Genomic DNA, 56,767 nt, shown 5'->3' on the forward strand with positions numbered 1-56,767 from the left:
ACCAGCGAGGCCGACCGCCGCGCGGCCTTTCCTGGTTGGCTGCACGCCTACAACCACCACCGGCCCCACACCGGCATCGGCGGCCATCCACCTATCAGCCGCCTGACCAACCTCCCCGGTCAGTACAGCTAGACCTCCGCGCCGACCTCGGCGGGTTCGTCCTCCGGCAGGAAGCTCCACGTCTCCCGCGACGGCGTGGCGGCCCGCCCGGCGGCGCAGCTGGGCCGGAAGTCGCACCAGCCGCACTGCCGGCCGGTCACCGTGGGGAACGCCTCGTCGGGGTGCACGCCGTCCTCGAGCCGCCGGGTGGCGGCGCCGATGTCGGCGGCGACGTCCTCGGCCCGCCGGACGTGGTTGGCCAGCGACCGCTCGGTGTGCTCGAACGCCGCCACCGTGCCCGAGGGCAGGTGGTGGAGTTCGACGCGGCGGCAGGGCCGGCGCAGCGTGCGCTGCACGCCCAGGACGTAGAACGCCAGCGCCGGTGAGCCGCGTGCCTCGTCCTCGGTGCTGGGCACCCGGCCGGTCTTGTAGTCGACGACGACGAGCTCCTCGCCCCGCTGGTCGATCCGGTCGACGCGGCCCGACAGCGCCAGCGCCGAGGTGGTGGCCGCGACCTGCCGCTCCAGGCCCACCGGCTCGTCGTCGGGGTCGACGCCGGCGAGGTAGTCGGTGAGCCAGCCGGCCGCGCGGGCGCGCCACCGCGCGGACTGCTCGGCGTCGCGGAAGCCGGTGTCGGACCAGACGCCGTGGAGGAGCTGGCGCGCGGCGACGGCGGTGCGGCGCCCGCGCGGTGCGTCCCACCACGAGCGCAGCGCCGCGTGCACCGCCGAGCCGACCGTGTTGTGGGCCCACGGCGGGCCCTTGGGTGGCGTCGGGCGGTCGACGTAGGCGTGCCGGTAGCGGCGCGGGCAGTCGGCGAACGTCGCCAGCTTGCTCGGCGTGGCGGAGAACAGCCGCCGCGGCATGCCCGGCATCTCCAGCTGCTCGCCTCCCATGCCGGCCACGCTAGCCGCCGGAGGGCCCGTTCCCGTGCCGATCGGTGAACGGCGCGCTCCCCGTGGCCGCGGCGAGCAGCGCCTCGAACTGTCCGGGGTCGGTGGTACAGGCGCCGATGGGCGTCGTCTTGTTGGTGCCGTGGTAGTCGCTGGACCCGGTGGTGAGCAGGCCGAGCTCACGCGCCAGCCCGCGCAGGTGGGCGCGCTCGGCCGGGCTGTGGTCGGGGTGGTCGACCTCCAGGCCCAGCAGTCCCGCGTCGGCCATCGCGGCGATCGCGGCGTCGTCGACCACCCGGCCCCGGCGGGTGGCCAGCCCGTGGGCGAAGACCGGCACGCCGCCGGCCGCGCGGACCAGCGCGATGCCGTGCCGGACGTCGGTGTCGGCCTTGGGCACGTGGTGCGGGCTGCGGTGGTGCAGCAGGGTCGCGAACGCCTCGTCCACCGACGCGACGACGCCGGCGTCGACCAGCGCCCGCGCCACGTGCGGCCGGCCGACCACCCCGCCGCCGGAGGTCTCGACCACCCGCTCCCACGCGACCGGGTACCCGGCCGCGGCGAGCCCGGTGACGATCCGCTCGCCGCGGCTGAGGCGCTCGGCGCGCAGCCGGGCGAGCTCCTCGGCCAGCGCGGGGTGGGCCGGGTCGAACAGGTAGGCGAGCAGGTGCACGCTGACCGGCGGCCGGTCGGCGGGGAACCAGCGGCAGGACAGCTCCAGGCCGGGGACGACGGTCAGCCCGGGCGGGCGGGCCGCGGCGGCGGCCGCCCACCCGGCGGTGGTGTCGTGGTCGGTGAGCGCCACGACGTCGAGGCCGGCGGCGCGGGCGGTGGCCACCAGCGCGGCCGGGGTGTCGGTGCCGTCGGAGACCGACGAGTGGGTGTGCAGGTCGATCAGCATCGGCGTCCAGCCTCCCCCAGCGGCGGGCCGGCCGCGCGGGGCCTCAGCGGGGCGCGGCGGGAGGGTCCTGCCGCGGAGCGCCGGGGATCGGCTGGGTGTCGCGCTGCGGCCGCTCGTCGGCGGGCGGTTCGGGGTTGCCCTCGTCGTCGCCGCCGCTGCCCCAGTCGCTGCCGAACAGCAGCCCGCTGACCTCCCGGTAGAGCAGGTCGGCGCGCGGCAGGAAGGTGATCTGGGACAGCGCCTGCTGCTGGCCGGCGGACTCGAAGCGGAAGGTGCCGTAGCCGAGCACCTGGCCCAGCACCGTCTCCTTCCAGGTCAGGTCGGTGATCCGGCGCAGCGGCAGCAGGGTGACGGTGCGCGCGATGATCCCCGAGGTCAGCAGCACCCGGCGGCGGGTGACGATGAAGTGGCGCATCCACCACTCGCCGGCGCGCAGCGCGAACGTGCCGAGCGCGCCGAGCACGACGGCGAGCCCGACGGTGGCCGACACCCGGTTGTCCGGGTCGAGGGTGAGCACCCACACGCCGACCACCAGCACCGGCAGCGTCCGGGCGGCCGGCGCCAGCAGCACCGCCCAGTGGCGGCGGGTGGCGACGACGGCCTGCTCGCCGGGGAGCAGGTACTTGGCGGCGTCCTTGGCCCACTGCGGCGGGCGGCCGTCGGCCGGGCCGGTCACGGCCGCCTAGACGAGCGAGGTGACGAAGGCGGCGATGGACGAGGCGGCCTCCCCGAGGGCCTCACCGGCGCTCTTCACCATCTCCGCCGAGGACTCCGGCTGCTGGATGACGTACCAGACGACGAAGGCGATGGCCAACCAGACGAGGACCTTCTTCAGGTTCACCGTCACCTCCGGGGATGCGCTCGGACCGGCGGGCGCGGTGCCCGCACGGATCGGCCCGGAGGCCGGTCCCATGGGTAACACAGGCACCACCGGGCGCCTGCCGGACACGCCGGGTCGGCGCCGGCCGTTCACTCCCCCGGCAGCAGGTGCTCGCTCGGCGGGCCCAGCGGCAGGTCGGGGTAGAGCCGTTCGCGCAGGTCCAGCAGCCGCCGCGGCTCGACGAGCAGCCAGCCGGCCGACATCGGCCAGGTCACCAGCCACAGCCACACGCCGTAGGCCTCGCCGACGAAGGCGGCCCGGTCGTCGGAGGTGGGAACCGCCCACAGCGGGGCGTGCTGCCCGGCGGCCTCGACCGACGCCGACGACGGCCCGGTGATGACGTCGCCGGGGTCGAGACCGGGCAGGCCCGCGTAGCCGCAGCCCACACCCATGCCCGGCTCCTCGGCCACCAGGACCATCTCGGCCGACCCGCCCAGCGGCGCCGGGCCGGCGCAGCCGACCACGATCGCCCGCGCGCCCGGCTCCCCGCCCCAGGCCAGGCCGGTGACCGACCAGCCCGTCGGCATCGGGTCGGGCACCCACGCGGGGACGCGCGCGTCGGCGGTGACCGCGGCGATGGCGTCGTGCGCGATGAGCGTCGTGTGGTGCAGCGGGGTGACCGCGCCGTGCAGGTGGCACCACGCCACGGCCGAGTCCCCGGGGCGCACGACCAGCGGCTCGCCACAGCGAGGGCAGACCGGGGAGGCGCTCATCGCAGAACACCGTCCTGTCACGCGCGGCTCACGTCAAGCGCGGGCCGACCGTGCCGGGCCCGGCCGCCGTACTGTGCTCGGGTGTCCTCCGCGCCTCCTCCCCCGGCTCCGGAGGGTGCCGCGACGGTGGCCTGCGTGGGCGCGGTGGTGCTCGACGACGCCGGCCGGCTGCTGCTGGTCCGCCGGCGCAACGCCCCCGGTCGCGGGCTGTGGTCGGTGCCCGGCGGGCGGGTGGAGCCGGGTGAGTCCCTCGCCGCCGCGGTGACGCGGGAGGTCCGCGAGGAGACCGGGCTGCGGGTCCGCGTCGGCGCGGAGGTCGGGCGGGTGCAGATCCCCGGCGACGGCGTCGTCTACGACGTCGTCGACTTCGGGTGCACGCTCACCGACCCGCGGGCCGAGCCCGTGCCCGGCGACGACGCGGACGCGGTGGTGTTCGCCGGCCCGGCCGACCTCGACCGGCTGGCCTGCACGCCGCGGCTGCTGGAGACGCTGCGCGGCTGGGGCGCGCTGCCGGCCTGACCGGCCGGGCAGCGCGCCGGTCCGGTCAGGAGCGCGGCGCCGGCTCCGGGCGGCCGGGCTGCTCACCCCCGCGGGCCTCGCCGTAGGAGCGCTTGGGCACCATGACCTTGCGGCGGAAGACGCACACGACCGTGCCGTCCTGCTTGTAGCCGATGGTCTCGACGTGCACCACGCCGCGGTCGTCGCGCGAGCGCGACTCGGTCTTGTCCAGCACCGTCGTCTCGCCGTAGATCGTGTCGCCGTGGAAGGTCGGCGCCACGTGGCGCAGCGACTCGACCTCCAGGTTCGCGATCGCCTTGCCCGAGACGTCGGGGACGCTCATGCCCAGCAGCAGCGAGTACACGTAGTTGCCGACGACGACGTTCTCCCCGAACTCCGTGGTCTCGGCCGCGTAGTGGCTGTCCAGGTGCAGCGGGTGGTGGTTCATCGTGATCAGGCAGAACAGGTGGTCGTCGTACTCGGTCACGGTCTTGCCCGGCCAGTGCTTGTAGACCGCGCCGACCTCGAACTCCTCGTAGTACCGGCCGAACTGCACGTGTGCGCTCCCGACGTCGTCGTGCGGTGGCGGGGACGGGCGCACGCGCGACGGGCCTCCCGGGCGCGGTGCGGCCCGCTGCCCACCACGCGGCGTCGGTGACCCATCTGGACGGCCGCCGATCCTACGATGCCCGGGTGGTCCACCCGCTCCGCGCCGGTGACCCCGCGGAGGGCGACGTCGTCGTGCTGTCCCCCGCCGGGCGCCGCACCCGCCTGGCCGCCACGCTCGTGGTCCTGGCCCTGCTGCTGGCCGGGACGCTGTGGGGCACCGACGCCCACTTCCCGTTCGGCCCGTTCAAGATGTACTCGACCCGCGCCGACAACGACGCGCCGGTCGTCTCCACCCGCGTCGTCGGCCTGACCGGCGACGGCCGGGAGGTGCGGCTGTCCGGCGGCGAGGTCGGGCTGCGCCGCGCCGAGTTCGAGGGCCAGCTCCCGCGGCTGGTCGACGACCCCTCGCTGCTGGTGCTGCTGGCCGACACCTACGCCGAGCACCACCCCGGCGGCCCGGAGCTGGTCGGGGTGCAGGTGGTGCAGCGCCGCTTCGAGCTCGTCGACGGCGAGGCGACCGGCGCGTGGACCGACCGGGTCCTCGTCGAGCAGGAGCTGGAGGTCGGCCCGTGAGCGCCACCCTGCCCCCGCCCGCACCGCCGGCCGCGGCGTCCCGTCACGGGGTCCGCGGCGCCCTGCGCAGGGTGGGCGGCGCCGTGCGCGGGTTCTGGACCCGGCCGGTGCCACTGGCGCGCGTCGCGGTGTTCCGCACCATCGCCTACCTGTTCGTGCCGGTCGACGTCTTCCTCACCACCGCCTGGGTGGGCGCGCACGCCGACGTCCCGACCGCCTACTACCAGCCCCTGGTGATCGGGCAGCTGCTGCCGCTGCCCGTCCCGACCTCGACCGTCGTGCACGTCGTCCAGTGGGCGCTGGTGGCCACCGCGCTGGCCGCCGCCACCGGTCGCGCCCCCCGTCTGCTCGGCTCCGCGGTGTTCCTCCTCTACCTCGAGTGGATGGTCATCGCGATGAGCTACGGCAAGGTCGACCACGACCGCATCGCCTACCTCGTCGCGCTCGCCGTGCTGCCCACGGTCGGCGTGGCCCGCTGGCGGGACCGCCGGTCGTCGGAGGCCGCCGGCTGGGCGATGACCGCGGTGTTCGTCACCGTGGTGCTCACCTACTTCCTGGCCGCCTGGGCGAAGGTGCGCTTCGGCGGCTGGGACTGGGCGACCGGCTCGACCATCACCCGCGCCGTCGTCCGCCGCGGCACGGTCCTGTCGGAGTGGACGCTCGACGTGCCCGGCCTGCTCACGGCCGTGCAGTGGTCGATGCTGCTGCTGGAGTTCGCGGCGCCGCTGGTGCTGCTGGTGCGCTCGGACCGGGCGCGGGTGGCGCTGGTGGTCTTCCTGCTCGGGTTCCACCTGATGGTCTTCGGCGGGCTGCGGATCATCTTCCTGCCGCACTGCGTCGCCATCCTGTCGATCCTGCCGTGGGAGCGGTTCCCCGACCTGGTCGCCGAGGTGCGCCGGCGGGCCGGGCGGCGAGGGGCCCGCGGCCTCCCCGCCGCCCCGCCGGGCTGAGCGCGGCTCAGACCAGCGCGCCGATGCGGGCGGCGACGTCGGCCTCGTGCTGCTGGTACGAGGCGGCGACCGCGCCGAGCAGGCTCCCCATCCCGGTGAGGGCGTCGCTGACCGACTGGGCCGAGGCGCGCCACTGCTCGTAGAGCGCGCTGAACTGCACGGCCGCCTGGCTGTCGGTCCAGCCGTCGAGCACCGAGGCGGTGACGCTGCTCGACAGCGTGGCGTGCCGCGCCGTCGTCTCGGCCGCCTCGGCCTGGCACTGCCCGGCCATCGACTGCAGGGTGGCGATGTCGACCTTCACGTGGGTCCTCCCGTCCGTCCCGGGCACCTCCCGGGATCGGCTGCGGACGCTAGGGCCGGTCGCGCACGGCGGCCCCGCTGCCGTCCACAGGCGGGGGTGGTGTCCACATCCGCCGGGACCCGGCGCCGCGACCGGGGTGGGGCCGCGACGGTCGGCGCGTGTCCGCTCCCCCACCTGCCGACGTCGCGCCGCGCTGCTGGACCGTGGTCGGTCCCGAGGGTGCCGTCGACGTCGAGGTCCGCGCCGCCGACGGCGACCGGCTGGCCGCGGTGCTGCCCGCCCTCGCCACCGCCCTCGGCGTCCCACGGGCGTCGCTGTGGTCGGGCAGCACCGCGCTCCCCGCCGACCTGCCGCTCCGCTCGGCCTCCCTCGCGCACGGCGCTGTCCTCGGTCTCGGCCGTCCCGCACCACGTGACGAGCGGCCGGCGCCGAGCCCGCTGGAGCTGCACGTCGTCGGCGGGCCCGCGGCGGGCACGACGGCCGGCCTGGCCAGCGGCCGGCACGTCCTGGGCCGCGGCGCCGACGCCACGCTGCCCCTCCCCGACCCGGGCGTCTCCCGCCGGCACGCCCGGCTCGACGTCGGTGCCGGCGGGACCACGGTCGCCGACCTCGGCTCCACCAACGGCACCCGCCTCGACGACGAGGAGCTGACCGGCGCCCCGGTGTCCTGGCGGCCGGGCGCCGTGCTCCGCCTGGGCGCGACCTCCCTGACCGTCGCTGGTCCCCGGGACGTCCCGGTGGGGCTGCGGCCCGGCTCCGGCGGGCGGTGGCTCGTGCGGCCGGGGGCCGCGCCGGCGGCGCAGCGCCCCGAGGTGGAGGTCGCCGTGCCCGCCGCGCCCGACGAGCCGCCCCACCGCCGCCTGGCCTGGGTCGCGGTGCTCCTGCCCGCGGCCGCCGGGGTGGTGCTCGCCTGGCTGCTGTCCACCCCGACGTTCCTGTTCTTCGCGCTGCTGTCCCCGCTGGTCGCTATCGGCACGTGGGCGGCGGACCGGTGGTCCGGCCGCCGGTCCCGCCGGCGCGCGGCGGCGACCCACACCGCGGAGCTCGCCGCCGCCCGGGCCGGGCTGGCCGAGGCGGTGCGGGCCGACGTCCGGGCGGCCCACCGCGCCTGTCCCGACCTCGCCACCCTGGCCACCGCGGCCCGCCGGCGGACCGCGCCGCTGTGGTCGCGCGCCGGCCGGGACGCCGACGCCCTGGTGGTGCGGCTGGGCACCGGCCCGGGGACGACACGGGTGGTCCGGGTCGAGGAGGGCCGCCGGCAGGCCGAGCCCGCCGACGGCCTGCCCGTCGCGGTCGACCTCCGGGCCGCCGGGACCCTGGGCGTCACCGGCCCGCGGGCACCGGCGCTGGGCGTGGTGGTCGGGGTGCTCGCCCAGGTGGTCACGCTGCTGCCGCCCGGGGACGTCGCCCTCGCGCTCCTCACGACGGCGGAGCGCGCGCCGGACTGGGCGTGGGCGCGGTGGCTGCCGCACGTGGCACCCGGGGCGGTCCACGTCCGCCCGTCGCCGGCCACGGCCCGCCGGGACGAGGACGCGCTGCTCGCCTGGCTCGGCGGGGTGGCGGGGCAGGGAGAGGCGGCCCGCCCGGCGGCGCCGCGGGACGGTCCCGGGCGCCTGCTGCTCGTCGTCGACCGGCCGGTGGGCGCCGCCCTGCGCGACGCCCTGTGCCGCTGCCGCGACGCCGGCGCCGTCCTGCTGTCCCTCGGCCGGCGGGCCGACGAGCTGCCGGTCCCCGGCGGCGCCGTGCTGCAGGTCGGCGGGGAGACCGGCGACACGGGCCTGCTCGACCGGGGCGACGGCACCGCGCGGAGCGAGCTGGTCGTCGACCGGCTGCCGCGGCCGGTCGCGGGGCGGTGGGCCCGCGACCTCGCCGCCCTGAGCCCCGGCCGCGCCACCGCGACCCTGCCCCGGACGGTGCGCCTGCTGGACCTGGCCGCAGGCGCACCGGCCGGGGACGGCGTCCCGGTGACGTGGTCGCGGGGACGGACGTCGCTCACCGTCCCCCTCGGACTGGGCGGCGACGGGGTCGTCGCGGTGGACCTGTGCCGCGACGGGCCGCACGCCCTGGTGGCCGGCACCACCGGCTCGGGGAAGTCCGAGCTGCTGCAGACACTGGTCGCCGGGCTGGCGCTGGCGCACCCGCCGGACCGCTGCGCGTTCCTCCTCGTCGACTACAAGGGCGGTGCCGCCTTCGCCGAGGCCGCGGCGCTGCCGCACACCGTGGGCCTGGTGACCGACCTCGACGCGGCGGCCACCGGGCGGGCGCTGCGCTCGCTGACCGCCGAGCTCACCCGCCGGGAGGCGCTGCTCGCCGCGGCCGGCGTGAGCGACGTCGGCGCGCTGCCCGACGAGGTGGACCTGGCGCGGCTGGTCATCGTCGTCGACGAGTTCGCCGGCCTCGCGGAGGAGCTGCCGGAGTTCGTCACGGGGCTGGTCGGCATCGCCCAGCGCGGCCGCTCGCTCGGCGTGCACCTGGTCCTGGCGACCCAGCGCCCCGGCGGGGTCGTCTCACCGGAGATCCGGGCCAACTGCTCGCTGCGGGTGTGCCTGCGCACCACCGACGAGGCGGACTCCCGCGACGTCCTCGGCAGTCCGGACGCGGCGCGGATCCCGGCCGACCGGCCCGGCGGCGGGCTGCTGCGCGTGGGCTCGGGCCGCCCGGTGCCGTTCCAGACCGCGCGGGTGGCGCTGGGGCCCGCGGCAGCGCCCGGGCCCGCCGTCCGGCGCCGGCCCTGGCCACCGGCCGCCGGCCCGCCCGCCGGTGACGACCCCACGGTGCCCGGCCCCACCGATCTCGCCCGCATCGCCGAGGCGGCCTCCCGCGCCGCCGCCCGGTCGGGCACCCGCCGGCCGCACCGGCCGTGGCACCCCGCGCTGCCCGACTCCCTGACCGTCGCCGACCTGCCCGTGCCCGACGGGGACGGCGCCGGCTGCGGGGCGCGCCTGCCCGTCGGCCTGGTCGACCGGCCCGACCGGCAGACGCGGGAGCCGCTGGTGCTCGACCTCGACCGCGGCGGCGCCTGGCTGGCCGTCGGCGGTCCCGGCAGCGGCCGCACCACCCTGCTGCGGACGGTGCTGGCCGAGGCTGTCCACCGCCTGCCGCCGGACCGGTTGCACGTCCACGTGCTCGACCACGCAGGTGGCTCCCTCGGGGCGGCGGCGGCAGGGCTGCCGCACACCGGGACCGTGGTCGGCGCGGCCGACGCCCTGCGCACCATCCGGCTGGTGGCACGACTGGGCGAGGAGGTCGCCGCCCGCCGTGCCGGAGCCGCGCCGGGCGGCTCGGGCCCGGTCGTGCTGCTGCTGGTCGACGGCGTCGAGTCGCTGCTGGCCCAGCTCGACGAGGCGGTTCCCGGACAGGGCTCGGCGGACCTCCTGCGCCTGGCGCGCGACGGCGCGTCGGTGGGCCTGACCTGCGTCGTGACCGCCGACCGCGCCGTCCCGGGTGGCCGGCTGGCCGCCGCGGCGGGGACCCGCCTGGTGCTCCCGCTACCCGACCGCGCCGACTACGCCGTGGCCGGCGTGCCCGCCCGGGCGGTACCGGGACACCGGCCGCCGGGACGGGCGCTCCTGGGCGAGGACGCCCTCGAGTGCCACATCGCCCTCCCCCGCCCGCTGCGCCCCCGCCCGGCGCAGGCACCCGCGGCGACGACGGCGCTGCGGATCCCCGAGCTGCCGGCCGACCCCGCGCTGCCGGCCGGCGCCCGGGCGGCGCTGACGGCGGTGCCGCTGGGGCCGGGCGGTGACGAGGGGGCGCTGCTGCACGTCGACCTGCGCCGCGGCGGGGGCCTGCTGGTGGTCGGTCCCCCGCGCAGCGGCCGGACGGCCACGCTGCAGGCCCTGGCCACCACGCTGTCCGGCGCCGGGATCCCCGTCGTCGGCCTGGTCCGCAGCCGGCGCGCGGCCGGTCCCGCCCTCCCCGGCACCGCCCCGCTCGCCGCCGACGACGTCGCCGGCTGGCGGTCCTGGCTGGCCGGCCTCGCCGACGGCCCGGGGGTGCTGGTCCTCGACGACGCGGGGGCGCTCCCCGAGGCGCCGGTCCTCGCGGCGGCGGCCGCCGACCTCGCCGAGCACGACGTCGTGGTCCTCGCGGCCGGGACCGCCGGTGAGCTCTCCAGTGCCTTCCGGGGGCCGGTCGCCGACCTGCGCCGCAGCCGCAGCGGGCTGCTGCTCTGCCCGGGCCCCGGGGACGCCGACCTGCTGGGCATCCGGCTGCCCCGGGCGCCGGTCCCGGCCCGGCCCGGCTCCGGCTGGCTGGTCACCGCGGGCACGGCCCGGCGGGTGCAGGTCGCCCGCCACCGGGACGGGTCGTGAGCTCAGAGGAGCTCCAGCGCGGGGCCGATCTCCTGGGTCGCGTACCAGGCCAGCTCGTGCCCCTCGGCCTGGTCGACGACGAACTGGGCCTCGTCGCTGCCGAGGTCGGCCTCCAGCACCACCGCGACCGCCGCCCGCACGTCGTCCTCGGCCTCGGCACCGTCGACGTGCGCGCTGGCGACGTCGGCGAGGGTGACGTCGGCGGACACCCGGACCGCACCGGGGTCGGTGTCGGCGTCGTCGACCGGGGTGACCGAGGTGTCGGGCACGTCGGCGGCCAGCACCACGCGGCGGCGGGCGGCCGTGGGGTCCACGTCGAGCAGGCGGAGGCTGGCGCGGGCGGCGGCCAGCAGCGCCGCGTACTCGAGCTCCTCGACGTCGGACGCGGCGTCGCTGAGGGAGTAGGAGTCCCGCAGTCCCGGGGTCACGGCGAAGGCCGTGTGCGGTCCGCCGATCCGGCCCTCGTCGACCAGTCGCCGCAGGACGCTGGTCGTCGCCGGCAGGTAGATCCGCACGCGGCCGCTCCTCTCTGGTGGGGGGAGGCGACGGTATCCCGCGCCGCCGGGCCGGAGGCGGCGCGCGGGTCAGCGCACGGACTCGGCGAGCGCCGCGACCTCCTGCTCGAGCAGGTCGGCCAGCACCTCGACGTCGCCGACACCGTCGAGGTCGGCGTTGAGCCCGACGTGGACCCGCCCGTCGTAGCTGGTCATCCCGACCGACAGCGCCTGACCGCCCAGCAGCGGCACCACCGGGAAGACCTCCAGCATCCGGCTGCCCGCGGCGTACAGCGGCACCTGCGGTCCGGGGACGTTGGTCACCACCAGCGTGAACAGCCGGCGCGACAGACCGCGGGCCGCACGGGCGCCGAGCGCGTGCAGCGTCGGCGGGGCGAACCCGGTGAGCGCGACGAGGCTGCTGGCCCGCACCGACCGCCCGGAGTCGGTCACGCTGCGCATGGCGTAGCCCAGCCGCGCCAGGCGCACCCACGGGTTGGGCTCCCCGACCGGCAGGTCGACGAGGTGGGCCGACACCCCACCGCCCGCGGCACCCGGCTCCTCCTGCAGCGAGACGGGCACGAGCGCGCGCACGACGGTCGAGGCGAGCACCGGCTCCCCGCGCGAGAGCAACCAGTCGCGCAGCGCGCCGGTCAGGACGGTGAGCAGGACGTCGTTGACCGTGCCGCCGTGCGCCTTGCGGATCGCCTTCAGGTCGTCGAGGTCAGCGCGGGCGACCGCGACCCGCCGCTGGCTGCCGACCGTCCGGCTCAGCGGCCCGTGCGGTGGCGGGGCGACGGCCGACCCGGCGGCGCGGACGAACCCCCTGGCCGCACTGCGCACCCGGGCCACCGTCGAGCGCAGGTCACCGGCCGCCGACCAGGCGTTCTCCAGCACCGCGGTGGGCCGCTGGACGTACTCGGTGAGAGCGTCCCGGACCAGCTCGACGGGCCCGGGCACGCGGCCGGGGACCCAGTCGTCGACGGCGGGCAGCGGCGCGTCCGCAGTCGTGTCCAGCAGCACCTGGGCGATGTCGACCGCGCCCAGCCCGTCGACGAGCGCGGGGTGGGTCTTGGTCACCACGGCGACCCGGCCCTCGGCCAGCCCCTCGACGAGGTAGACCTCCCACAGCGGCCGCGCGCGGTCCAGCGGCCGCGACGTCACCCGGGAGACCAGGTCGAGAAGCTGCGCCTGCGTGCCGGGCCGCGGCACCGCCGAGCGCCGCACGTGGTAGGCGACGTCGAAGTCCGGGTCGTCGGCCCACACCGGGTTGGCCAGGTGGCCGGGCACCGGCACGACCCGCTGCCGGTAGCGCGGCACCAGCGGCAGCCGCGCCTCGACGAGCTCGGCGAGGGCGTCGAGTCCGCCCTCGACCGGTTCGAGCACGAGCACGCCCGCGACGTGCAGCGGGGCGCCCGCGTCCTCGAGGTACACGTACGACGCGTCCAGGGTGCTCAGCCGCTCGGCCATCGTCCTCCTCCGGCTCGGGGGTCCACGCTACGGCGGCGTCGGCGCCCTCCCCAGCCGGGCGGGGCAGGACGGTCCGCCCGGGCGGAGGGTCAGCCGGCGCGGCGGCGCAGGAGCCGCCGTCCCGGTGCGGGGTCGGGCACCCGGGCGAGCCCGGCGGCCATCGTGCGCAGCCCGGTTCTCAGAGGCGAGCCGGGGGCGACCTCGGCCAGGGTCCGCCCGGAGGCCAGCGCCGCGTCGGTGGCGCCGCGGTCGGCGGGCAGGAAGCCGTGCACGCCGCGGCCGGCGAACCGCTCGAGGGCGTCGCCGATCTCCTGGCGGGGGTCGCCGGGCACGGGCCCGCGGCGGACCTGGTTGACCACCACGGCCGGCTCGACGTCCGGCATCAGGTCGCGCAGCTGGCCCAGCGCCCGGATCGTGCGCTGCAGCGCGACCGGGTCGGCACCGCTGACGCACAGCACGTCGTCGGCCGCCTCCAGCACCGTGACGGTGGCCCCGTTGCGCCGGGGGGCCGCGGTGTCGAAGGACAGCTCCTCGTCCTCCTCGAGGTTGAACGCGCAGTCCACGACGACCAGGTCGGCCACCCGCCGCGCCTCGTCGAGCACCGCCGCGACCGCGCGGGGGCGCAGTTCGGGCCACCGGTCGGCGCGCGCCAACCCGGTCAGCACCGACAGGTTGGGCCGGACCGACCAGGCCAGCCGCTGCAGCGCCGCCTCGTCCAGCGTGCCGGCGGCCGCCTGCCGCGCGGCGCCGGCCAGTCCCGGCGACTCGTCGAGCAGGCCGAGGACCTGCGCCACGACCCCGCCGTACACGTCGGCGTCGACCAGCAGGGTCGCCACACCCAGGCGGGCGGCCTCGTCGGCGAGGCCGACGGCGACCGTGGTCCGGCCCGGCGCGCCGGTGGGGCCCCACACCGCCACGACCCGGCCCCGGGACGGACGCCGGACCGCGGGCCCGGACCCGCCGCGGCGGGGTGTGGGCAGGGCCGCCCGGGGGTCGGCGACGCCGTGCCCGGCGGCGGGTCCGGTCACGGCCTCGCGCAGCGCCCGGACCACCTCCTCCGGCTCCGCGTCGGCGGGCAGCACGGTGGCCACCCCGAGCGCGCGCAACCGCTCGGCGGCCCGCTCGTCGGCCGGGTCGGCCAGCCCGACGACGGCGACCCCGGCCGCGCCGAGCCGGGCGACGGCGTCGACGTCGAGCCGGTGCAGGTCCGCCGACAGCAGCGCCGCCTGGGCGGTGCCGGTGGCCGCCGCGGCCAGCAGGTCGGAGGCGTCGACGCACCGACGGACCACCGTCACCCCGTGGTCGGCCCGGTCGAGGGCCCCGACCAGCGCGGCCTCCCAGGCGGCGCCGGTGACCGCGGTGACGACCTGGAGCGCCATCAGGGCGTCGGCCCGGCGGGCGCACCGGCGGCGGGGGCGGCAGCGGGATCGGCGGGCGGGACGGGCGGTGCGGCCGGCACGGGAGCGGCGGGCACGGAGGCGGTCGGCGCCGTGGTCGGCACGGTCGGCGCAGTGGTCGGCACGGTCGGCGCGGTGGTCGGTGTGGTGGGCCGCGGGGTGGTCGGGGTGGTGGGCCGCGGGGTGGTCGGCGACGCGCCGCCGTCCACGGCGTCGTCCACGGCGTCGTCCACGGCGCCGTCCACGGCGCCATCCACGGAGCCGTGCACCACCACGACCAGCGGGCGGCCGCCGATCGAGCCCAGCACGTCTGCGGCCTGGGCGGCCGGCACCCCGATGACCACCTGCACGGTCGTGGTCGCCGTGGACAGCACGCCCTCGGCGCGGCCGCTGACGGCCTGCACCGGCGCGGCGGCGACGACGAGTGCCACGCCCTCGCCGGTCGCCGTGCCGGCGGGGTCGGTCACGCCGTAGACGTCGACGACCTGACCGCGGGCGAGTCCGGGCGGCGCGTAGCCGGCCTGCACCGGCAGCGCCACCTGCACCAGGTCGGCCGGCTCCTCCAGGGCGCTGCGGGGCAGGAGCTCCCCCGCCCGCACCGCGCGGGCGAGCGTGCGCCCGGCGGGATCGGTGCCGGTGGACAGGTAGGCGCCGGCCGAGTCGCCCAGCCACACGTCGACCGCCACCAGGTCGGCGGCCTCGAGGCTGGTCCCCGCGGCCAGGTCCCCGGCCACCGACCAGACGGGCACCGTGGCGTCGGCGGCGCTGACCACCCGCGCGCCGAGCAGCACCGACCCGAGGACGAGCAGCACCCCGAGCACCAGCCGAAGGTCCAGCCACCGCGGCGGGCGCACGCGCCGTGGCACCGGCCCGGTCGCCGTCTCCCCCGCCACCGGCGCCGTGCGCGTGGCAGCGCTCACCGGGCACTCCTCCTCGTGGTCGTCCGGGACGGCCCGGGCGGCCCGCCCACCGGCGGACACGGACGCGACCGGCGGTCAGCGCGCGGTCGGACGCCGATGATGCGGTACGGACGCGGTTGCGTGCACCGGCTGTCCACACCTTCGGGTGTGGACGAGATGCGCACGGGTGAGTGCGTTGCTGCCAGACTGGTGCGCGACCGGACGGAGAGCCATGCCCACACCGCGCTTCCTGACCCTCGACGACGTCGCCGAGATCCTCAACGTCTCGTGGGCGCAGGTCTACGCGCTCGTACGGCGCCGCGAGCTGATCGCCATCCAGATCGGCGGCCGCGGCCAGTGGCGGGTGGAGACCGACGAGCTCGAGCGGTTCATCCAGCAGAAGTACGCCGAGGCGCGCGCCGGTGCGGTGCCTCCCCCCGAAGGGTCCGCCGCGGCCGGCCCCGACGCACCGGCCGACGCGCCGGCCGGACCCGCGCCCGCCCGCGGCCGCCGCTCCCGCAGCTGACCTCAGGCGGCGCCGGGGCTCAGCGTCCGGACCACCGCCACCGCCGCGAGCACCACCGCCCGCACCGACCGCACTGCACCGGGCCGCCGGAACTCGTCGGGCGCGTGCTCGGCCAGCTCCACGAAGTCGGCGCCGACCCGGTCGACGGTCCCGGTCAGCACCCCGCCGTCGTCGCACAGCACCGCCACCGCGCTGCGGTCGCGCGCCAGCCCGCGCAGCGCCCGCCGCAGGTCCAGCGCCGCCCGCACCGGTGACGCCGGCTCGGCTGCCGCCGTGGACCGCAGCAGCCCGGACACCGCCACGACGGCCGGGAGCGCCACCAGCACCTCGCGCCCCGCGTCGTCGGTGAGCAGCGCCCAGTCCGGGCCCACCTCCTCGAGCCGGCCGGCCACCTCGCCGGCGCCCCGGCAGCGCAGCGACACCCGCTCGCCGAGCGCCCCGCCGAGCCGCTCCGTCAGCCGGACCGCCCCCGTCTCCGCCCGCGACCGGGACGGCAGCTGAGCGCGTTCCTCGGCCGCCGTGACCTCGTCGAACTCCGCCTGCAGGTCGGCGAACAGCTGCTGCCAGCGCATGACCGGGAGCGTAGATGTTTCTCATATCTTGTGTTTGCTCGCGTTTGTCTGCTTTGGTGCATCGACGGATGGAGAGGGGCTCACGTGTCGGGTGGTCGACTCGTCGTCACGACGGCGGTGATGGCCGCGGTCGCGGCCGGGCTGCGGGCGCTCACGCCCGACCTGCCGGCCCTCCCCGCCTCCGGACTCGACCTGCAGCACGTCGTCGACACCTCCGGCCCGGAGACCCTGCTGCTCACCGGGGTCGCTGCGCTCGCCTGGCTGGTGTGGGCCTGGGGCGCCCTCGGGTTGGCCCTCACCGCCCTGTCGGCACTGCCCGGTCTGGCCGGTGCGGCCGCCCGGGTGCTGCTGCGCGGGCTGCTGCCCGCCTCGGGACGGCGCGCCGCCGCCCTGGCCCTGGGCATCGGCCTGGTCGCGGCGCCGGCGCTGACCGCCTGCACGACGACGGCGGGCGCCCCGGTGGTCGTCCCGGCGACCGACACCCGGGCGCCGGCCGTACCCGACTGGCCGCTCCGGGCCCCGCCCCTCGCGGTCCCCGACTGGCCGGCCCCGCCCGGACCCGCGGCCGTCCCAGACCGACCCGGACCCGCAGCGGCCGAGCACGTCGTGCTGCGCGGCGAGTGCCTGTGGTCCATCGCCGAGGCCGACCTGCGGGCGCGCACCGGCCGGCACCCGACCGGTGCGGAGACCCTCGCCGCCGTCGACCGCTGGCACACCGCCAACGCCGCCGTCATCGGCGACGACCCCGACCTCCTACTGCCCGGGCAGGTCCTGCGCCCCCCGGCCTGACCCGACACCCACGGCCGCTCCCCCGGCCCGCGCCGACCGCCACCGACCCGACCCCCGGGAGCCCCCGTGACCGCCTCTCCGCGCTCCGCCACGCCCACCGCCGACCGCGCGCCGCGGCTGACCATCGTCCCCGCGCTGCACCCACCGCTGCGCGGCCCGGTCGTGGCGCTCGTCGACCCGACCACCCCGCCGCCGCGGCCGCCGCACCGCCCCGGACCCCGGCCGGCCGCCGACGGCGGCCGGCGGACCGACCTGCTGGGCCCGGCGTGGTCGACGCGCGCCGGGCTGCCCGACCCGCGCGCTGCCGGTCGGTTGCTGTTCACCACCGTGCTCGAGGCACTGGCCGGGCGGCGGCCGCTGTCCCAGGTCCAGCGGCTGACCGCGCCCGGCGTCCACGGCGCCCTGCTGGCGGGACGGCGCCCGGCGTGGTGCACCGGGGGGACGACGCCGGTTCTGCTCGGGCCGGTGCACGCCTGCGAGCCGGTCGACGGCGTGGCCGAGGTCAGCGCGGTGGCGCGCCGGGCGGGTCGGGCGCACGCGGTCGCGGCGCGGCTGGAGGGCGTCGGTGGGCACTGGCGCTGCACCGCCCTGTCCATCGGGTAGCCGAGCCAGCCAATCAATACGGGCTTGCACAGAAGTGATACGAAGTCGTAGGGTATGCGCCATGTCGGAACAGGGGTCCGCGGGTGCACCACAGATGTCGGTGCTCTTCGACCTCTGGCTGGTCAACCACCTGGTCTCCGGAGCGCTGGACGAGGTCCTCACCGAGGAGGGCGGGCTGTCCGGCGAGGAGTTCGGCTTCTACTCCCTGCTCCGCCGCTTCGGCCCGACCACGGCGACGCAGGTGGCCCGCTGGACGGCGATGCGGCCGACGACCATCTCCACCCAGGTCCGCCGGCTGCAGCAGCGCGGGCACGTGGAGCAGCGGCCCAACCCCGCCGACGGCCGGTCCCGGCTGCTCGCGCTGACCGCGGCCGGCGAGCAGGCCCACGCGCGGGCTGCGGAGACCTTCGTCGCCGCCACCCGGGCACTGGCCGCCGCGCTCGGCCCGGACGAGCCGCGCCAGCGGGCCGCCCTGCAGCGGATGGACGCCGCCCTGCGCGAGGTCGGCGGCCTGGACCCGCGGCCCTACACCGTGGCGACCGCGGAACCGGAGACCACCGCCCGCCTGGCCTACGCGGGCCCGCCGCTGACAGCCGCCGAGGAGGCGCACGTCCGCGCCTACGTCGACTTCGTCCGATCACGACGGCAGGAAGGAACCCGAGATGTCCCCGACCTCCTCCACCCGCCCCGCTGAGCCCACCGTGCTCGACGACGTCCGGGGCACCGTCACCGAGCTGATGACCCGCCACCGCGTGCCGGGTCTCACCGTCGCCGTCACCGGTCCCGACCGGCTGCTGGCCGCCCGGGGCTTCGGGTACGCCGACCTGGCCGCCCGGCGACCGGCCACCGCCGACACCGGCTACCCGTGGTTCTCGATGTCGAAGATCGCCACCGCGACCGTGGCGGTGCGGCTGGCCGACGAGGGCCGGCTGGACCTCGACGCCCCGGTGTGCGAGCTGGTGCCCCGGTTCACCGCCCGCTCGGGACAGCAGCCGCGGGTGCGCCACCTGCTCGACCACACGGCCGGGGCGGGCAACCCCCTGCCGGTGCGCTGGGTGCTGCCGGCCGACGCCCCCGAGGCCGAGGTCGACGCCGCCGTCCGGCGGGTGACGGCGCGGCACGGCCGCCCCACGCGGCCGGCCGGCGCGCCGGCGCGCTACTCCAACCTCGGCTACCTCGTCCTCGCCGAGGTCGTCGCCGCCGTCACCGGGGAGCCCTTCCCCGACCACGTGCGCCGGGCGCTGCTGCAGCCGGCCGGCATGACCGCCACCGGCTACGCGCACCGGCCCGACGGGGAGTACGCGACCGGTTACGTGCGGCTGCCCCGACCGCTGACCCCGGTCCTCCGGGCGGCGCTGCCGGGCGGCATCGTCGGCGACCGGCACGGCGGGCAGGTGGCGCTGCGCCCGTTCCGGGTGGCCGGCGCCGGCTACGGCGGTCTCGTCGGCCCCGCCACCGACGCCGCCCGGCTGCTGCGGCTGCACCTGGCCGAGGGCACCGTCGACGACACCCGGGTCCTGACACCGGCGTCGGCACGCGCGATGCGCACGATCGCCACGCCGGGGCGGCCGTTCGACCTGGGCCTGGGCTGGTTCCGCCGCCCCGCCGACCGCGGCGCCGTCCCGGGCTTCGTCGAGCACTGGGGCACCGGGGGTGGCTTCTGGAACGCGATGCGGCTGTACCCGGACCTCGGCCTGGGGGTCGTCGTCATGGCCAACACCACCCGCGCGTACGACCACCACGCGCTGATGACGGCGGTCGTGGACGCGGTCACCCGGTGAGCCCCGGCCGGTGGCCGGGTGGCAGGACGTGCGCCGGCGCAGGCCCGGAGTAGCGGCACGCGGGGACACCCGGAACGGGACGGGATCGTCCACCGCGACGCGCGGGCCGGGGGTCTCCGCGCGCGGGACGGTACGGGCGCCCGGGCCCCGCGCCGACCACCGTCCGAGGAGGACCCCATGGGCACGACCGACGTGACGCCACGGCCGGACTCCGGGAGCGGCCGGCTCCGGTCCTCCGGATGGGCGGCCGCTCTGGCGGCGGTCCTCCTCACCGCCGGCTGTGCCGTCGCCGGTGCCGGCGGCGTCGCCACCCCACCGGCGGGTCCGACCGGTGCTCCGGCCCCGGCCGCCGACCAGTTCACCCCGGTGGTGGCGTCCACCCTCGACGCGGGATCGGCACCGGTCCTCGGCACCGACGGCCGGCTGCACGTCGTCTACGAGATCCAGCTGACCAACGCCAGGCCCGAGCCGGCGACGCTGCAGGAGATCCGCGTGCTCGACGGCGAGGACCCGGACAGGGAGGTCGCCGTCGTCGGTGGCACCGACCTCGCCGACGTCCTGCGCGACCTCACCGGCAAGACACCGGCCGGTTCCCTGGAGATCGAGCCCTTCGTGTCCCGGCTCGCCCTCCTCCACGTGTCCTTCGGCTCACCGGCCGAGGTCCCCGCGTCCCTCGTCCACCGCTTCGTGCTCACCACCGTGCCGCTGGGCGGGGACGGACCCGAGACGCTGGACTACACCGCCGCGCCCTACGAACTGTCCGGCACGCCGCCCGTCCTCGGACCGCCCCTCGCCGGCGACCGCTGGGTGGCCATCAACGGCTGCTGCGGGGCCGACGGGATCCACCGCGACACCGTCCTCCCGGTGAACGGTCACCTCGCCGACACCCAGCGGTTCGCCATCGACTACATGCGGCTCGACGACGAGGGCCGGCTCGTCACCGGGGACCCGGCGGCCGTGGAGTCCTACCACGCGTACGGTGCCGAGGTCCTCGCGGTGGCCGACGCCACCGTGGTGGCCACCCTCGACGACCTCCCCGACCAGGTGCCGGGTCAACTGCCGGACCCGTCGACCATCACGCTGGCGAACGTCGACGGCAACCACGTGGTCCTGGACCTGGGGGACGGCCACCACGCCTTCTACGCGCACCTGCAGGCGGGGTCGGTCACCGTGGAGCCGGGTGACCGGGTCCGCCGGGGCGAGGTCCTGGGACTGCTGGGCAACAGCGGGAACACCTCCGCCCCGCACCTGCACTTCCACCTCATGGACGGGACCTCGGTCCTCGGCTCCAGCGGCCTGCCCTACACCTACGACGCCTTCGACCTCGTCGGCGCCCTCGACGCCGACCAGTTCGCCGCCGCCACCTCGCTCGAGGGGGTCTGGGACGTGCACCTCCGGCCGGCGCCGGAACCGCGCACGGAGCAGTTCCCGCTCGACCTCGACGTCCTGGACTTCCCGGAGTCCTGACCGGGCAGCGGACGCCGGGCACCACCGCGACGACGACGGCGCCCCGCCGACCTCGACGGGTCGGCGGGGCGCCGGAGGGTGTCGCCGGTGCCGGTGTCAGCGGCCGGCGGCTCCGTGGCAGGCCTTGTACTTCTTGCCCGACCCGCAGGGGCACGGCGCGTTGCGGGCCGGCTCCTTGGTGCCGGTGACGGTGGCGGTCTTGGCCGCCTTCGCCCGGCCGCTCTCCTTCGCCGACGGGTCCAGCGACGGCGCCGAGTAGCTCAGGTTCTCCTGCCGGCGCGGCTCGTCGAGGCCCTTGACCGCCAGCTGCGGGCCGGTGCCCGACGGCGAGGAGGCCGCCGGGGACGGCGCGTCGTCCGCCGGAGCCGCGTGCCGGCCACCGCTGCGCACGCCCGGCCGGCCCGCCGGGGCGCCCGTCGAGCGCCGGGCGGCGGGCTTGGCCGCCGGCTTGGCCACCGACACCGGGGCGGCGGCGGGAGCCGGCACGGCGCCGTCCCCCTCGACCGGGGCTCCGTCCGCCGGAGCGGGGGCCGGGGCGGCAGCGGTCGCGGCGGCCTCCCGGGCGGCGGCCTCCTGGGCGGCGCGCTGGCGGGCGAGCACGCGGGCGGTGCCCTCCTGCGCGGCGGCCAGCGCCTTCGCCTCGGCCTCGGCCTGCTGGGCGCGGGCCTCGGCCTCCTGCTGCTCCTTGGTCTTGACCTCGAGGTTGAACAGGAAGCCGACCGACTCCTCCTTGATGCCGTCGAGCATCGCGGAGAACATGTCGAAGCCCTCGCGCTGGTACTCCACGACCGGGTCGCGGTTGGCCATCGCGCGCAGGTGGATGCCGGCCCGCAGGTAGTCCATCTCGTAGAGGTGCTCGCGCCACTTGCGGTCGAGCACGCTGAGCAGCACCCGCCGCTCGAGCTCGCGCATGACCTCCGCGCCCAGCGCCGCCTCGCGCTCGTCGTAGGCGCGGTGGACGTCGTCGAGCAGCTCCCGCTTGAGCACGTCGGCGGTCAGCGCGGCCTGCTCGCCGTCGGCCACGCGGTCGAGCAGCTCCGCCTGGTCCAGGCCCACCGGGTACAGCGACTTCAACCCCGTCCACAGCTTCTCGAGGTCCCAGTCCTCGGCGTAGCCGGTCTCGGTCGCGCCGTCGACGTAGGCGCCGACGACGTCGTCGAGCATGTGCTGCACCTGCTCGTGCAGGTCCTCGCCGTCGAGGACCTTGCGGCGCTCGTCGTAGATGACCGTGCGCTGCCGGTTGAGGACCTCGTCGTACTTGAGGACGTCCTTGCGGACCTCGAAGTTCTGCTGCTCGACCTGCGTCTGCGCCGAGCGGATGGCCCGGGTGACCATCTTCGACTCGATCGGCTGGTCGTCGGGGACGCGCAGCGTGGTCATCATCGACTCGAGCATCGGGCCGTTGAACCGGCGCATCAGGTCGTCGCCGAGGGAGAGGTAGAACCGCGACTCCCCCGGGTCGCCCTGCCGGCCCGACCGGCCGCGCAGCTGGTTGTCGATGCGGCGGCTCTCGTGCCGCTCGGTGCCCAGCACGTACAGGCCGCCGGCCTCGGCGACCTCCTCGTGCTCGGCCTTGACCTGGTCCTTGGCCGCCTGCAGCGCCTCGTCCCAGGCGGCCTCGTACTCGTCGGGGGTCTCCGACGGCGACAGGCCGCGGGCCCGCAGCACCTCGTCGGCGATGAACTCGGGGTTGCCGCCGAGCTGGATGTCGGTGCCGCGGCCGGCCATGTTGGTGGCCACGGTGACCGCGCCGAGCCGGCCGGCCTGGGCGACGATCGCCGCCTCCCGCGCGTGGTTCTTCGCGTTGAGCACCTCGTGCGGGATGCCCCGGCGCAGCAGCAGCTTGTCGAGGATCTCGGACTTCTCGACGCTGGCGGTGCCGACGAGGACCGGCTGGCCGGCCTCGTGCCGCTCGGCGATGTCGTCGATGACGGCGTCGAACTTCGCCTTCTCCGTCTTGTAGATGACGTCGGAGCGGTCCTCGCGGACCATCGGCCGGTTCGTCGGGATCGGGACGACGCCCAGCTTGTAGGTCTGGGAGAGCTCGGCCGCCTCCGTCTGGGCGGTGCCGGTCATCCCGGAGAGCTTCTCGTAGAGCCGGAAGTAGTTCTGCAGGGTGATCGTGGCGAGCGTCTGGTTCTCGTCCTTGATCTGCACCTTCTCCTTGGCCTCGATGGCCTGGTGCATGCCCTCGTTGTAGCGCCGGCCGGCCAGCACGCGGCCGGTGAACTCGTCGACGATGAGCACCTCGCCGTTGCTGACGATGTACTGCTGGTCGCGGTGGAAGAGCTCCTTGGCCTTCAGCGCGTTGTTCAGGTAGCCGATCAGCGGGGTGTTGACCGCCTCGTAGAGGTTGTCGATGCCGAGCTGGTCCTCGACGAACTCCACGCCCTCCTCGGTGACGGCGACCGTGCGCTTGGCCTCCTCCACCTCGTAGTGCTGGTCGCGCTTCATCAGCGGCACGATCCGGGCGAACTCGACGTACCACTTGCCGGCCGACTCGGCCGGGCCGCTGATGATCAGCGGGGTGCGGGCCTCGTCGATGAGGATGGAGTCGACCTCGTCGACGATCGCGTAGTGGTGGCCGCGCTGCACGAGGTCGGCCTTGGACCAGGCCATGTTGTCGCGCAGGTAGTCGAAGCCGAACTCGTTGTTCGTGCCGTAGGTGATGTCGCAGGCGTACTGCTCGCGGCGGTGGGCCGGCTTCTCCCCGGACAGGATGGTGCCGACGCTGAGGCCGAGGAAGCGGTGCACCCGGCCCATCCACTCGGCGTCGCGCTTGGCCAGGTAGTCGTTGACCGTGACCACGTGCACGCCCTCGCCGGTGAGCGCGTTGAGGTAGGCCGGCAGCACGCCGGTCAGGGTCTTGCCCTCACCGGTGCGCATCTCGGCGATGTTGCCCAGGTGCAGCGCGGCACCGCCCATGAGCTGCACCCGGAAGTGCCGCTGGCCCAGCGTCCGGGTGGCGGCCTCCCGCACGACGGCGAAGGCCTCCGGCAGCAGCTGGTCGAGGGTCTCGCCGTCGTCCAGACGCTGCTTGAACTCGTCGGTCTTGGCGCGCAGCTCGGCGTCGGTCAGGTCGGCGACGTCGTCGGAGAGCAGGTCGATCGCGTCGGCGATCCGCTCCAGTCGACGGACGAGCTTGCCCTCTCCGGCACGGAGGATCCTCGAGAACACCACGGGTCCAGCGTAGGCGGCCCGCCGGGCATGCCGGGGAGGCCGCACGCGGCCCGCGGCGGTTCAGCGCCGGACCAGGCGCCTCTCCCGCGGGTCGAGGACGACCTCCCGGGCCCCCTCGCGCAGGCCGTCGAGCACCGCGCCGACCACCTCGCCGCGGTCGTGCCCGGCGGGCAGCCGGGGCGGGGTGCCGGCGAGCGCCCGGTCGACCAGGCCGGTGTCGACGTGCGGCGGCCGCACGTCGAGGACCGCGATCGACCGGCCGCGCAGCTCCCGCCGCAGCACCGCGGCCCACGCCGACAGCGCCGCCTTGCTCGCCGAGTACTCGGCCATGCCCAGCGTGGGCGCGTCGGCCACGATCGCCGACAGCAGGACGACGGCGCCCCCGTCGGCCAGGTGCGGCAGCGCGGCGCGCACCAGGCTCATCGGCGCCAGCGTGTTGACGGCGAACAGCTCCTCGGTGACCGCGTCGTCGGCCTCGGCGGCCGGCCCGAAGGCGACCACGCCCCACGCGACGACGACGGCGTCGAGGCCCCCGAGGGCCGCCGCGGCGTGCTGCACCGCGGCCCGGACCGCCTCGACGTCGACGGCGTCCGCGGCCCGCGCGGGGGCGCCGCCGAGCTCGGCGGCCAGCGCCTGCAGCCGGCCGTCGTCGCGCCCGGTCAGCGCCACCCGCGCGCCGGCCCCGGCCAGCGCCCGCGCCAGGTCCCCGCCCAGCTCCCCCGTCGCACCGGCCACCAGCACCCGCGCCCCCGCCAGCTCCACGCGCGGCCGGTGCCCGCCGTCCCGGCCACCTAACCTCTCCGCGTGGCCCACGACCCGCACGATCTCGCGCCGGAACTGCTCGTCTTCCTCACCGAGCGGCACCTGGCCACGCTCACCACGCTGCGCGCCGACGGCAGCCCGCACGTCGTCCCCGTCGGCGTCACCTTCGACCCCGCCACCGCCACCGCCCGGGTGATCACCTCGCGCGGGTCGGCCAAGGCGCGGCACGTGCGCGACGGGCAGGCGCGGGTCGCCGTCTGCCAGGTCGAGGGCCGGCGGTGGCTGACCCTGGAGGGGACGGCCGTGGTCCGCGACGACGCCGCCTCGGTGGCCGACGCCGAGGCGCGCTACGCGCAGCGCTACCGCGCCCCCCGGGAGAACCCGCAGCGGGTGGTCCTGGAGATCTCGGTCGACCGGGTGCTGGGCAACGCGTGACCATCAGGGCATGACCGCTCCTCGGCCCCGTCCGGAGGCTCGTCGCGAGCGCGCGAGCGATGAGAGGGACGGGGTCCTTTCGCTGACCGGCGTCGACCTCACCACCGAGGTGGTGAGCACCGCCCGCCTGCTGCTGCGCCCGATGCGCGAGGACGACGTCGACCCCGTCTTCCGGGCCTGCCAGGACCCGACGACCCGGCGCTGGCTGACCGCGCTGCCCTCCCCCTACACCCGGGACTCCGCCGCCGACTTCGTGCTGCGGGTCGCCCCGGGCGGCCGCGCCGCCGGCACCGACCTCGGCTGCGCGATCGAGGCCGACGGCGCGTTCGTCGGCGCCTGCGGCCTGCACCACCTGACCGGCGGCCGGCTGGGGCCGGAGATCGGCTACTGGATCGCCCCGTGGGCCCGCCGGCGCGGCTACGCGGCGGAGGCCGCCGCGGGGCTGGCGGTCTGGGCGCTCACCCGCGGGGCGCCGCGGGTGCACCTGTTCACCGACGTGGCGAACAGCCCGTCGCAGGCGGTGGCGCGCCGCGCGGGCTTCACCGAGGAGGGCGTGGTGCGCCGGTGCCTGGAGTACCCGGACGGCACGCGCGGCGACGCGGTGCTCTTCGGCCGGGTGGCCGGCGACTGAGCGCGGGGACCCGGCGAGGCGGCCGGGTCCCCGCGAGGGGTCAGCGCGGGACGACCGTGGGCTCGGTCGGGGCGGGTCGGGCGGAGGCCGACCCGGCGGTGGTGGACGCGGCGGTGCTGGATGCGGCGGTGCCGGCCTCGCCGATCGGCGGGTCGACGAGCCGGATGAGGCCGTAGTCGAAGGCGTGCCGCCGGTAGACGACCGTCGGGCGGCCGGTGTCGGCGCAGTGGAAGAGGTAGAAGTCGTGCCCCACGAGCTCCATCTCGAGCAGGGCCTGGTCGACGGTCATCGGGGTGGCGGGGTGGTGCTTCTCCCGCACGACCCGCCCCGGCAGGTGCTCGTCGGGGTCGGTGGCCAGCGGTTCGCCGTCGACCTGCAGGCCGGGCTGCTGCCCGAGCTGCTCGTCGAGGTCGGGGACGCCCACCGCCGGGGTCTGCAGCGGGGCGGCGTCGGCGGCGGACACGCGGACGCTGGGCGGCGTGCGCCGGCCGTGGTGCACGCGCCGACGGTCGTTGGCGCGGCGCAGGCGGTTGTCGAGCTTGGCGCAGCTCAGGTCGAGGGCGGCGTAGAAGTCCGGCGCGCTGGCCTCGGCGCGGACCACGGGGCCCTTGCCGCGCAGGGTGATCTCCACGCGCTGGCAGTTGGCGGATTGTCGGGGGTTCTTCTCGTGGAACAACTCGACGTCGATGCGGGACAGCTTGCCGTCGAACCGCTCGAGCTGGCCGACCTTGTCCTCCACGTGCTGCCGGTAGTGCTCCGGCACCTCGACGTTGCGGCCACGGACCACGATCTCCATAGGACCTCCCGGTCGTCGGGTGTGACCGATGCCACGCTAGTCGCTGTCCAGGGGGCCGGACAGTCGATCGAGACGGTCTCGCTATGACTCCCCGGCGGCCATCCGGGATCGGTCTGACGACCCCCCTGGCGGCCGCGCGGGAAGGGCGCGGGCGGCCGGTCGCGGGGTGGCGGCGACCACGGCGGCCAACAGCGGGACGTCGCCGTCGCGGCGGATCGCGGTCAGCCCGGCGGCCGCCTGGGTGAGCGTCGCGCCGCTGGTGACGACGTCGTCGACGACCACGAGCACCGCTCCGGACGGCACCGCGGCCCGCCGTGCGCTGAAGGTCCCGGCGAGGTTGGCCCGCCGCTCGGCGGCGCCCAGCCCGGCCGAGTCGCGCACCCGGCCGGTGCGGGCGAGCAGGCGGGCCTGCCGGGCGTCGACGCCGGCCGCCCTCAGCTCGGCCACGGCGGCGACGGCGAGCTCGCGCACGTGGTCGCGCCCGCGCGCCCGCAGCGCGGCCCGGCTCGGCGGCACCGGGACCAGCAGCAGCGGCCGGCCGGGCAGCAGCGCGGCGTGCACGCCGGCGGCGAGGGCCAGCGCGGCGCCCAGCGGCCCGGCCAGCTCCGCCCGGCCGCGCTCCTTGAAGGCGACCACCGCCGGGCGCACCGGCCCGGCGTAGGCGCCGGCGGCCACGGTCGGCGGCATCCCCCACGGCACCCGCCGCGGTGCGGCCTCCCGCGGCCGGGTCAGCAGTGCGCCGCAGCGCCGGCACAGCACCGGCCCGGGGACACCGCAGCCGGCGCAGGTGCGCGGCAGGACGAGGTCGGCGAGGGCCGCCGCGAGCGCGCGCACCGCTCCACCCTGCGGCGGGCGGCGGCCGCCCGGGCGGCCGTCGAGGCATCTGTGGACGGGCCGGCCGCCGACCTCACACGGGGTAGAACGGCTCGGTGCCGGGCACCGGCTGCTGGCCGCGGATGAGGGTCACCCAGGTGCCGCCCGACAGCTCCCACACCGAGCCGCCGGCGCTCACCAGCGGGTCCTGCCCCGGTGCGGCGGCCAGGGCCGTGGGCGGGCTGGGCAGACCGGCGGTGGGCACCTCCTCCAGCCCCCAGCCGTCGACGCCCACGAGGAAGGGCCGGACCCCCTCCTCCCCACCGTCGGCCGCGAGCACCATGAGCCGGCCGGCCGTCCGCCAGGCGACGTCGGAGACCGCGCCCAGCGACGGCACGACCTCGCGCAGGTCGCGCAGGACGACCGACCCGTCGTCGGAGCGCACCACGATGCCCACGTACAGGTCGGAGGTGTCGCCGTTGCGGACGACGACGGCGGCGCGGACCCCGTCGGGCGAGAGCTGCAGCGCCGTCGCCCGGCCGCGCTCGGCCAGGGTGGGGGCGTTGACCGGCTGCGGCGACCCGCCGGCGGGCACCCGCACGACGGTCGTCTCGTCGCGGACCACCCAGAACTCCGACCGGGTCGCGGCGACGGTGGGCACCGACAGCCGGCCCGCGGGGGGCATCACCGGGGCGAGGTCCTGGCCGTAGCGGCCGGCCAGCAGGGACGCCGTCCCGCCGCTGACCGAGACGCCCACCATCTCGGTCAGCGCGCTGGTGCGCGGGTCGGCCGACACCGCGGCGGCGGTGAGGGCGTAGGCGCCGGTGCCGGCCGGTCCGGGCGCGGGCTGGGCGTCGACGGTCATCAGCCGCCCGGCGTCGAGGTAGTGCCCGCCGGCGTCGGCGGGCACCGACTCGGGGCTGAAGGCGGCCCAGTCGTCGGAGCGCTGCACGGCCGGCGGGCCCTCCAGCGGCAGCGGGTCGCCGTTGGTGGTGATCTCCACGGAGCTGACGCCGTCGAGCTGGTCGAGGGTCCAGACCAGCTGGGCGCACAGCTGCGACAGCTGGGCCGGCGGGGTGTCGCCGAGGCCGGCGAGGTCGACGGTGACGGTGGACCCCGAGACGGTCACCGCCCGGGTCAGCGTGACCCCGGCGAGGGCGTTGTCGACGCCGGCGGCGAGCGCCGGGGACGGGCCGTCGATCAGCCGCTGCACGAGCGTCGTCGGCTGGGCCTCCCCGCCGAGCAGGTAGCGCGGGTCGGGCACCACCCGCTGCCCGGTCGGGTCGACGAAGTAGGCGGCGAGGTCGTCGTAGAGCCGCTCGAAGTCGGGCACGAGCATGACCAGGCCCTCGGGCGGGTTGGCGATCCGCCACTGCCCGCCGACCTCGGCGAGGGCGAACTCGTGGGTGAACACCCCGGTGCCGGAGGCCGCGGTGAACACCCCGCGGGGGTCGATGGTGCCCACCAGCTCACCGGTCATGGCGACGGTGCCCGCGTCGGTGGTGACCGTGGCGTAGTCGGCGCCGACCAGGGTGATGCCGGTCTCGTCGGACCAGGTGGCCGCGGCGTCGGGGGTCAGGTGGTCGCGGGCGACCGGGTGCCGCTGCACGGTGCTGGCCGCGGCGTCGACGAAGCCCCGCACGATCTCCTCCGGCGGGGCGTCGGGGGCCGGGCCGATCGGCTCGATGCCCACCTCGCCGGCCGGGCGGGCCGGCGCCTCGGTGATCGCCACCGGCGAGGACGAGGAGGGCACGGTGGAGCAGGCCGGGAGCAGCCCCAGCACGAGCGCCGCGACGACGGCCGGGCCGCGTCTCACCGCCGCACCGCCGGCCGCCGCACGATCGTCGGGCGCAGGGGCAGCGGGGAGCTGGTCAGGTCGGCACCGGCGCTGAGCGGGACGGTGAGCCGGAACTGCGCGCCGAGCCCCGGCTGGCCCCAGACCTGCAGCCAGCCGCCGTGCAGCCGGGCGTCCTCGAGGCTGATCGACAGGCCCAGGCCGCTGCCGCCGACGGTGCGCACCCGGGAGGGGTCGGCCCGCCAGAACCGGTCGAAGACGTGCTGCGCGTCGGCCGAGGACAGCCCGACGCCGTGGTCGCGGACGGTCACCGCGGCCGCCGTCCGGTTGGCCGCCAGCGTCACCTCGACCGGCTTGCCGCTGCCGTGCTCGATGGCGTTGCCCACCAGGTTGCGCAGGATGCGCTCCACCCGGCGGGCGTCGACCTCGGCGATCACCGGGTCGGGCGGGCAGGTCACCTGCAGCTCGCAGCCGTGCCGCTCGGCCAGCGCCGACATCCCGTCGGTCACCCGCCCGACGAGGACGCCGAGGTCGGTGGGCGCCCAGTCGAGGACGGCGGCCCCGGCGTCGTAGCGGCTGATCTCGAGCAGGTCCGACAGCAGCCGCTCGAAGCGGTCGAGCTCCTCGTGCAGCAGCTCGGCCGAGCGGGCCACGTGCGCCGGGAAGTCCCCGCGCGACTCGTGGAGCACCTCGGCGGCCATCTGCACGGTGGTCAGCGGGGTGCGCAGCTCGTGGCTGACGTCGCTGGTGAAGCGCTGCTGCAACTGCGACAGGCCCTCCAGCTGGGTGATCTGCCGCTGCAGGCTGTCGGCCATGGCGTTGAAGCTGGTGGCCAGCCGGGCCAGGTCGTCCTCGCCGCGGACGGCCATCCGTTCCTCGAGCTGCCCCTCGGCCAGCCGCTGCGCGGTGCCGGCCGCGCGGCGCACGGGGTCGACCACCAGCCGGGTGACCAGCACCCCGATGCCCGCGACGAAGAGGGTCAGCGCGATGCCGCTGATCGCCACCGTGCTGCGGATCAGCGAGAGCGTCTCCTCCTCCTGGTCGAGGGGGAAGGCGTAGTACAGCTCGATCTGGCCCGCCGACGACGCCCCGCCGGGGACCTGGGACCCGACCAGCAGCGTCGGCCGGGGCTGGCCGGACCGGTTGGGGACCATCGCGTACTGGTAGGACTGCCCGCCGCCCCGGACGTCGGCGCGCAGCCCGTCGGGCAGCGCCGAGTAGATCCCGGGCCGGCTGGACGCCGGCGGCCGCTCGGTGTCGCCGGTCCGGTAGACCATGACGACGTCGAAGCTGCCGGCCGACCCGCCCCGGGTGAGCAGCTGCTTGACGGTGCGGTCCAGCGTCGTCCGCACGCTGGCCGCGTCCCCGGCGGCGATGCCGACCACCTCGGTCTGGGCGTAGAAGACGCCCGACTGCACCTGGTCGATGGCCGCCTGCTCCTTGACGGTGAGCAGCTGGGTGCGGATCTGGCTGAACAGCACCAGGCTGACGATGACGACGACCGTGCCGGCCACCACCATCGTGATCGCGCCGATGCGCACGTGCAGCGAGGACCGCCAGGCCGAGACCGCGGCGGCCAGCAGCGCGCGGCCGGCCCGCCGGGCCCGGCCGGCCCGCCGGCGCACGCCGCGGCGCAGCGTGGGCAGGTCGCGCGGCAGCCGCCGGGCGGTGCGCGGTGCGGCCGGTGCGGGGACCCCGGTGTCCCCGGTGTCGTCGGTGTCCTCGGCGGCGGGGGCGGCCCGCTCGGTGGTGCTCACCGGCGCACCCGCGGGGCGCAGGTCACGGCGGGCCGGCCTTGTAGCCCACGCCGCGGACGGTCAGCACGATCTCGGGCTTCTCGGGGTCGCGCTCGATCTTGGCGCGCAGCCGCTGCACGTGGACGTTGACCAGCCGGGTGTCGGCGGCGTGGCGATAGCCCCACACCTGCTCGAGCAGCAGCTCGCGGGTGAACACCTGGCGGGGCTTGCGGGCCAGCGCCACCAGCAGGTCGAACTCCAGCGGGGTGAGGGCGATCGCCTGGCCGTCGCGGGTCACCTGGTGGGCCGGGACGTCGATCTGCACGTCGCCGATGGCCAGCGTCTCGGCCTGCCCGGTCTCGCCGCGGCGCAGCTGCGCGCGCACCCGGGCCACCAGCTCCACCGGCTTGAACGGCTTGGTCACGTAGTCGTCGGCACCGGCCTCGAGACCCTGGACGACGTCGATGGTGTCGCCCTTGGCGGTGAGCATGACGATCGGGACGGTGGACTGGGCCCGGATGTCCTGGGCGATCTGCAGCCCGTTGCGGCCGGGCAGCATGAGGTCGAGCAGGACGATGTCGGGCCGCGTCTGCTGGAACACCGACAGCGCCCGGTTGCCGTCGGAGACGAAGGCGGGGTCGTAGCCCTCCCGCCGCAGCACGATGCCGAGCATCTCGGCGAGGGCGGCGTCGTCGTCGACGACCAGGACGCGGCCGCGACTGGGCCCGTTGTTCGCTGCGGTCGGAGGCACGAGACCATTCTGCGACGTCACGGGCCGATCACGGCGGCGCCAGACCGGCGTGCCGGTCCGGCGCCGCCCGTGGTGCCCGGATCGGGCCGGGTGGGGCCGGGATCAGGTGACCTGATCCCCGGGCGTCCTCCCCCACGTCCCACCGTGAGGGAGGACGCCGCACGGTGAGGGAGGACCCGCCACGATCAGGTCACCTGATCGTGGCGCGCGGGGCCCTCCGTCAGTAGCGGTAGTGATCGCTCTTGTAGGGACCCTCGACCGGCACGCCGATGTAGTCGGCCTGCACCTTGGTCAGCTCGGTGAGCCGCACGCCGAGCGCGGCGAGGTGCAGCCGGGCCACGTGCTCGTCGAGCTTCTTCGGCAGCACCGTGACCGACGGCTCCCGACCCTCGTACGCGGCCCGGTTGCCCCACAGCTCGATCTGGGCGAGGACCTGGTTGGAGAACGAGGCGCTCATGACGAAGCTGGGGTGCCCGGTGGCGTTGCCCAGGTTCAGCAGCCGGCCCTCGGAGAGCACGATGATCGTGTGGCCGTCGGCGAACCGCCACTCGTCGACCTGCGGCTTGATGGTGGTCCGCTCGATCCCGGGGGTACGGGCCAGCCCGGCGATGTCGATCTCGTTGTCGAAGTGGCCGATGTTGCCCACGATCGCCTGGTGCTTGGTCCGGGCGAGCTGCTCGGCGGTGATGACGTCGCGGTTGCCGGTGGCGGTGATGATGAAGTCCGCCTTGCCGATGACCTCGTCGAGCGTGGCCACCTCGTAGCCGTGCATCGCCGCCTGCAGCGCGTTGATCGGGTCGATCTCGGTGACGATCACCCGGGCGCCCTGGCCGCGCAGCGACTCCGCGCAGCCCTTGCCGACGTCGCCGTAGCCGCACACCACGGCCACCTTGCCGCCGATCATGACGTCGGTGGCGCGGTTGATGCCGTCGATGAGCGAGTGGCGGCAGCCGTAGAGGTTGTCGAACTTGCTCTTGGTGACCGAGTCGTTGACGTTGATCGCCGGGAACAGCAGCCGGCCGTCGCGGGCCAGCTCGTACAGGCGCATGACGCCGGTGGTCGTCTCCTCGGTGACACCGCGGATGCCCTGGCCGATGCGGGTCCAGTAGCCGGCGTCGCCGGCCAGGCTCTCGCGCAGCGCGGCGAGGATGACGCCGTACTCCTCCGAGTCGGACCCGGTGGTCTCCGGGACGGCGCCCTCGGCCTCGAAGCGGGTGCCCAGGTGCACCAGCAGCGTGGCGTCACCGCCGTCGTCGAGGAGCATGTTCGGGCCGACGACGGCGCCGTCCTCGTCGCGGAACTCGAACAGCCGCTGGGTGCACCACCAGTACTCCTCCAGCGTCTCGCCCTTCCAGGCGAACACCGGCACGCCGGCGGGCTGCTCGGGGGTGCCGTCGCCGACGACGACCGCGGCGGCAGCGTGGTCCTGGGTGGAGAAGATGTTGCAGGAGACCCAGCGGACGTCGGCGCCGAGCGCGACGAGGGTCTCGATGAGGACGGCGGTCTGCACGGTCATGTGCAGGGAGCCGGCGATCCGGGCGCCGGCGAGCGGCTGCGCGTCGCCGTACTCGGCGCGCAGCGCCATCAGGCCGGGCATCTCGTGCTCGGCGAGGGAGATCTCCTTGCGGCCGAAGCCGGCCAGGGAGAGGTCGGCGACCTTGAAGTCGCCACCGGTCAGGGTGCTGGTCATGTCGCTCCAGGGATCGGCCCGGTCGCGAGGCCGGGCGAGTCGGATGCGTGTTCGCTGCGATCCCCGCGCACGGCGGGGAGAGCGAGCATGCCGAGGCTTCGGCGGGGCTCGTGCCGTCGTCGAGCATACCGCCGGCCCGCCGCAGCCTCAGGACTCGCAGCCGACCCCGTCCCCGTCGCCGTCGAGGGCCGGGTTCCACCCGGGCTCGCCCTCGCGGATCGGCGCGGCGCCCGCGGCCCGGACCGCGGCGCAGTCGGCGTACGGCTGCCGGTCCGGCGGCGGCGTCTGCTGGGCCGGCAGCGGGGTGCCGCCGGGCAGCGGCTCGTCCGGGCAGGTGCCGAGCACCGTGGCGGCCGCGTCGCGCTCCGCGGCGGTCATCCACAGCCCGTACTCGAGCTTGACCGCGACCTGGCGGGCCACGTAGGCGCAGCGGGAGGAGCGGTCCGGCGGCAGCCAGGTGGCGGCGTCGGAGTCGCCCTTGGCCTGGTTGAGCGGCCCGTCGACGGCGAGCAGGTTCAGCGGGTCGTTGGCGAACTCGGTCCGGCGGGCGTCGTCCCACTCCCGGGCGCCCTTCTGCCAGGCGTCCGACAGCGCGACGACGTGGTCGATCTGCACCGCCTCGCTGGTGCCCTCGCCGCGGCGGAACTCGATGGTGCGGCCGGAGTAGGGGTCGGCCAGGGTGCCCGCGACGACGACGCAGTCACTGCCCGGCCGGAACTGCACCGCGGTGAGGTCGCGGGCGAGGACGTCGTTGCGGGTGTCGCAGCCGTTGCGGTCGGTGTCGGCCCAGGCCTCGCCGAACTCGTCGCGGTCGTAGCCGGTGCGCGGCGCCCGGCCGCGCACCGGCACGGAGTCCAGCGCCTCCAGGGCGCTGGTCCCGGCACCGGGCGGGGCGGCCGCCGGCTCGTCGACGACGTCGCAGCCGGCGAGCCCGCTGCCGACGACCACGGCGACGGCCGTGACCAGGAGGCGGCGCGGGACGGGACGGGGACGCGGGTGCACGGGACTCCCGGGATGCGGGGAGTCCCGACGCTAGGCCGGATCCGGTCGCCGACGTGGGTGCCACGCCCGGGACGGGCCGTCAGCGACGCCGGCGGCGGCGGCGCCCGGTCGCCCACCAGACGACGGCCTGCACCACCGCGACGACGCCCGCGGCGAGGGCTGCCAGGGCGCCGGTCCGCAGCCCCGGGGCCTCGTACCGGAGGACGAGCTCGTGCTCCCCGGCCGGGACCTCGACGCTGACCAGGCCGGCCGGCCCGTCGGTCACCTCGACGGGCCGGCCGTCGACGGTCGCGGTGTACCCCGGCCAGGCCAGCCGGGCGAACAGGACCTCCCCGGCCGCATCGGCCCGGTAGCCGACGACCTCGCGGTCGGACCGGTAGCCGACGAGCTCGCGGTCGAGCCGGGCGGTGTCCTCGACGACGTCGACGCCCGGTGCTGACCACGACACCCGCCCCTCGCCGGTCAGCGGCTGCTCGCGCACCCAGACCACGCGCGCGTCGCTGACCTCGGCGACGGCCCACCCGGGCGGCGGCGGGGTGTCGGCGACGTCGGGCACCAGGACGCGCTGCACGACGAGGGTGGACACCCGCAGCGCGTCGACCAGCGGCACCGGGACGCCCTCCCCGGTGGGCTGCCACAGCCGGTCCCACGCGTCGGCACAGGGCTCGCCGCGGTAACCCATGCACAGCTCGTCGCCGAACTCGTCGAACCCGATGCCGGTGTAGCTGCCGACCGTCTCGTGCCCGACCAGCTGCTGCATGTTGCCGAACAGGAGCTCGCCGCGGCGCATCTGCTCGGTCGTGACGCCGTTCATCGTGGCCACCTGCAGGACCGTCCCCCGGTAGGGAGCGGCGCCCTCCTGCATCGCCGCCACGTCGGACGGCGCCCGCCACAGCACGCCGTCCGGCCGGTAGGGGAACGTGCCGCCCTGCAGGGCGACGACGGCCGCGGTCCCGGCGACCAGGACGGCCCCCAGCGCGGGCAGGCCGCGCCGGTGGTGGGCGAGGACGGCGAGGGCGGTGCCGGCGGCGACGAGCGCCAGGGCGGTGAGGTGGGTCCCGCCCAGCCCCGACGGCTGCACCGCCCACGCCAGGTAGGTCCCGCCGCCGACGATCGCGGCGCTGGCAACGGCCCGGCGGCGCCAGGCAGCCGTGGTCAGCCCCGCCGAGAGCGCGACGGCGAACAGGACCGCCACCGACAGGTAGAGGTAGTCGACGAACCGGATCGGCCAGCGGAACAGCCACAGGTTGGACGGGCCGAGCGTGAGCACCAGGAAGACGCTCCCCGTCACCACGGTGCCCAGCAGGAGACGCAGGCGACGGCGCAGCCGGTCCCACCGCAGCCACGGCAGCAGCGGCAGGACGAACCAGGCGAGGTAGACCGACGGCCGGGTCTCGAGGACGCCCTCCCAGTACGTCATCGAGGGCAGGTAGCTCGGGGAGCTGCCGGCGGCGAGGTCGCCGAGGTCGGGGACGAGGAAGGTGTCGTTGGCCAGGCCCGCCAGGTCCGAGCGCCAGGAGACCTCGTTGGTGGCCAGCAGCGGCAGGTACACCGGCAGCGCCACCGCGCCGACGCACAGGCCCACCACGGCCAGGTGCACCAGCCGGCCGGTCCGGCGCCGGACCAGCAGCTCCACGGCCAGGCCGAGGAGCACGACGACGACGCCGCAGGCGCCGTAGGGGCTGCCCGTCGTCATGGCGAGGGCGCCGAACACGACCGGCACGAGCGGGTTGAGCCGGCCCCGGGTGTGTCGGTGCGCCGCCCACCAGAACCAGGTGACCCAGGTGAAGGCCATCAGGTGGTACGGCCAGCCCCCGGCCTCGTAGAAGAGCGCGAAGCCGGAGAACGGGACGGCGACGCCCACCGCCGCGGCCGGCCAGCGGTGGGCGCCGTGGCTGCGGGCCAGCAGGAAGGTGCCCATGGCGAGCAGGCCGAGGAACTGCACCGAGACGACGGCGGCGGCGAGCGCGAGGTCGTCGAAGCGCGAGACGAGGACGAACTCGGCCAGGTTGACCGGGTTCCAGATGCCGGTCAGCGCCTCGCCGGCGTTGTTGCCGCCCATCCACGCCGCCGGGTCCATGGGCACCGGCCACCGCCCGGCCAGCAGGTCCTCGCCGAAGCGGTGCCACATCGGCATGTTCTGGTCGTACTGGTCCCCGGCGTAGTAGACGAACTCGCCGAGCAGGTACGGGAGCCACCCGACCAGCCACGTCACGACGCCCACGGCCAGGGCGACCAGCCACTCCGGCACCCGGCGGCGCCGGGCGGGCCGCACCCGCGAGGGGCCCGACGGCGCCGTGCGGTCCTCCGGGTCGACGACCGTCGCGCGGACCTCGTCGTCGTACGTCGAGGCGGTCACCGGCTCCCCCGGTGCGCGGCAGGCGTGCGGCCGGCGCGCTCGCGGTCGACGGGCGCGGGGCCGCTGGGCCGGCGGGACGGGGGTCGGCAGACGGTCACGTCCCGAGATCCTGTCCTGTGCCGTTCCTCCCGTACACCGGTGTGACCACGGCCACCGTGCACCGGCACGGCCGGACGGGGTCCCGGGTGGGTCCGGGACGCCGCGTCACCGCAGGTTGGTGGTGGCCCGGTAGAGGACCGCCGGGCCGTGGGCGGTGACCGGGACGCCGGCCGGCACGAACGCCGACTGCCCGCGCTCGACCACCACCTCGCCGTCGGGTCCGCCGAGCACCGCGCGGCCCTCCGTGCACAGCACCACCTGCGGGCCGCGGGTGCCCAGCGGGCCGGCCTGCTCGTCGAGCTGGACGCGGGTGAGGTCGAAGTCGTCGACCGGCACGGGGTAGCGCAGGCCGCCGGGACCCAGCACCGGGTGCAGGACCGGGATCTTGCCGTCGGAGAAGTCCAGGACCTCGATGAGCGCGGCGAGGTCGACGTGCTTGCTGGTCAGCCCGCCGCGCAGCACGTTGTCGGAGCTGGCCATGACCTCGACGCCGGCGCCGGAGAGGTAGGCGTGCAGGTTGCCCGCCGGCAGGAACACCGCCTCACCGGGGGCCAGCTTGAGGTGGTTGCACATCAGGGAGATGACCACGCCCGGGTCGCCCGGGTAGGCCTCGGCCAGCGTCGTCGCCCAGCGGTAGGTGTTGATGAACTCCGGGTCGTGGGCGGCGACGAAGCCGGCCGCCCGGTGGGCGACGACCTCGACCAGGTGCGTGCGCCGCTTGCCCGACAGCGCCAGCAGCTGCGGGATGGCCGCCTGCAGGCCGCCGCGCGCCAGCGCCGCGATGGTCGGCTTGAGCTCGGGCAGCTGCAGCTTGGCCAGGCAGTGCAGCGACTCCTCGACCGGCCGGAAGCCGCAGAGGGCCTCGAAGGTGGTCAGCGCGAGCAGCAGCTCCGGCTTGTGCCACGGGTCCTTGAAGGTGCGCGCCGGGTCGTCCTTGGGGACGCCGGCCGCCTCCTCGGCGGCGTAGCCCGCCCGCGCCTGGGCCATGGTGGGGTGGGCCTGCAGCGACAGCGGCCGGTCGGCGGCGAGCACCTTCATGAGGAACGGCAGCCGCGGACCGAAGCGCTCGACGACCGCCGGCCCGAGCAGCCGGTCGGGGTCGGCGGTGATGGCCGCGTCGAGGGGACGGCCGTCGGCCAGCACGCTCGGCTGGTCGGGGTGCGCGCCCATCCACAGCTCGGCGTAGGGCTCCTCGGCCGGGCTGGGCCGGCCGAGCAGTTCGGGGATGACGGTGCGGCTACCCCAGGGGTAGTGCCGGACCGCGCTGCTGAGCTGCCACATCGGCGTGGAGGCTACTGGCGCGCGCAGCGGGCGCGGACGGTCCGCTCCCGCCTCCCCCTCGAAGGGGGCGGACCTGCGGTCAGTGCGTCGTCGTCCCGGGGGCGGCGGGGTCCTTGCGCCGGTGCAGCGTCAGGCTCAGGACCAGCACGACCAGCCCGCCGACGACGAGCCCCACGACGGCGCTGGCCGCGGTGTTGACCAGCCAGCCCACGACCCCGCCGAGAGCACCGGTGGCCTCGTGCGCCAGTTCCTCGAGGTGGTGCACGAGGCCGTACACGGCGTGCAGGCCGAGCTCGTCGCTGCCGACGAGCAGGATGTGGCCGCCGACCCACAGCATCGCGACGGTGCCGACCACCGTGAGGGCGGTGAGCAGCCTGGGCATGGCCTTGACCAGCCCGCGGCCCAGCCCGGCCACGCCCTTGCGCTGCGACCGCGACAGGCGCAGCCCCGCGTCGTCCATCTTCACGATGAGCGCGACGACGCCGTAGACGAGGACGGTGATGAGCACGCCGACCACCGCGAGGATGGCCGCGCGGGACCAGAACCCCTCGCTGGCCACCTCGTTGAGCGAGATCACCATGATCTCCGCCGACAGGATGAGGTCGGTCCGCACCGCCCCGCGGACGAGGCTCTCCTCGTCGGGCGCCGCCTCCTCGGCGGTGGCGTGGTCGTCGTGGCCGCCCCGGAGCCGGTGCCAGATCTTCTCGGCGCCCTCGTAGCAGAGGTAGGCCCCACCGACCATGAGGATCGGGGTGAGCAGCCACGGCAGGAACTCGCTGAGCAGCAGGATCGCCGGGAGGATGATCAGCAGCTTGTTGCGCAGCGACCCGACGGCGATGCGCCGGATGATCGGGATCTCGCGCTCGGCGGACAGCCCGCGCACGTACTGCGGGGTGACCGCGGTGTCGTCGACGACGACACCGGCGGCCTTCACGCCGGCCCGCCCGGCGGCGGCGCCGACGTCGTCGATGGAGGCAGCGGCGGCGCGGGCGATGAGCGCCACGTCGTCGAACAGGGCCACGAGTCCACCGGCCACGGGAGGTCCTTCCAGTCGGTGAGCGGTCCGGGTGCCAGTACCCGGAGGCGGCGGGTCGGAACGCGCACGTCCGGTGGACCTCCGGTGACGGGGGTCGCCGGTGCGCTCAGCGGCGCAGTGCCCGCTCCTGGTCGAGGGCGAGGGCCAGGTAGACGGCGCTGAAGTCGGCGACCGCCAGCTGCCGCGCCAGGCGGGGCAGCCGGCCGTGGCGGTCCGGGTCGCCGTGCTCGGCCAGGCCGCTGACCGGGACGTTGCCGCTGGCCGCGGTGCGCAGCACCTCCGCCATCGCCTCCTGCGCCGAGCGCGGCTCGCGCTCCCCCGCGCCGTCGTGCTGGGCGGCGTCGGTGTCGCGGACGGTGAGCAGCCGCAGCCGCCGGCCGGTGTCCTCGGCGCGGTCGCGGAAGAAGTCGTCGGGGTCGCCGGCGGCCAGCGGCCCGGACAGGACGGCGCAGGCGGCCACCCGCTGGTCGGGCAGCCGGAACCCGCTGCTGGGCAGGCCGGCGAGGGTGGCGAGCTGGTCGGCGAAGCGGTCGGCGACGGTGTCGGCCAGCGGCCCCTCGGCGGCGATCACCGGGAACGCGTCGAGCAGCTCGAGGGCGAGGGTCTTGGCCGGGTTGACGAAGGACTCCTGCGCCGGCCCGCACTCGACGGCGATCTCGTCGAGGGCCTCGGCGATCGCCGCCGGGTCGGCCACCTCCGGCCGCAGCAGCCCGAGGTCGGTGGCCAGCCGCAGCAGCGGCGTCAGCAGCGACCACAGCGTGGTGTGCCGGACCCGCGAGCGCGGCAGCGGCACGTAGGGCATCCGCGCCGTCGAGCAGGCCGCCCGCAGCGGGGCGTCCTCGGCGCCGATGCCGAGCAGGGTCACGCCGCGGCGGGCGGCCTCGTAGGCGGGGGTGACCGCGTACCGGCCGGCGCCGGTGCGGGTGGCGACGACGGCGACGTCGGTCGGGCCGGTCCACACCGGCAGGTCCGGGCCGGGCACGACGTCGACGGTGACCGGGCTCGACGGGCCCAGCAGCGCGCGCAGCACCGACGCGGCCACGGCCCCCTCCCGGCGGGCGACGATCACCAGCCCGCGCGGGCGTCCTCCCCCGGTGACCGTCTCCAGGCCCGCCTCGTCGACCAGCCGCGAGGTCTCGCGGACCTGCGCGCCGGCACCGGCGACGGCGGGCAGCAGGCCGCGCGGGTCGCGGGCGCGCAGCACCTCGGGGTCGTCGAGGACCTCCTCGGCCAGCTCCGGCGAGGTCACGGCGTCGCCGGCCCGCCGCCGGGGCGCCGGTCCCCGCCCGCCCGCCGGTCCCGCGCCTCGTCGAGCAGCAGCACCGGGATGCCGTCGCGCACCGGGTAGGCGCGGCCGCACGTGTCGCACACCAGCTCGCCGGCCGCCTCGTCGACGGTGAGCGGGCTGTGGTGGGTGTCGGGGCAGGCGAGGATCCCCAGCAGCACCGGGTCCAGCCCGAGCGGGCCTGCAGCGGTCATGCGCGCACCATCTCCAGCACTCGGTCCCTGAGCCGTTCCATCCGCGCCCGGTCGGGCGCCTCGACGTTGAGCCGCAGCAGCGGCTCGGTGTTGCTCGCCCGCAGGTTGAACCAGGAGCCGTCGGGGAGGTCGACGGTCAGCCCGTCGAGCTCGTCGAACGTCGCGCCGTCGGCCTCGAACGCCTCGCGGACGGCGGCGGTGCGCCCCGCGGCGTCGTCGACGGTGGAGTTGATCTCCCCCGAGGCGGCGTAGCGGCTGTAGGCGGCGGTCAGCTCCGACAGCGGCCGGCTCTGCTCCCCGAGCGCGGCGAGCACGTGCATGGCGGCGAGCATCCCGGTGTCGGCGCGCCAGAAGTCGCGGAAGTAGTAGTGCGCGGAGTGCTCGCCGCCGAACACGGCGTCGGTGCGGGCCATCTCGGCCTTGATGAACGAGTGCCCCACGCGGGTGCGTACCGGCTGCCCGCCGTGCTCGCGGACGATCTCGGGCACCGCGCGGGAGGTGATCAGGTTGTGGATGACCGTCGTCCCGCGGCCCTTGGCCAGCTCGCGGACGGCGACCAGCGCGGTGACCGCCGAGGGGCTGACCGGCTCGCCGCGCTCGTCGACGACGAACACGCGGTCGGCGTCGCCGTCGAAGGCCAGGCCGATGTCGGCGCCCTCGCGGCGGACGGCCTCCTGCAGGTCGACGAGGTTGGCCGGGTCCAGGGGGTTGGCCTCGTGGTTGGGGAAGGTGCCGTCGAGCTCGAAGTACAGCGGGACGACGTCGAGGGGCAGCCCGTCGAGCACGACCGGCACGGTGTGCCCGCCCATGCCGTTGCCGGCGTCGACGACGACCCGCAGCGGCCGGATCGTCGAGAGGTCGACCAGCGAGTGCAGGTGCGCGGCGTACTCGTGCAGCACGTCGCGGGAGGCGGTCTCGCCGGCCCGGTCGACGGTGCGCTCGTAGCCGTCGCGCTCGGCCCACTCGCGGATGGTGGCCAGCCCCGAGTCCTGCCCGATCGGGGCGGCGCCGGCGCGGCAGAGCTTGATGCCGTTGTACTGCGCCGGGTTGTGGCTGGCGGTGAACATCGCGCCCGGCACGTCGAGCGACCCGGCGGCGAAGTACAGCAGGTCGGTGGAGCCCAGCCCCGCCTCGACGACGTCGACGCCGCGGGAGCGGACGCCCTCGGCGAACGCCCGCGACAGCGGGACCGAGGAGGGGCGCATGTCGTGCGCGGTGACGACGGTGGTCGCGCCGCTCTCGGTCGCCACGAACTCGGCGAACGCGGCGCCGATGCGCCGTGCGACGTCCTCGTCCCACTCGTCGGGGACCACGCCCCGGACGTCGTAGGCCTTGATGATCGACGACAGACCTGCCACTGCCCACCCTCGCCTGGAGCCGTGCCCGGGCCGTCCCCGGTGCCGGTCGACCCTATAAGGACCCTCGCGAGGACCCCATCCCTCACCGCTCGCAAGCTCGCGGCGAGCCTCCGGACAGGGCCTCCAGCGCCTCGCACGCTCGGCGCGAGCCTCTGGACGGGGCCGACGGGGACGGCGGGGTCCTCCGTCTAGTCCAGGTCGGGCAGCACCCGCAGGTGGCCGCGGCGGGTGCCGCGGCCGTCGTCGGCCGGGGCGCGCGGGGGCTCGGGGCGGGCCGCCTCCCGGACGGCGTCGGCCAGCGCGAGCAGGTCGTCCCCGGTCGGGCCGGAGTCCTCGACGTCGATCTCGTGCCGGACGACCTCCCAGCCCCGCGGCACGGTGAGCCGCTCGGCGTGGAACTCGCAGAGGTCGTAGCTGTGCGGTTCGGAGAACGTGGCCAACGGGCCGACGACGGCGGTCGACTCGGCGTAGACGTAGGTCAGGGTCGCCGCCGCCGGTTGCGCGCAGCCGCTGCGCGAGCAGCGACGTGACTGCCTCACCACCGGTTCCTCACGCGAGGCACAGTAGCCGCGTGCGGGGTCTCCGGCGAGCAGGCGCACCGCTCGCCGGCCCCTCCTCTCCCATCCAACCCGACGTCCCCGCGCGCCCCGCCACCGGGTCGCCGCCGGCACGACCAGGGGCGCCGCGGACCGCCCGCGGCGCACGCTGCCCGACCGCTGCGGCGCGCCGTACGCTCGCCCCGCCATGAGCCGACCCGCCCCGCGCCCCTCCGCCGGCCCGCCCCGCTCCCGCCGCGACCGGCACGGCCGGGGGCTGCGCGGCCGCCTGGTCCCCGACGAGGTGCCGCTGTCGCGCAGCCGCGCCGAGCAGTTCGACGACCTCGTCCTGGACGCGGTCGAGGACATCGAGCGGCGCTGGGAGCGCGAGCTGGCCGGGGTGGAGTTCGCCGTCGAGGACGTGCCCTGGGTCGACCACACCAGCCCCGACGAGGTCGTCCTCGACCCCGACGTCCTCGACGACGCCACGGTGCCGCTGGCGCGGGTCCTGCCCGCCCACCGCGAGGACGGCCGGGACGTGCCCGCGCGGATCGTCGTCTACCGGCGGCCGTTGGAGATCCGGGCGCACGACCGCGACGACCTCGCCGACCTCGTGCGCGACGTCGTCGTCGACCAGGTGGCCGTGCTGCTGGGCCGCGACCCCGAGGAGATCGACCCCACCGCCTGAAGCGGCTACCGGCCGCCCGGGGCGACGGGGCTGCCGAGCTCCTCGGCCATCCGGCGCGCCTCGTCGAGGCGGGCGCGGGCGAAGGCGACGTCGAGCCCGTCGCCGCGGTCGGCGCGGGTCAGCCGGGCCACCAGCTGCTCGAGGGCCACCGCGTGCCACAGCAGGCCCACGTCGGGTTCCTCCCAGCCTGCGGTGCGGGAGAGCACGACCTCGCCGACCTGCGCCCGGTCCTGCGCGCCGGGGGTGGTGGCCCACAGCGTCAGCAGGTCGCGGTGGCGGGGCGCGGCGCGCACGCCGGACCACTCGAGCACGACCAGCCGCTGCTCGCCCTCGGGCGCGTCGCCGTCGAGGACGAGGTTGGCCGCGCGGTAGTCGCCGTGCCCGACCTCCGACAGCGGCAGCTGGGCCGCGGCGGCGCGGACGGCGCGCAGCTCGCCCAGCCGCAGGCCGCCGCGCAGCAGCCGGCCGGTGTCGCCGACCGTCGACCGCGCCCGGCGCAGCGCGGGACCCGCGGGTGGCGACCAGGGCTGCCCGGGCGGGACCGGCAGCGGCGCGATGCGCACCGCCGTCTCCACCGCCGCCGCCGTCCACCGCTGGCCGCCGGAGGGCCCGGGGTGGACCCGGCGCGACAGCAGCCAGCGGCCGTCGTCGGCGGCGGCGAGCACCTCCGGGACGCCGACCTTGCGCTCCTCGGCCCAGCGCCGGCCGCGCAGCTCCGCGCGCAGCCGGCGGCGGCCGCTCTCGGTGACGGCGAGGTCGAGGACCCGGTCGGCCAGCACGCCCTGCACCACGCCGAGGCGCGCGGTGAGGTCGGCGACCGACAGCACCGGCTGGGCGACGCCGAGCTCGGTGAGCAGCGAGGTCACGCGGTCGCGGATCCCGGACGACGTCGTCTCGCTCTCGGCCACCCGGGGATCGTGTCAGGGCGCCGCCCCTGCCGCACGCAGGCGCCCTGCGATGCTCTGGGGGATGGACCCCGCCGCGCCGATCGCCGCCTGGGGAGTGCTCGCCGCGGCGCTGCCGGCGCTGGTCGCGGTGGCGGTGCTGCTGGCCCGCACCCCGCCGCCCACCCGCACGGCGCCCGACTCACCCCGAGACGCCCCACCCCCTGACGCGGCGCGGCACTGGGCGCACGACGACCTCCCCGGGTTCCTCGAGGCGCCGCCGGGCACGCCCGCCCGCCCGGTCCCGGCACGGGCGGAGCCGCTCGCCGAGACCGAGGAGGAGCCGGTCACCCGCGCGGTGGCGGGGCTCGCCGCGGCGGCGCTGGCGCTGGTCGCCGTCCTCGCCGGCGTCGCGCTGGTCACCGGCCGCGCGGGCGAGTCCCCGGCGGCGGCCCCCCCGACCACCGCCGCCCCGTCCCCCTCGGCCCCCGCGCCGGCGCCCCGCACGCCGGACCTGCCCCCGGTGCCGGCCGACCCGCTGTCCGGTGAGCGCGGCGCCGGGCTGCTCGCGGTGCGCTCCGTCCCGCTCGGCGACGACGGCACGAGTGCCCGGGCGGCCTTCGGCGGGCTGGTGCTGGAGCACCGCGCGGTCGGGGTGACCGTCGCCTACCCGGCGGTGAGCGTCACCGTCGGCGAGGACGGCACGGCCCTGGCGCACGTGCGGCTGCCCACCTGGAACTGCCTGGGCACCACCGCCCCCGACGACCCGGCCGACGCCGGCTGCACGCCCACCGGCACCGAGTACGCCGACCTGCCGACCCCGGCGCTGGGCGTGACCCGGGACGGCGACGCGCTGCGGGTGGCCGGGCGCTTCCCCACCTACACGCGACCGGCCGGCACGCCGCCGGCCTACACCGGCCGGGTCTACGACCTCAGCGTCACCGTGGCCCCGGCCGCGCCGCTGGAGGACGGCGAGGCGCCCGCGGAGGGGACGGTGTTCCTCGGCACCGAGCGGGCGGAGTCGCTCGCCGACCCGCTGCTCAGCCGCGTGCACGTCGCGGGCTGACCGGCAGCAGCGGCACGACGCGGTCGGCCACCGCGCGCACCACCCGGCCGCGGCCGACCACCGAGACGCCGACCAGTGGCGCGCCGGCCTCCTCACGCAGCCCCTCCGAGGCAGCCCGACCCCACCAGGGCAGCCGGTCCCCGCCGGCCGGGTCGCCGTCGAGGAGGGTGAGCAGGGCGGCGCGCGGCCGGCCCCCGTCGGTGACCGTGGCCACCTCGAGCCGGCCGAGGGCGGCGTGCAGCCGGGCGGCGGCGCGCACCAGGTCGCGGGCGCGGGGGTCGCGCTCGCCAGCCAGCAGGGCCGGCAGCGCGGCGTCGACCGCCCGGGCGTCCCGGCTGCGGACCAGCCGGCCGGGGACGGTGGCGAGGTCGTCGACCAGGCGCCGGCTGCGGGCGGTGGCCACGACCGCGTCGGGTCGCAGCCGGCCCAGCGCGCGCACCGTCGGGTCGCCCAGCGGCAGCCCGGCCAGCCGCATCCGCCAGGGCCGGCGCAGCGAGGTGAGCAGGCCGAGCAGCCCGGCGGCCAGCCGCGCGGCGGCGTCCTCGTCGCGGGCGGGCAGCCGGGCGGCGGGCCGGCCACCGGGGACGGGCAGGCCGTCACCGAGCAGCGTGGCGGTGACCACGGGACCGGAGGTGGCCAGGGCGAGCAGCGCGAGGGCGTCGGGCGGGCCCGGCCGGTGCGGCTCGACCACCACCGCGGCGGGCACCAGCCGTGGCCGGCGAGCGGCCTGCACCGACAGCACGGTGGTCAGCCAGGGTGCCGACGCGGTCAGCGGGGCCCGGACGGCGCGGGCCAGCGGCACCGCGGCGCGGACCTCGCGCGCGACCTGCGCCCGCCCCAGGACGACGCGGGTGCCCCGCCCCGCCGTCTCACCGCTGCCGGGGCCCACCCCTCCATCCGACCACTCCACCCGGCCCCGCGCCGTCCGGATACCCGGCCCGGGGACGCCGCAGCCCCCGACGGCGGTGCCGTCGGGGGCTGCGGTGGTGGACGGGGGGTGTCGCACGGCGGTGTGTCGGACGGTCCCGTCGGGCCGCTGTGGGCGGCCCGGTGGTTCAGATGGCGCGGCGGCGCAGCCGGCGGCGCTCCCGCTCGGAGAGCCCGCCCCAGATGCCGAACCGCTCGTCGTTGGCGAGCGCGTACTCGAGGCACTCGGCCTTGACCTCGCAGCCGGTGCAGATCTTCTTCGCCTCGCGGGTCGAGCCGCCCTTCTCCGGGAAGAACGCCTCGGGGTCGGTCTCGGCGCACAGCGCGCGCTCCTGCCAGGAGGCGACGTCGTCGGTCAGGCCCATGCCGAGCATGCCCATCAGCCCCTCGTCGGCCGGGCCGGCGCTGCGGCCGGCCCGCTCCGATGCGCCGATGTAGTCACTCAGCCACGAGACCTCTGCCATGACGATGCGTCCCCTCTCGCTGTCGTCCGGGCGCCGGGCGCCGGGACCGTCCCGGCGCTCCCCGCGCCTCACACCGCCGGAATTACACGCGTGTCGTTGCCCGAGCGTCAACTGCGCCCGGTGTAAGCGCTTGACCACAGGAGCCACACCCGTCACGGGTCGTTCGTCAGTTCTCGTGCACGTACCCGACACGCCCGTCGAACAGTGGACAACTGCCCATGGGGCACGATGACTTTCGTGGAGATCGTCGTGCTCGCCGGGGGGGTCGGCGGGGCCCGTTTCCTCACCGGTCTCCGGGAGGTCGCACCGCCGTCGTCGGTCACCGCGGTGGTCAACACCGGCGACGACGTCACGATGCACGGCCTGCGGATCTGCCCGGACCTCGACACCGTCGTCTACACCCTCGGCGGGGGCATCGACCCCGAGCGCGGCTGGGGCCGGGCCGGGGAGTCCTGGACGGTCAAGGAGGAGCTGGCCGCCTACGGCGCCGAGCCGACGTGGTTCGGGCTGGGCGACCGCGACCTGGCCACCCACCTGGTCCGCACGCGCATGCTCGACGCCGGCTACCCGCTCTCCGACGTCACCGCCGCGCTGGCCGCCCGCTGGCAGCCGGGGGTCACCGTGCTGCCGATGAGCGACCAGCGGGTGGAGACCCACGTCGTCGTCGACGACCCCGGCACCGGGCGGCGCAGCGCGATCCACTTCCAGGAGTGGTGGGTGCGCCACCGCGCCGAGCCGCAGCCGCACGCCTTCGTGCAGGTCGGCGCCGAGCAGGCCCGCCCGGCGCCCGGGGTGGTCGAGGCCCTGGCCCGCGCCGACGCCGTCGTCCTGGCGCCGTCGAACCCGGTGGTGTCGATCGGCACGATCCTCGGCGTGCCCGGCCTGCGCGACGCGCTGCGCGCCACCCCCGGCCGCGTCGTCGGGGTCTCCCCCGTCGTCGACGGCGGCGTGGTGCGCGGGATGGCCGACCGCTGCCTGCCGGTGCTCGGCGTGGAGGTCAGCGCCGAGGGCGTGGGCCGCCACTACGGCGCCCGGTCCGACGGCGGGCTGCTCGACGCCTGGCTGGTGCACACCGGCGACGCCGCGCAGGTGCCCGGCGTCGACGTCCGGGCGGTGCCGCTGCTCATGAGCTCGCCGGAGGCCACCGCGGCGATGGCCCGCGCCGCGCTGGACGCCGCGGGTGTCTAGCCCGGTCGACGGACTGCGGGTGCTGCCCGTGCGCGGGCTGCCGGAGTTCACCACCGGCGACGACCTGGCCGGGGCGGTGGCCGGGGCGGCGCCGTGGCTGGCCGACGGCGACGTCGTGGTCGTCACCTCCAAGGTCGTGTCCAAGGTGGAGGGCCGGGTGGTCGCCGTGCCACCGGGCGCCGACCGCGAGGCCGTCCGCCAGCGGGCCATCGACGCCGAGTCGGTGCGCGTGGTCGCCCGCCGCGGGCCGCTGCGCATCGTGGAGACCCGGCACGGCTGGGTGGTGGCCGCGGCCGGCATCGACGCCTCCAACGTGCCCGGCGACGCCCTGGTGCTGCTGCCCGAGGACGCCGACGCCTCGGCCCGCCGGCTGCGCGGCCGGTTGCGGGAGCTGCTCGGCGTCGAGGTGGCGGTGGTCGTCAGTGACACCTTCGGCCGCACCTGGCGGGAGGGGCTGACCGACGTCGCGGTCGGGTCGGCCGGCATCCCCCCGCTGACCGACCACCGCGGCGCCGTCGACGCGCACGGCAACCGGCTGGAGACCACGCAGGTCGCCGTCGTCGACGAGCTGGCCTCGGCCGCCGACCTGGTCAAGGGCAAGCTCGACGGCGTCCCGGTCGCCGTCGTCCGCGGGCTGGCCTTCGAGCCGCCCGGCGACGACCCCGGAGCCGACCCCGGCGCGCGGGCGCTGGTGCGGCTGGGGCCCGGCGACCTGTTCCCCTACGGCAGCCGCGACCTGGTCGGCAGCCGCCGGCCGGCGGCGGACCTGGTGCCCCGCGACGGCGACCGCGAGGCGGTGGCCGCGGCGTTCCGCGTGGCCAGCGCGGCGCTGCCGGAGTTCCCCGTGGTGCTGCGGCACGGCGGGGAGGGCGACGGCGTCGTCGACGTGCACCTGCCCGAGCGGGCCACCACCACCGCCGCGCTCAACCTCGGGGCGCTGCTCGGCGCGGTCGTCGTCCAGCTGCACGCCGAGGGCTGGACGACCCGCTGGGAGCCGGTGGGCACGCCCGGGGGCTCCTCCCTCGTCGGGAGGTTGTGGCTCGGTTCCCCCCGGGTCTGAGCGCCCCGCCGTCGGTAGGTTCGGCGGCCATGCGGGGGATCATCCTGGCCGGGGGCACCGGCAGCCGCCTCTTCCCGATCACGCAGGCGGTCAGCAAGCAGCTCATGCCGGTCTACGACAAGCCGATGGTCTACTACCCGCTGTCCACGCTGATGATGGCCGGGGTCCGCGAGGTGCTGGTCATCACCACCCCGGGCGACCAGGCAGCCTTCCGCGCGCTGCTGGGTGACGGCACCCGGCTGGGCATGCGCCTGGAGTACGCCGTGCAGGAGCGGCCGGAGGGGCTGGCGCAGGCGTTCCTCATCGGCGCGGACTTCCTCGGCGACCAGTCGGTGGCCCTGGTGCTGGGCGACAACATCTTCTACGGCGCGGGCCTCGGCACGGCGCTGGGCCGGCTGCCCGACCCCGACGGCGGGCACGTCTTCGCCTACCACGTGGCCAACCCGGCCGACTACGGCGTCGTCGAGTTCGACCGCGCGGGCCGGGTGCTGTCCATCGAGGAGAAGCCGGCCCGGCCGAAGAGCTCCTACGCCGTGCCGGGGCTGTACTTCTACGAGGCCGGCGTGGTCGACGTGGCCCGGTCGATCCGGCCCAGCGCCCGCGGCGAGCTGGAGATCACCGCCGTGAACGAGCACTACCTGCGCGAGGGCCGGCTCACCGTCACCGTCCTCGACCGGGGCACCGCCTGGCTCGACACCGGGACCTTCGCCTCGTTGCGTCAGGCGACGGAGTTCGTGTCGGTGGTCGAGGAGCGGCAGGGCCTCAAGGTCGGCTGCATCGAGGAGGTCGCCTGGCGGCAGGGCTGGCTCGACGACGACGGCCTGCGCCGCGCCGCGGAGCCGCTGGGCAAGAGCGGCTACGGCGACTACCTGCTCGCCCTGCTGGAGGACGGCCGCTGAGCCGGGTCCGCCCCGCCGGGATCAGGTGACCTGATCGTCGGGCGTCCTCCCGCACGGTGCACCGCGAGGGAGGATGCGCTGCGGCGAGGGAGGACGTGCTGCGGTGCGGGAGGACGGCGCCCGCTTGTCAGATGGCGCGCCGGGTCGTCGGGTGCGGCGCCGGGTCGTCGGGTGCGACGCCGGGTCGTCGGGTGCGACGCCGGGTCGTCAGATGCGGCGGTAGTTCGTCGGCGCCGTCCGCGGGCCGCGCCGGGGCGGCATGCTCCCGCCGACCCGCAGCAGCCGGACCACCCGCTGCCGGTGCCCGCGCCAGGGCTCCAGCAGCACCATCATCCCGTCGTCGTCGGTCTTGCGGCGGGCCAGCGACCAGCCCACCAGGTTCTTGAGGTGGTAGTCGCCGTAGCTCACGGTGTCGGGGCAGCCGTGGGTGCGCTGCACGACCTCCGCCGCTGTCCACACCCCGATCCCGGGGACGGTGCGCAGCCTCCGCTGCAGCGTCGGGGAGTCGCAGTCCGCGTCGGGCTCGAGGGCGTGGGCGACCGACGCCACGTGCAGCAGCGCCCGCCGGCGAGCGCCGTCGAGGCCGCAGCGGTGCCACTCCCAGTCGGTGACCTCGCGCAGCCGCCGCGGTGAGGGCAGCACCCGCATGCCCGCGGGGGTGGGCCCGGGCGCGGGGTCGCCGGCCAGCCGCAGCAGCGCCCGCCAGACGCGGTGCGCCTCGACCACGGTGACCTTCTGCTCGAGGACGGCGGGGACCAGCGCGTCCCAGGTCCGGCCGGTGCGGCTCAGCCGCAGGTCGGGCGTGCGGCGGGCGATCTCGCGCAGCAGCGGGTGGCCGCCGGGGTCGAAGCCCGCCGGGTCGTCGTCGGCACCGAGCCAGCCGGGCACGGCCGTGCCGGCCCACTCCGCTCCTGGCCCCCACGCCAGCACCTGCACCTCGCCGGCCCGGTGGGTGATCCGCACCGTGGCCGGCCCGCACGGGGTGGTCGTCGTCCGCCAGACGGCGTCGCCGTCCCACTGCATCGCCGGGTCACCGGCGCTGCGCTGGTGGGGGTACAGCACCGCCCGCAGGTCGAGCGGCCAGTCCGGCCGCCAGCGGTCGGCGAAGTCGGCGCCCTCGGTGCCGACGGTGTCGACGCCGTCGGGCGCGGGGCGCGGTGCCGGCGGGGTCGGGGCCGGCAGGGCTGTGGTCACGCGGGTCTCCGGGGAAGAGGGAGCCGTCCGGGTCGGGTCGGCGGGCGCCGGGGGTCAGCGCGGGGCCATGCGCAGCGCGCCGTCCATCCGGATGACCTCGCCGTTGAGGTAGCCGTGCTCGACGATGTCGAGCGCCAGCTGCGCGAAGTCCTCCGGGCGGCCCAGCCGCTTGGGGAAGGGGATGCCGTTGGCCAGCGCGGTGCGCGCCTCCTCGGGCAGGCCGCCGAGCAGCGGGGTGTCGACCAGCCCGGGCGCGATGGTGCACACCCGCACGCCGACGCTGGACAGGTCGCGGGCGGCGGGCAGGGTCATGCCGACGATGCCGCCCTTGGAGGCGCTGTAGGCGACCTGGCCGATCTGCCCGTCGAAGGCCGCGATCGAGGCGGTGTTGACGACGACGCCGCGCTCGCCGTCCTCCTCCGGCTCGGTGGCGGCCATCGCCGCGGCGGACAGGCGCAGCACGTTGAAGGTGCCCACCAGGTTGACCATGACGGTGCGGACGAACGGGTCGAGGTCGTGGGCGACGTTGCCCTTGCCGACGGTGCGCTGGGCCCAGCCGATGCCGGCGCAGTTGATCGCGATCCGCAGCGGCCGGTCCTTGCCGGTGGCGTCCTCGACCGCGGCGGCCACCTGCGACTCGTCGGTGACGTCGGTGCGGACGAACGTCGTGTGCCCGCCCAGCTCGCCGGCCAGCGCCTTCCCGCGCTCCTCGTTGAGGTCGAGGACGGTCACCGCGGCGCCGCGCGCGACCAGCGCACGGGTGGTGGCCTCCCCGAGGCCGGAGGCCCCGCCGGACACGACAGCTGCGACGTCGAAGCTCTGCATGCCCCGCATCCCACCACGCCCGGCGACGATCACCGCGCCGGGTGCCCGTGCCGACCTCGGGCGTGTGCGCCGGTGCCGCGTCCCCGGCCAGTTCCTGCGGCGCGGGCGCACACGCTCCGCGCCGGCGTCAGCTGAAGCGCCGGCCGAAGCGCTCCTCGACGGCGGCGAGCAGCTGCTTGACCCGCTCGGCGTCGGAGACCGGGCAGACCATCGTGACGTCGGCGGTGGCGACGACGACGCTGTCGCGGACCCCGACCAGCGCGACCAGGTGGTCGGGGTCGTCGCTGAAGACGATGTTGCCCGCGCTGTCGAAGGTCACCGCCAGGCCGCCGACGGCGTTGCCCTCGACCGTGGCCAGCGTCTGGGCCAGCGCCGGCCAGGAGCCGACGTCGAGCCACTCGGCGTCGAGGTCGGCGACCAGCACCCGCCCGGGCTCGGTGGCCGCGGGCTCGAGGACGGCGTAGTCGACGCTGGTCTTCGGCAGGGTCGGGAACACCTCGGCGAGGACGGCGTCGCGCTCCGGCCCGGCGGGCGCGGCCACCACCCGCGCCAGCCCCTCGGCCGAGGCCGGCAGGTGCTCCGCGAGCGCGTCGAGCACCGTGCGCGCCCGCCACACGAACATGCCGGAGTTCCACAGGTACTCCCCCGACGCGAGGTAGCCCTCGGCGGTCGCCCGGTCGGGCTTCTCCTTGAACGCGGCGGCCTCCGCGACGCCGGGCACCTCGGTGGCGGCGCCGCGGCGCACGTAGCCGAAGCCGGTGGCCGGCGCGGTGGGCCGGATGCCGAGGGTGACCAGTGCCCGCGGCCGCACGGCGAGGGCGTCGTAGGCGGTGCCCAGCGCGGCGGCGAACCGCTCGACGGGCCGGATCACGTGGTCGGCGCTGACGACGGCGAGCTCGGCGTCCGGGTCGGCCTCGGCCACCAGCGCGGCGGCCAGCCCGACGGCGTTGGCGGTGTCGCGGGCGACCGGCTCGAGCACCAGCCGGTCGGGGCGCAGCCGCGGCAGCGCGGCGCGCACCTGCGCGCCGTAGCGGGCCGCGGTGCACACCCAGATCCGCTCGGCCGGCAGCAGCGTCTCCAGCCGCGCGAAGGCCTCGGCGAGCAGGCTGTGCGCCCCGCCGTCGCCGTCCTGGATGACGTCGAGCAGCTGCTTGGGCCGGGCGGCCCGCGACAGCGGCCACAGCCGCGTGCCCGACCCGCCGGCCATGACGACGGCGTGCCTCACGCGTCCACCCCCCGTCGTGCGCGGGCGCGGGCGGCGCGGCCGACGTCGTCGGCCCGGCGCTGGAACCGCGCCCCGGCCGCCACCCGGCCGCTCACGTAGGACACCAGCATCCGGCCGCCCAGCCCGGCGCGCAGCGCCGCCCGCAGCGGGGCGTAGCGGCGGCCCGGGTACTGCCCGGAGAGGTAGCGCAGCGCGCTGGTGTGGTGCACCCGCTGCATGCGGTGCGGCTCGCGTCGGGTGGCGTGCCCGCCCTCGTGCACGACGACGGCGGTGGGCGCGTAGACGTGCAGCCAGCCCGCGCGGCCGAGACGCTCGGCGAGGTCGACGTCCTCGAAGTACATGAAGTAGCCCGGGTCGAAGCCGCCGACGGCCCGGAACGCCTCGAGGTCGACGAGGAAGCACGAGCCCGACAGCCACCCGGCGGTGCGCTCGCGCGGGGCCTCCCGCTCGCGGCGGTAGCGCGCCGTCCAGGGGTTGGCCGGCCACGCCCAGCCCAGCAGCGCGTGCCCCGCGCCGGTGGACAGCCGGGGCAGGTCGCGGGCCGAGGGGTAGAGCTCGCCCTCCGGCGTGCGGATCGCCGGGCCCACGGTGGCCGCACGCGGCCAGCGGGCGGCCACGGCCAGCAGCTCGTCGACCGAGCCGGGCTCGAAGCGGACGTCGGGGTTGGCCACCAGCGCGTGCCGGCCGGGCGCCCCGGCCAGGCCCGCGTTCACCGCCGCGCCGTAGCCGACGTTGCCCCCGGTCCGCAGCAGCCGGACGTGCGGGTGCTCCGCGGCGACCCGCTCGGGGACGCCGTCGGTGGAGCCGTTGTCGGCCAGCACGACCTCGACCGGGCGCGTGGTGGCCTTCGCCAGCGAGGTGACGAACCCCTCCAGCGCCTCGCCGGGTGAGTACGTCACCGCCACCACGCGCAGGGTCTCGGGTGAGCTGTTCCCGGGCACCCGGGAACTGTAGAGGCGCGCGCCGGGGCTCCCCGCACCCCGGCCGGGCCCGGGTGAGGCAGGGGCCCGGTGTGACCGGTGGGACGAGGGGGACGGTCCCGTCACGAAGTTCCCGGACACTCCTGCGAGCGCCCGGGGGGCACCGGTCGCGCCGGTACAGTCGCCAGGCGTGACCTCAGCGAGACCTGACCTCGTCGTCGTCGGCTCCGGCTTCTTCGGACTGACCGTCGCGGAACGGGTGGCCAGCCAGCTGGACAAGCGCGTGCTCGTCCTCGACCGACGCGACCACATCGGTGGGAACGCGTACTCCGCACCCGAGCCCGAGACGGGCATCGAGGTGCACGTCTACGGCGCCCACCTGTTCCACACGTCCAACGAGCGGGTCTGGCAGTACGTCAACCAGTTCACCGACTTCACGAAGTACCAGCACAAGGTCTACTCGATCTACCAGGGCAAGACCTACTCGCTGCCGATCAACCTGGCCACGATCTGCCAGTACTTCGAGCGCAGCTTCTCCCCCTCCGAGGCCCGGGAGCTCGTCGCCGAGCAGGCCGGTGAGATCGACACCGCCGAGGCGCAGAACCTCGAGGAGAAGGCGATCTCCCTGATCGGCCGCCCCCTCTACGAGGCGTTCATCCGCGGCTACACGAAGAAGCAGTGGCAGACCGACCCCACCGAGCTGCCCGCCGCGGTCATCGCCCGCCTGCCGGTGCGCTACACGTTCGACAACCGGTACTTCAACGACACCTACGAGGGCCTGCCGGTCGGTGGCTACACCGCGTGGCTGGAGAAGATGGCCGACCACCCGAACATCGAGGTGCGGCTGTCCACGGACTGGTTCGACGTCCGCGACGAGCTGCCCGCCGACGTGCCGACGGTGTTCACCGGGCCGATCGACAAGTACTTCGACTACGAGGCCGGCGAGCTCGGCTGGCGCACGCTGGACTTCGAGACCGAGGTCCTGCCGATCGGTGACTTCCAGGGCACCTCGGTCATGAACTACGCCGACGAGGACGTGCCCTTCACCCGGATCCACGAGTTCCGGCACTTCCACCCCGAGCGGGACTACCCGGCGGACAAGACCGTCGTCGTCCGCGAGTACTCGCGCTTCGCCCAGACCGGCGACGAGCCGTACTACCCGATCAACACCCCCGAGGACCGCGCCAAGCTCGAGCGCTACCGGGAGCTGGCCAAGAAGGAGGCCGCGGAGAAGCGCGTGCTCTTCGGCGGCCGGCTGGGCACCTACAAGTACCTGGACATGCACATGGCGATCGGGTCGGCGCTGAGCATGTTCGACAACCGCATCCGCCCCTTCTTCGACGAGGGCGGCTCGCTCGACGGCCGCCTCGAGGACTGACAGCGAGGACTGACTCCCCATGACGACGACCACGCCGCAGGTCGCCGACGCACCGGTCAAGCCGGACGCCGTCAGCGAGCCGGCCGAGAGCGACCTCACCCCGGACAAGGCCGTCACCCTCGTCCAGCGGGTCCTCATGCCGCGGCCGGCCGACCAGCTCAAGGTCCGCAGCCTCTACCTCGACGAGGAGAACGCGGGCACCCGCGTGGTCCAGGAGGGCCGGCACTCCGGCCTGATCGCGGCCGGCTCCGAGGTCTCCTTCGCCACGTACTTCAACGCCTTCCCGGCCAGCTACTGGCGCCGGTGGAGCGTGCTCGGCTCGGTGGTCCTGCGGGTCACCGTGTCCGGCACCTGCCGCATCGACGTCCACCGCTCCAAGGCCGACGGCGAGTCGATGCACGTCACCGGCGTCTCCCACGTGGGCGACGACGAGCGGACCGTCGAGTTCGAGCTGGACCTGGCGCCGTTCATCGACGGCGGCTGGTACTGGTTCGACGTCACCGCCGAGAGCGAGACCCAGATCCGCGAGGCCGGCTGGTACGCCCCGCAGGCGCCGGCCGAGGAGCCGCGGCTGGCCGTCGGCATCTGCACCTACAACCGTCCCGTCGACGCGCTGGCCGCCGCCCGGGCGCTGGTCGATGACCCCGCGGTGCTCGAGCGGCTGTCCCTGGTCACCATCGCCGACCAGGGCAACAACCACGTCAAGGACGCCGCGGGCTACGAGGAGGTCAAGGCCGCCCTGGGCGACCGGCTGCACGTGGTCGAGCAGCCCAACCTCGGCGGCAGCGGCGGCTTCGCGCGCACCATGCACGAGGCGTTCACCCGCAGCGACGCCACGCACGTCGTGCTGCTCGACGACGACATCATGATCGAGCCCGACAGCCTGCTGCGGGCGCGCGCCTTCGCCGCCTACGCCAAGAGCCCGATGCTCGTCGGCGGGCAGATGCTGGCCCTGCAGAACCGCTCGGTGCTGCACAGCATGGGCGAGATCGTCGACCGCGAGACGTTCTTCTGGACCAACGCCCCGCACACCTACTACCACCACGACTTCGGCAAGCGGACGCTGCGCGAGTCGGCGGACCTGCACCGCCGCATCGACGTCGACTACAACGGCTGGTGGATGTGCCTGATCCCCCGCACCGTCGTCGACGAGATCGGCATGCCGCTGCCGGTGTTCATCAAGTGGGACGACGCCGAGTACGGCCTGCGCGCCTTCGCCGCCGGCTTCCCGACCGCGTCGCTGCCGGGCACCGCCATCTGGCACCTGTCCTGGGGCGACAAGGACGACGCCAGCGACTGGCAGGCCTACTTCCACATCCGCAACCGGCTGATCGCCGCGGCGCTGCACTCGCCGCACCGCCACGGCGGCAAGCTGTTCCGCGAGATGCTCAAGGCCGACCTGCGGTTCCTCATCAACCTGCAGTACTCGACCGTCGAGCTGCACCACCTCGCCTACCGCGACTTCCTGGCCGGCCCGGAGGCGCTCTTCCGCGGCATGCCGGAGTCGGTGGTGCAGGCCCGCCGGGTGCGCGCCACGCACGCCGACGGCCAGGTGCTGACCTCCTCGGCCGACCTGCCGCTGCCC

The 56,767-nt window shown here is 76.4% G+C and carries 55 protein-coding genes (1 of these 55 cut by a window edge); 20 read left to right on the forward strand and 35 right to left on the reverse strand.

Annotated features, from left to right (window positions below; translation table 11 throughout):
* The coding region (locus tag ACI8AD_RS18220) for an integrase core domain-containing protein (protein WP_456871994.1) at positions 1-132 on the forward strand (132 nt) is incomplete at its 5' end.
* Here ACI8AD_RS18220 and ACI8AD_RS18225 read toward each other — a convergent pair.
* The 5 genes from ACI8AD_RS18225 to ACI8AD_RS18245 all read right to left on the reverse strand — a co-directional run bounded on the left by ACI8AD_RS18225 (position 129) and on the right by ACI8AD_RS18245 (position 3,483).
* The gene (locus ACI8AD_RS18225; RefSeq protein ID WP_456871939.1) at positions 129-995 is read right to left on the reverse strand and encodes a RecB family exonuclease; all 867 of its coding nucleotides are present in this window, start codon (positions 993-995) and stop codon (positions 129-131) included. The genes ACI8AD_RS18220 and ACI8AD_RS18225 overlap by 4 nt on opposite strands.
* A gap of 10 nt (positions 996-1,005) precedes the next feature.
* Positions 1,006-1,890, reverse strand: a complete 885-nt coding sequence (locus tag ACI8AD_RS18230) for a PHP domain-containing protein (RefSeq protein ID WP_456871940.1) — start codon at positions 1,888-1,890, stop codon at positions 1,006-1,008.
* A 43-nt stretch (positions 1,891-1,933) separates the two neighbouring features.
* The gene (locus tag ACI8AD_RS18235) at positions 1,934-2,566 is read right to left on the reverse strand and encodes a PH domain-containing protein (RefSeq protein ID WP_456871941.1); all 633 of its coding nucleotides are present in this window, start codon (positions 2,564-2,566) and stop codon (positions 1,934-1,936) included.
* A 6-nt stretch (positions 2,567-2,572) separates the two neighbouring features.
* Entirely contained in the window at positions 2,573-2,731 is a 159-nt protein-coding gene (locus ACI8AD_RS18240) for a hypothetical protein (RefSeq protein ID WP_176449796.1), read from the reverse strand.
* A gap of 128 nt (positions 2,732-2,859) precedes the next feature.
* A complete protein-coding gene (locus ACI8AD_RS18245; protein WP_089402278.1) occupies positions 2,860-3,483 on the reverse strand; it encodes a DUF6758 family protein in 624 nt (207 codons plus the stop codon).
* Positions 3,484-3,564: 81 nt separating this feature from the next.
* Between ACI8AD_RS18245 and ACI8AD_RS18250 the strand changes: the two genes are divergently transcribed.
* Positions 3,565-4,002, forward strand: coding sequence for an NUDIX hydrolase (locus ACI8AD_RS18250; protein ID WP_456871942.1), 438 nt, complete (start codon positions 3,565-3,567; stop codon positions 4,000-4,002).
* A gap of 25 nt (positions 4,003-4,027) precedes the next feature.
* On the opposite strand, the gene ACI8AD_RS18255 is transcribed toward ACI8AD_RS18250, so the two are convergent.
* Positions 4,028-4,537: a MaoC family dehydratase gene (locus tag ACI8AD_RS18255; RefSeq protein WP_456871943.1), complete on the reverse strand. Its 510-nt coding sequence runs from the start codon at positions 4,535-4,537 to the stop codon at positions 4,028-4,030.
* Positions 4,538-4,674: 137 nt separating this feature from the next.
* Here ACI8AD_RS18255 and ACI8AD_RS18260 point away from each other — a divergent pair, with 137 nt between their 5' ends.
* Complete coding sequence (locus ACI8AD_RS18260; RefSeq protein WP_456871944.1) at positions 4,675-5,163, forward strand: hypothetical protein; 489 nt, start codon at positions 4,675-4,677, stop codon at positions 5,161-5,163.
* Positions 5,160-6,113 carry an MFS transporter permease gene (locus ACI8AD_RS18265; RefSeq protein WP_456871945.1) on the forward strand — a complete coding sequence of 318 codons (954 nt, stop codon included), beginning with the start codon at positions 5,160-5,162 and terminating at the stop codon, positions 6,111-6,113. Before ACI8AD_RS18260 ends, ACI8AD_RS18265 begins: the two co-directional genes overlap by 4 nt.
* A 7-nt stretch (positions 6,114-6,120) precedes the next feature.
* On the opposite strand, the gene ACI8AD_RS18270 is transcribed toward ACI8AD_RS18265, so the two are convergent.
* Complete coding sequence (locus ACI8AD_RS18270) at positions 6,121-6,414, reverse strand: WXG100 family type VII secretion target (RefSeq protein ID WP_456871946.1); 294 nt, start codon at positions 6,412-6,414, stop codon at positions 6,121-6,123.
* A 158-nt stretch (positions 6,415-6,572) separates the two neighbouring features.
* Here ACI8AD_RS18270 and ACI8AD_RS18275 point away from each other — a divergent pair, with 158 nt between their 5' ends.
* Complete coding sequence (locus tag ACI8AD_RS18275; RefSeq protein ID WP_456871947.1) at positions 6,573-10,727, forward strand: FtsK/SpoIIIE domain-containing protein; 4,155 nt, start codon at positions 6,573-6,575, stop codon at positions 10,725-10,727.
* Positions 10,728-10,729: 2 nt separating this feature from the next.
* Here the strand turns inward: ACI8AD_RS18275 and ACI8AD_RS18280 are convergent, their stop codons facing one another.
* The 4 genes from ACI8AD_RS18280 to ACI8AD_RS18295 form a co-directional block, all read right to left on the reverse strand.
* Entirely contained in the window at positions 10,730-11,242 is a 513-nt protein-coding gene (locus tag ACI8AD_RS18280; protein ID WP_456871948.1) for a DUF6912 family protein, read from the reverse strand.
* A 69-nt stretch (positions 11,243-11,311) separates the two neighbouring features.
* Positions 11,312-12,691 carry a WS/DGAT/MGAT family O-acyltransferase gene (locus ACI8AD_RS18285; protein ID WP_456871949.1) on the reverse strand — a complete coding sequence of 460 codons (1,380 nt, stop codon included), beginning with the start codon at positions 12,689-12,691 and terminating at the stop codon, positions 11,312-11,314.
* Between the two features lie 89 nt (positions 12,692-12,780).
* Positions 12,781-14,070, reverse strand: coding sequence for an AAA family ATPase (locus ACI8AD_RS18290; RefSeq protein ID WP_456871950.1), 1,290 nt, complete (start codon positions 14,068-14,070; stop codon positions 12,781-12,783).
* The gene (locus ACI8AD_RS18295; protein WP_456871951.1) at positions 14,070-15,008 is read right to left on the reverse strand and encodes an SAF domain-containing protein; all 939 of its coding nucleotides are present in this window, start codon (positions 15,006-15,008) and stop codon (positions 14,070-14,072) included. The genes ACI8AD_RS18290 and ACI8AD_RS18295 overlap by 1 nt, the downstream gene beginning before the upstream one ends.
* A gap of 211 nt (positions 15,009-15,219) precedes the next feature.
* Here ACI8AD_RS18295 and ACI8AD_RS18300 point away from each other — a divergent pair, with 211 nt between their 5' ends.
* Positions 15,220-15,513, forward strand: a complete 294-nt coding sequence (locus tag ACI8AD_RS18300; protein WP_456871952.1) for a helix-turn-helix domain-containing protein — start codon at positions 15,220-15,222, stop codon at positions 15,511-15,513.
* 2 nt (positions 15,514-15,515) lie between these two features.
* On the opposite strand, the gene ACI8AD_RS18305 is transcribed toward ACI8AD_RS18300, so the two are convergent.
* Positions 15,516-16,085 (reverse strand): hypothetical protein, encoded by a 570-nt coding sequence (locus tag ACI8AD_RS18305; protein ID WP_456871953.1) that lies wholly within the window; start codon positions 16,083-16,085, stop codon positions 15,516-15,518.
* Between the two features lie 84 nt (positions 16,086-16,169).
* Between ACI8AD_RS18305 and ACI8AD_RS18310 the strand changes: the two genes are divergently transcribed.
* From ACI8AD_RS18310 to ACI8AD_RS18330, 5 genes are all read left to right on the forward strand, one after another.
* The gene (locus tag ACI8AD_RS18310) at positions 16,170-16,874 is read left to right on the forward strand and encodes a LysM peptidoglycan-binding domain-containing protein (protein WP_456871954.1); all 705 of its coding nucleotides are present in this window, start codon (positions 16,170-16,172) and stop codon (positions 16,872-16,874) included.
* A gap of 66 nt (positions 16,875-16,940) precedes the next feature.
* The gene (locus ACI8AD_RS18315; RefSeq protein WP_456871955.1) at positions 16,941-17,477 is read left to right on the forward strand and encodes an Rv3235 family protein; all 537 of its coding nucleotides are present in this window, start codon (positions 16,941-16,943) and stop codon (positions 17,475-17,477) included.
* Between the two features lie 61 nt (positions 17,478-17,538).
* On the forward strand, positions 17,539-18,171 hold the full coding sequence (locus tag ACI8AD_RS18320; protein ID WP_456871956.1) for a MarR family winged helix-turn-helix transcriptional regulator: 633 nt from the start codon (positions 17,539-17,541) through the stop codon (positions 18,169-18,171).
* Positions 18,140-19,258, forward strand: coding sequence for a serine hydrolase domain-containing protein (locus ACI8AD_RS18325; protein WP_456871957.1), 1,119 nt, complete (start codon positions 18,140-18,142; stop codon positions 19,256-19,258). The genes ACI8AD_RS18320 and ACI8AD_RS18325 overlap by 32 nt, the downstream gene beginning before the upstream one ends.
* 177 nt (positions 19,259-19,435) lie before the next feature.
* Positions 19,436-20,725, forward strand: coding sequence for a M23 family metallopeptidase (locus tag ACI8AD_RS18330; RefSeq protein WP_456871958.1), 1,290 nt, complete (start codon positions 19,436-19,438; stop codon positions 20,723-20,725).
* Between the two features lie 96 nt (positions 20,726-20,821).
* Here the strand turns inward: ACI8AD_RS18330 and secA are convergent, their stop codons facing one another.
* Positions 20,822-23,905: a preprotein translocase subunit SecA gene (gene secA, locus ACI8AD_RS18335; RefSeq protein WP_456871959.1), complete on the reverse strand. Its 3,084-nt coding sequence runs from the start codon at positions 23,903-23,905 to the stop codon at positions 20,822-20,824.
* Between the two features lie 60 nt (positions 23,906-23,965).
* On the reverse strand, positions 23,966-24,667 hold the full coding sequence (locus ACI8AD_RS18340; RefSeq protein ID WP_456871960.1) for an SDR family NAD(P)-dependent oxidoreductase: 702 nt from the start codon (positions 24,665-24,667) through the stop codon (positions 23,966-23,968).
* 42 nt (positions 24,668-24,709) lie between these two features.
* Here ACI8AD_RS18340 and ACI8AD_RS18345 point away from each other — a divergent pair, with 42 nt between their 5' ends.
* Together ACI8AD_RS18345 and ACI8AD_RS18350 are read left to right on the forward strand one after the other, a co-directional pair.
* The gene (locus ACI8AD_RS18345) at positions 24,710-25,102 is read left to right on the forward strand and encodes a pyridoxamine 5'-phosphate oxidase family protein (RefSeq protein ID WP_456871961.1); all 393 of its coding nucleotides are present in this window, start codon (positions 24,710-24,712) and stop codon (positions 25,100-25,102) included.
* 112 nt (positions 25,103-25,214) lie between these two features.
* The gene (locus ACI8AD_RS18350; RefSeq protein ID WP_456871962.1) at positions 25,215-25,733 is read left to right on the forward strand and encodes a GNAT family N-acetyltransferase; all 519 of its coding nucleotides are present in this window, start codon (positions 25,215-25,217) and stop codon (positions 25,731-25,733) included.
* Positions 25,734-25,773: 40 nt separating this feature from the next.
* Here ACI8AD_RS18350 and hpf read toward each other — a convergent pair whose 3' ends face one another.
* The 14 genes from hpf to ACI8AD_RS18420 form a co-directional block, all read right to left on the reverse strand.
* Positions 25,774-26,529 carry a ribosome hibernation-promoting factor, HPF/YfiA family gene (gene hpf / locus ACI8AD_RS18355; protein ID WP_456871963.1) on the reverse strand — a complete coding sequence of 252 codons (756 nt, stop codon included), beginning with the start codon at positions 26,527-26,529 and terminating at the stop codon, positions 25,774-25,776.
* Between the two features lie 81 nt (positions 26,530-26,610).
* Entirely contained in the window at positions 26,611-27,363 is a 753-nt protein-coding gene (locus ACI8AD_RS18360; RefSeq protein WP_456871964.1) for a ComF family protein, read from the reverse strand.
* Positions 27,364-27,436: 73 nt separating this feature from the next.
* Entirely contained in the window at positions 27,437-29,158 is a 1,722-nt protein-coding gene (locus ACI8AD_RS18365; RefSeq protein ID WP_456871965.1) for an LpqB family beta-propeller domain-containing protein, read from the reverse strand.
* A complete protein-coding gene (gene mtrB / locus ACI8AD_RS18370; protein ID WP_456871966.1) occupies positions 29,155-30,894 on the reverse strand; it encodes an MtrAB system histidine kinase MtrB in 1,740 nt (579 codons plus the stop codon). The genes ACI8AD_RS18365 and mtrB overlap by 4 nt, the downstream gene beginning before the upstream one ends.
* Before the next feature lie 22 nt (positions 30,895-30,916).
* Complete coding sequence (gene mtrA, locus ACI8AD_RS18375) at positions 30,917-31,624, reverse strand: MtrAB system response regulator MtrA (RefSeq protein ID WP_089402256.1); 708 nt, start codon at positions 31,622-31,624, stop codon at positions 30,917-30,919.
* A 220-nt stretch (positions 31,625-31,844) separates the two neighbouring features.
* Complete coding sequence (gene ahcY / locus ACI8AD_RS18380; protein ID WP_456871967.1) at positions 31,845-33,314, reverse strand: adenosylhomocysteinase; 1,470 nt, start codon at positions 33,312-33,314, stop codon at positions 31,845-31,847.
* 147 nt (positions 33,315-33,461) lie between these two features.
* The gene (locus tag ACI8AD_RS18385) at positions 33,462-34,316 is read right to left on the reverse strand and encodes a GmrSD restriction endonuclease domain-containing protein (RefSeq protein ID WP_456871968.1); all 855 of its coding nucleotides are present in this window, start codon (positions 34,314-34,316) and stop codon (positions 33,462-33,464) included.
* Positions 34,317-34,395: 79 nt separating this feature from the next.
* Positions 34,396-36,675, reverse strand: a complete 2,280-nt coding sequence (locus ACI8AD_RS18390; protein WP_456871969.1) for a hypothetical protein — start codon at positions 36,673-36,675, stop codon at positions 34,396-34,398.
* A 204-nt stretch (positions 36,676-36,879) separates the two neighbouring features.
* Positions 36,880-38,055 (reverse strand): mannose-6-phosphate isomerase, class I, encoded by a 1,176-nt coding sequence (gene manA / locus ACI8AD_RS18395; protein ID WP_456871970.1) that lies wholly within the window; start codon positions 38,053-38,055, stop codon positions 36,880-36,882.
* A gap of 79 nt (positions 38,056-38,134) precedes the next feature.
* Positions 38,135-39,091, reverse strand: a complete 957-nt coding sequence (locus ACI8AD_RS18400; protein WP_456871971.1) for a DUF808 domain-containing protein — start codon at positions 39,089-39,091, stop codon at positions 38,135-38,137.
* A gap of 106 nt (positions 39,092-39,197) precedes the next feature.
* Positions 39,198-40,340, reverse strand: coding sequence for an SIS domain-containing protein (locus ACI8AD_RS18405; RefSeq protein WP_456871972.1), 1,143 nt, complete (start codon positions 40,338-40,340; stop codon positions 39,198-39,200).
* The gene (locus tag ACI8AD_RS18410; RefSeq protein ID WP_456871973.1) at positions 40,337-40,570 is read right to left on the reverse strand and encodes a Trm112 family protein; all 234 of its coding nucleotides are present in this window, start codon (positions 40,568-40,570) and stop codon (positions 40,337-40,339) included. The genes ACI8AD_RS18405 and ACI8AD_RS18410 overlap by 4 nt, the downstream gene beginning before the upstream one ends.
* Positions 40,567-41,928 carry a phosphomannomutase/phosphoglucomutase gene (locus ACI8AD_RS18415; RefSeq protein WP_456871974.1) on the reverse strand — a complete coding sequence of 454 codons (1,362 nt, stop codon included), beginning with the start codon at positions 41,926-41,928 and terminating at the stop codon, positions 40,567-40,569. The genes ACI8AD_RS18410 and ACI8AD_RS18415 overlap by 4 nt, the downstream gene beginning before the upstream one ends.
* 188 nt (positions 41,929-42,116) lie before the next feature.
* Positions 42,117-42,467, reverse strand: a complete 351-nt coding sequence (locus tag ACI8AD_RS18420) for a DUF3499 domain-containing protein (RefSeq protein WP_089402638.1) — start codon at positions 42,465-42,467, stop codon at positions 42,117-42,119.
* A gap of 205 nt (positions 42,468-42,672) precedes the next feature.
* Between ACI8AD_RS18420 and ACI8AD_RS18425 the strand changes: the two genes are divergently transcribed.
* The gene (locus ACI8AD_RS18425; protein ID WP_089402248.1) at positions 42,673-43,152 is read left to right on the forward strand and encodes a metallopeptidase family protein; all 480 of its coding nucleotides are present in this window, start codon (positions 42,673-42,675) and stop codon (positions 43,150-43,152) included.
* Between the two features lie 5 nt (positions 43,153-43,157).
* Here the strand turns inward: ACI8AD_RS18425 and ACI8AD_RS18430 are convergent, their stop codons facing one another.
* The gene (locus ACI8AD_RS18430; protein ID WP_456871975.1) at positions 43,158-44,060 is read right to left on the reverse strand and encodes a hypothetical protein; all 903 of its coding nucleotides are present in this window, start codon (positions 44,058-44,060) and stop codon (positions 43,158-43,160) included.
* A 61-nt stretch (positions 44,061-44,121) separates the two neighbouring features.
* Between ACI8AD_RS18430 and ACI8AD_RS18435 the strand changes: the two genes are divergently transcribed.
* On the forward strand, positions 44,122-45,102 hold the full coding sequence (locus tag ACI8AD_RS18435) for a hypothetical protein (protein ID WP_456871976.1): 981 nt from the start codon (positions 44,122-44,124) through the stop codon (positions 45,100-45,102).
* Here the strand turns inward: ACI8AD_RS18435 and ACI8AD_RS18440 are convergent.
* A complete protein-coding gene (locus tag ACI8AD_RS18440; RefSeq protein WP_456871977.1) occupies positions 45,077-45,991 on the reverse strand; it encodes a hypothetical protein in 915 nt (304 codons plus the stop codon). The two genes, ACI8AD_RS18435 and ACI8AD_RS18440, sit on opposite strands and share 26 nt — an antisense overlap.
* Before the next feature lie 166 nt (positions 45,992-46,157).
* Positions 46,158-46,409, reverse strand: a complete 252-nt coding sequence (locus ACI8AD_RS18445) for a WhiB family transcriptional regulator (protein WP_176449815.1) — start codon at positions 46,407-46,409, stop codon at positions 46,158-46,160.
* Positions 46,410-46,721: 312 nt separating this feature from the next.
* Between ACI8AD_RS18445 and cofD the strand changes: the two genes are divergently transcribed.
* Genes cofD through rfbA form a run of 3 tightly spaced genes read left to right on the forward strand, consistent with a single transcriptional unit; the run spans position 46,722 to position 49,640 of the window.
* The gene (gene cofD, locus ACI8AD_RS18450) at positions 46,722-47,681 is read left to right on the forward strand and encodes a 2-phospho-L-lactate transferase (protein ID WP_456871978.1); all 960 of its coding nucleotides are present in this window, start codon (positions 46,722-46,724) and stop codon (positions 47,679-47,681) included.
* Positions 47,674-48,741 carry a coenzyme F420-0:L-glutamate ligase gene (locus ACI8AD_RS18455; RefSeq protein WP_456871979.1) on the forward strand — a complete coding sequence of 356 codons (1,068 nt, stop codon included), beginning with the start codon at positions 47,674-47,676 and terminating at the stop codon, positions 48,739-48,741. The genes cofD and ACI8AD_RS18455 overlap by 8 nt, the downstream gene beginning before the upstream one ends.
* A gap of 29 nt (positions 48,742-48,770) precedes the next feature.
* Positions 48,771-49,640, forward strand: coding sequence for a glucose-1-phosphate thymidylyltransferase RfbA (rfbA, locus tag ACI8AD_RS18460; RefSeq protein ID WP_456871980.1), 870 nt, complete (start codon positions 48,771-48,773; stop codon positions 49,638-49,640).
* Between the two features lie 207 nt (positions 49,641-49,847).
* On the opposite strand, the gene ACI8AD_RS18465 is transcribed toward rfbA, so the two are convergent.
* The 4 genes from ACI8AD_RS18465 to ACI8AD_RS18480 form a co-directional block, all read right to left on the reverse strand.
* Entirely contained in the window at positions 49,848-50,834 is a 987-nt protein-coding gene (locus ACI8AD_RS18465) for a DNA-3-methyladenine glycosylase family protein (RefSeq protein ID WP_456871981.1), read from the reverse strand.
* A 54-nt stretch (positions 50,835-50,888) separates the two neighbouring features.
* Entirely contained in the window at positions 50,889-51,659 is a 771-nt protein-coding gene (locus ACI8AD_RS18470) for an SDR family NAD(P)-dependent oxidoreductase (protein WP_456871982.1), read from the reverse strand.
* Positions 51,660-51,786: 127 nt separating this feature from the next.
* Complete coding sequence (locus tag ACI8AD_RS18475) at positions 51,787-52,884, reverse strand: mannose-1-phosphate guanylyltransferase (protein WP_456871983.1); 1,098 nt, start codon at positions 52,882-52,884, stop codon at positions 51,787-51,789.
* A complete protein-coding gene (locus ACI8AD_RS18480; RefSeq protein ID WP_456871984.1) occupies positions 52,881-53,825 on the reverse strand; it encodes a glycosyltransferase family 2 protein in 945 nt (314 codons plus the stop codon). Before ACI8AD_RS18480 ends, ACI8AD_RS18475 begins: the two co-directional genes overlap by 4 nt.
* 169 nt (positions 53,826-53,994) lie before the next feature.
* On the opposite strand from ACI8AD_RS18480, the gene glf reads away from it, so the two are divergent.
* The gene (gene glf / locus ACI8AD_RS18485; protein WP_456871985.1) at positions 53,995-55,182 is read left to right on the forward strand and encodes a UDP-galactopyranose mutase; all 1,188 of its coding nucleotides are present in this window, start codon (positions 53,995-53,997) and stop codon (positions 55,180-55,182) included.
* A 19-nt stretch (positions 55,183-55,201) separates the two neighbouring features.
* Positions 55,202-56,767, forward strand: the 5' portion of a protein-coding gene (locus ACI8AD_RS18490) for a glycosyltransferase (protein ID WP_456871986.1). 402 nt of this gene lie beyond the right edge of the window; the window shows 1,566 of its 1,968 coding nt (coding positions 1-1,566); its start codon is at positions 55,202-55,204; its stop codon lies off the right edge, out of view.

Source organism: Geodermatophilus sp. SYSU D00766 (assembly GCF_054049915.1).

What these genes read in the sequence shown, in the direction of transcription:
- hpf (WP_456871963.1), bottom strand. Translation starts at nt 26,529, where the DNA reads ATGGAGATCGTGGTCCGTGGCCGCAACGTCGAGGTGCCGGAGCACTAC.
- rfbA (WP_456871980.1), top strand. Translation starts at nt 48,771, where the DNA reads ATGCGGGGGATCATCCTGGCCGGGGGCACCGGCAGCCGCCTCTTCCCG.
- ACI8AD_RS18245 (WP_089402278.1), bottom strand. Translation starts at nt 3,483, where the DNA reads ATGAGCGCCTCCCCGGTCTGCCCTCGCTGTGGCGAGCCGCTGGTCGTG.
- ACI8AD_RS18320 (WP_456871956.1), top strand. Translation starts at nt 17,539, where the DNA reads ATGTCGGAACAGGGGTCCGCGGGTGCACCACAGATGTCGGTGCTCTTC.
- ACI8AD_RS18445 (WP_176449815.1), bottom strand. Translation starts at nt 46,409, where the DNA reads ATGGGCATGCTCGGCATGGGCCTGACCGACGACGTCGCCTCCTGGCAG.
- ACI8AD_RS18425 (WP_089402248.1), top strand. Translation starts at nt 42,673, where the DNA reads ATGAGCCGACCCGCCCCGCGCCCCTCCGCCGGCCCGCCCCGCTCCCGC.
- ACI8AD_RS18330 (WP_456871958.1), top strand. Translation starts at nt 19,436, where the DNA reads ATGGGCACGACCGACGTGACGCCACGGCCGGACTCCGGGAGCGGCCGG.
- ACI8AD_RS18290 (WP_456871950.1), bottom strand. Translation starts at nt 14,070, where the DNA reads ATGGCGCTCCAGGTCGTCACCGCGGTCACCGGCGCCGCCTGGGAGGCC.
- ACI8AD_RS18230 (WP_456871940.1), bottom strand. Translation starts at nt 1,890, where the DNA reads ATGCTGATCGACCTGCACACCCACTCGTCGGTCTCCGACGGCACCGAC.
- ACI8AD_RS18410 (WP_456871973.1), bottom strand. Translation starts at nt 40,570, where the DNA reads ATGACCGCTGCAGGCCCGCTCGGGCTGGACCCGGTGCTGCTGGGGATC.
- manA (WP_456871970.1), bottom strand. Translation starts at nt 38,055, where the DNA reads ATGTGGCAGCTCAGCAGCGCGGTCCGGCACTACCCCTGGGGTAGCCGC.
- ACI8AD_RS18285 (WP_456871949.1), bottom strand. Translation starts at nt 12,691, where the DNA reads ATGGCCGAGCGGCTGAGCACCCTGGACGCGTCGTACGTGTACCTCGAG.
- cofD (WP_456871978.1), top strand. Translation starts at nt 46,722, where the DNA reads ATGACTTTCGTGGAGATCGTCGTGCTCGCCGGGGGGGTCGGCGGGGCC.
- ACI8AD_RS18300 (WP_456871952.1), top strand. Translation starts at nt 15,220, where the DNA reads ATGCCCACACCGCGCTTCCTGACCCTCGACGACGTCGCCGAGATCCTC.
- ACI8AD_RS18225 (WP_456871939.1), bottom strand. Translation starts at nt 995, where the DNA reads ATGGGAGGCGAGCAGCTGGAGATGCCGGGCATGCCGCGGCGGCTGTTC.
- ACI8AD_RS18305 (WP_456871953.1), bottom strand. Translation starts at nt 16,085, where the DNA reads ATGCGCTGGCAGCAGCTGTTCGCCGACCTGCAGGCGGAGTTCGACGAG.
- ACI8AD_RS18470 (WP_456871982.1), bottom strand. Translation starts at nt 51,659, where the DNA reads ATGCAGAGCTTCGACGTCGCAGCTGTCGTGTCCGGCGGGGCCTCCGGC.
- ACI8AD_RS18435 (WP_456871976.1), top strand. Translation starts at nt 44,122, where the DNA reads ATGGACCCCGCCGCGCCGATCGCCGCCTGGGGAGTGCTCGCCGCGGCG.
- ahcY (WP_456871967.1), bottom strand. Translation starts at nt 33,314, where the DNA reads ATGACCAGCACCCTGACCGGTGGCGACTTCAAGGTCGCCGACCTCTCC.
- ACI8AD_RS18325 (WP_456871957.1), top strand. Translation starts at nt 18,140, where the DNA reads ATGTCCCCGACCTCCTCCACCCGCCCCGCTGAGCCCACCGTGCTCGAC.